General features: G+C 70.8%; 40 protein-coding genes (1 of these 40 running past the window's edge). 25 read left to right on the forward strand and 15 right to left on the reverse strand.

Features of this window, described 5'->3' with window-relative positions:
* Positions 1–403 carry the 5' portion of an RNA polymerase sigma factor gene (locus JMV16_RS07660; protein WP_201493658.1) on the reverse strand. 131 nt of this gene lie to the left of the window's left edge, so 403 of the gene's 534 nt are visible here — the first part of the coding sequence; the start codon lies at positions 401–403; the stop codon falls past the left edge of the window.
* Positions 404–526: 123 nt separating this feature from the next.
* Here JMV16_RS07660 and JMV16_RS07665 point away from each other — a divergent pair, with 123 nt between their 5' ends.
* A complete protein-coding gene (locus tag JMV16_RS07665; protein ID WP_201493659.1) occupies positions 527–1,246 on the forward strand; it encodes a response regulator transcription factor in 720 nt (239 codons plus the stop codon).
* Positions 1,243–2,829, forward strand: coding sequence for a sensor histidine kinase (locus JMV16_RS07670; RefSeq protein ID WP_201493660.1), 1,587 nt, complete (start codon positions 1,243–1,245; stop codon positions 2,827–2,829). Before JMV16_RS07665 ends, JMV16_RS07670 begins: the two co-directional genes overlap by 4 nt.
* Positions 2,830–2,893: 64 nt before the next feature.
* Here JMV16_RS07670 and JMV16_RS07675 read toward each other — a convergent pair whose 3' ends face one another.
* The 3 genes from JMV16_RS07675 to JMV16_RS07685 form a co-directional block, all read right to left on the reverse strand.
* The gene (locus JMV16_RS07675; RefSeq protein ID WP_201493661.1) at positions 2,894–3,520 is read right to left on the reverse strand and encodes a PEP-CTERM sorting domain-containing protein; all 627 of its coding nucleotides are present in this window, start codon (positions 3,518–3,520) and stop codon (positions 2,894–2,896) included.
* 239 nt (positions 3,521–3,759) lie between these two features.
* Positions 3,760–4,059: an antibiotic biosynthesis monooxygenase family protein gene (locus tag JMV16_RS07680; protein WP_201493662.1), complete on the reverse strand. Its 300-nt coding sequence runs from the start codon at positions 4,057–4,059 to the stop codon at positions 3,760–3,762.
* A 47-nt stretch (positions 4,060–4,106) separates the two neighbouring features.
* The gene (locus JMV16_RS07685; RefSeq protein ID WP_201493663.1) at positions 4,107–5,285 is read right to left on the reverse strand and encodes an ABC transporter substrate-binding protein; all 1,179 of its coding nucleotides are present in this window, start codon (positions 5,283–5,285) and stop codon (positions 4,107–4,109) included.
* A gap of 245 nt (positions 5,286–5,530) precedes the next feature.
* On the opposite strand from JMV16_RS07685, the gene JMV16_RS07690 reads away from it, so the two are divergent.
* Genes JMV16_RS07690 through JMV16_RS07710 form a run of 5 tightly spaced genes read left to right on the forward strand, consistent with a single transcriptional unit; the run spans position 5,531 to position 10,575 of the window.
* Entirely contained in the window at positions 5,531–6,787 is a 1,257-nt protein-coding gene (locus JMV16_RS07690; protein ID WP_201493664.1) for an HD-GYP domain-containing protein, read from the forward strand.
* A complete protein-coding gene (locus JMV16_RS07695; RefSeq protein ID WP_201493665.1) occupies positions 6,784–8,925 on the forward strand; it encodes a putative bifunctional diguanylate cyclase/phosphodiesterase in 2,142 nt (713 codons plus the stop codon). Before JMV16_RS07690 ends, JMV16_RS07695 begins: the two co-directional genes overlap by 4 nt.
* 52 nt (positions 8,926–8,977) lie before the next feature.
* Entirely contained in the window at positions 8,978–9,280 is a 303-nt protein-coding gene (locus JMV16_RS07700) for a DUF1840 domain-containing protein (protein WP_201493666.1), read from the forward strand.
* Positions 9,281–9,310: 30 nt separating this feature from the next.
* Positions 9,311–9,949 (forward strand): YbhB/YbcL family Raf kinase inhibitor-like protein, encoded by a 639-nt coding sequence (locus JMV16_RS07705; protein WP_201493667.1) that lies wholly within the window; start codon positions 9,311–9,313, stop codon positions 9,947–9,949.
* A 5-nt stretch (positions 9,950–9,954) separates the two neighbouring features.
* Positions 9,955–10,575, forward strand: a complete 621-nt coding sequence (locus JMV16_RS07710) for a histidine phosphatase family protein (RefSeq protein ID WP_201493668.1) — start codon at positions 9,955–9,957, stop codon at positions 10,573–10,575.
* 30 nt (positions 10,576–10,605) lie between these two features.
* Here the strand turns inward: JMV16_RS07710 and JMV16_RS07715 are convergent, their stop codons facing one another.
* From JMV16_RS07715 to JMV16_RS07745, 7 genes are all read right to left on the reverse strand, one after another.
* Positions 10,606–11,277 carry a hypothetical protein gene (locus JMV16_RS07715; RefSeq protein ID WP_201493669.1) on the reverse strand — a complete coding sequence of 224 codons (672 nt, stop codon included), beginning with the start codon at positions 11,275–11,277 and terminating at the stop codon, positions 10,606–10,608.
* Positions 11,278–11,437: 160 nt separating this feature from the next.
* Positions 11,438–15,004, reverse strand: a complete 3,567-nt coding sequence (locus JMV16_RS07720; protein ID WP_201493670.1) for a pilus assembly protein — start codon at positions 15,002–15,004, stop codon at positions 11,438–11,440.
* Positions 15,005–15,102: 98 nt separating this feature from the next.
* A complete protein-coding gene (locus JMV16_RS07725) occupies positions 15,103–15,654 on the reverse strand; it encodes a hypothetical protein (protein ID WP_201493671.1) in 552 nt (183 codons plus the stop codon).
* A complete protein-coding gene (locus JMV16_RS07730) occupies positions 15,651–16,724 on the reverse strand; it encodes a PilW family protein (RefSeq protein WP_201493672.1) in 1,074 nt (357 codons plus the stop codon). The genes JMV16_RS07725 and JMV16_RS07730 overlap by 4 nt, the downstream gene beginning before the upstream one ends.
* Complete coding sequence (locus tag JMV16_RS07735) at positions 16,711–17,142, reverse strand: pilus assembly protein PilV (RefSeq protein ID WP_201493673.1); 432 nt, start codon at positions 17,140–17,142, stop codon at positions 16,711–16,713. Before JMV16_RS07735 ends, JMV16_RS07730 begins: the two co-directional genes overlap by 14 nt.
* Positions 17,115–17,594, reverse strand: a complete 480-nt coding sequence (locus JMV16_RS07740) for a GspH/FimT family pseudopilin (RefSeq protein ID WP_201493674.1) — start codon at positions 17,592–17,594, stop codon at positions 17,115–17,117. Before JMV16_RS07740 ends, JMV16_RS07735 begins: the two co-directional genes overlap by 28 nt.
* Complete coding sequence (locus JMV16_RS07745) at positions 17,582–18,004, reverse strand: type IV pilin protein (protein ID WP_201493675.1); 423 nt, start codon at positions 18,002–18,004, stop codon at positions 17,582–17,584. The genes JMV16_RS07740 and JMV16_RS07745 overlap by 13 nt, the downstream gene beginning before the upstream one ends.
* A 321-nt stretch (positions 18,005–18,325) precedes the next feature.
* Between JMV16_RS07745 and JMV16_RS24175 the strand changes: the two genes are divergently transcribed.
* The 7 genes from JMV16_RS24175 to JMV16_RS07780 are packed head-to-tail and all read left to right on the forward strand — an operon-like array spanning position 18,326 to position 24,490.
* Positions 18,326–18,772 carry a type IV pilin protein gene (locus tag JMV16_RS24175; RefSeq protein WP_201493676.1) on the forward strand — a complete coding sequence of 149 codons (447 nt, stop codon included), beginning with the start codon at positions 18,326–18,328 and terminating at the stop codon, positions 18,770–18,772.
* Complete coding sequence (locus JMV16_RS07755) at positions 18,769–19,260, forward strand: GspH/FimT family protein (protein ID WP_255511415.1); 492 nt, start codon at positions 18,769–18,771, stop codon at positions 19,258–19,260. The genes JMV16_RS24175 and JMV16_RS07755 overlap by 4 nt, the downstream gene beginning before the upstream one ends.
* Positions 19,257–19,847, forward strand: coding sequence for a type IV pilus modification protein PilV (locus JMV16_RS07760; protein ID WP_201493677.1), 591 nt, complete (start codon positions 19,257–19,259; stop codon positions 19,845–19,847). The genes JMV16_RS07755 and JMV16_RS07760 overlap by 4 nt, the downstream gene beginning before the upstream one ends.
* Positions 19,848–19,863: 16 nt before the next feature.
* Complete coding sequence (locus JMV16_RS07765; protein ID WP_201493678.1) at positions 19,864–20,343, forward strand: PilW family protein; 480 nt, start codon at positions 19,864–19,866, stop codon at positions 20,341–20,343.
* A 15-nt stretch (positions 20,344–20,358) separates the two neighbouring features.
* A complete protein-coding gene (locus JMV16_RS07770) occupies positions 20,359–20,871 on the forward strand; it encodes a PilW family protein (protein WP_201493679.1) in 513 nt (170 codons plus the stop codon).
* Positions 20,868–21,425, forward strand: a complete 558-nt coding sequence (locus JMV16_RS07775; RefSeq protein ID WP_201493680.1) for a hypothetical protein — start codon at positions 20,868–20,870, stop codon at positions 21,423–21,425. Before JMV16_RS07770 ends, JMV16_RS07775 begins: the two co-directional genes overlap by 4 nt.
* Positions 21,426–21,451: 26 nt before the next feature.
* Positions 21,452–24,490, forward strand: a complete 3,039-nt coding sequence (locus JMV16_RS07780) for a pilus assembly protein (RefSeq protein WP_201493681.1) — start codon at positions 21,452–21,454, stop codon at positions 24,488–24,490.
* A gap of 16 nt (positions 24,491–24,506) precedes the next feature.
* Here the strand turns inward: JMV16_RS07780 and ruvB are convergent, their stop codons facing one another.
* Complete coding sequence (gene ruvB, locus JMV16_RS07785; protein ID WP_201493682.1) at positions 24,507–25,559, reverse strand: Holliday junction branch migration DNA helicase RuvB; 1,053 nt, start codon at positions 25,557–25,559, stop codon at positions 24,507–24,509.
* Positions 25,560–25,654: 95 nt separating this feature from the next.
* On the opposite strand from ruvB, the gene JMV16_RS07790 reads away from it, so the two are divergent.
* The 6 genes from JMV16_RS07790 (at position 25,655) to JMV16_RS07815 (ending at position 32,835) form a co-directional block, all read left to right on the forward strand.
* The gene (locus JMV16_RS07790; RefSeq protein WP_201493683.1) at positions 25,655–26,056 is read left to right on the forward strand and encodes a DUF2946 family protein; all 402 of its coding nucleotides are present in this window, start codon (positions 25,655–25,657) and stop codon (positions 26,054–26,056) included.
* 403 nt (positions 26,057–26,459) lie between these two features.
* Complete coding sequence (locus JMV16_RS07795; RefSeq protein WP_201493684.1) at positions 26,460–27,368, forward strand: hypothetical protein; 909 nt, start codon at positions 26,460–26,462, stop codon at positions 27,366–27,368.
* A gap of 23 nt (positions 27,369–27,391) precedes the next feature.
* Positions 27,392–29,338, forward strand: coding sequence for a TonB-dependent receptor (locus JMV16_RS07800; RefSeq protein WP_201493685.1), 1,947 nt, complete (start codon positions 27,392–27,394; stop codon positions 29,336–29,338).
* A 13-nt stretch (positions 29,339–29,351) separates the two neighbouring features.
* Positions 29,352–29,801 carry a copper uptake system-associated protein gene (locus JMV16_RS07805; protein WP_201493686.1) on the forward strand — a complete coding sequence of 150 codons (450 nt, stop codon included), beginning with the start codon at positions 29,352–29,354 and terminating at the stop codon, positions 29,799–29,801.
* 103 nt (positions 29,802–29,904) lie between these two features.
* Entirely contained in the window at positions 29,905–32,286 is a 2,382-nt protein-coding gene (locus tag JMV16_RS07810; protein ID WP_201493687.1) for a TonB-dependent receptor, read from the forward strand.
* Between the two features lie 60 nt (positions 32,287–32,346).
* Positions 32,347–32,835 carry a copper chaperone PCu(A)C gene (locus tag JMV16_RS07815; protein WP_411565015.1) on the forward strand — a complete coding sequence of 163 codons (489 nt, stop codon included), beginning with the start codon at positions 32,347–32,349 and terminating at the stop codon, positions 32,833–32,835.
* A gap of 13 nt (positions 32,836–32,848) precedes the next feature.
* On the opposite strand, the gene ruvA is transcribed toward JMV16_RS07815, so the two are convergent.
* From ruvA to JMV16_RS07830, 3 genes are all read right to left on the reverse strand, one after another.
* Positions 32,849–33,427, reverse strand: coding sequence for a Holliday junction branch migration protein RuvA (gene ruvA, locus JMV16_RS07820; protein ID WP_201493688.1), 579 nt, complete (start codon positions 33,425–33,427; stop codon positions 32,849–32,851).
* An 18-nt stretch (positions 33,428–33,445) separates the two neighbouring features.
* Positions 33,446–34,663, reverse strand: a complete 1,218-nt coding sequence (locus tag JMV16_RS07825) for a hypothetical protein (RefSeq protein ID WP_201493689.1) — start codon at positions 34,661–34,663, stop codon at positions 33,446–33,448.
* A 97-nt stretch (positions 34,664–34,760) separates the two neighbouring features.
* Positions 34,761–36,026 (reverse strand): CaiB/BaiF CoA transferase family protein, encoded by a 1,266-nt coding sequence (locus JMV16_RS07830; RefSeq protein ID WP_201493690.1) that lies wholly within the window; start codon positions 36,024–36,026, stop codon positions 34,761–34,763.
* An 82-nt stretch (positions 36,027–36,108) separates the two neighbouring features.
* On the opposite strand from JMV16_RS07830, the gene JMV16_RS07835 reads away from it, so the two are divergent.
* From JMV16_RS07835 to ptsP, 5 genes are all read left to right on the forward strand, one after another.
* Entirely contained in the window at positions 36,109–36,633 is a 525-nt protein-coding gene (locus JMV16_RS07835; RefSeq protein ID WP_201493691.1) for a hypothetical protein, read from the forward strand.
* Positions 36,630–37,868: an MFS transporter gene (locus JMV16_RS07840; protein WP_236580402.1), complete on the forward strand. Its 1,239-nt coding sequence runs from the start codon at positions 36,630–36,632 to the stop codon at positions 37,866–37,868. Before JMV16_RS07835 ends, JMV16_RS07840 begins: the two co-directional genes overlap by 4 nt.
* A 10-nt stretch (positions 37,869–37,878) precedes the next feature.
* Complete coding sequence (locus JMV16_RS07845) at positions 37,879–38,325, forward strand: PTS sugar transporter subunit IIA (RefSeq protein WP_201493692.1); 447 nt, start codon at positions 37,879–37,881, stop codon at positions 38,323–38,325.
* Entirely contained in the window at positions 38,297–38,566 is a 270-nt protein-coding gene (locus JMV16_RS07850) for an HPr family phosphocarrier protein (protein WP_201493693.1), read from the forward strand. Before JMV16_RS07845 ends, JMV16_RS07850 begins: the two co-directional genes overlap by 29 nt.
* A gap of 61 nt (positions 38,567–38,627) precedes the next feature.
* A complete protein-coding gene (gene ptsP / locus JMV16_RS07855) occupies positions 38,628–40,403 on the forward strand; it encodes a phosphoenolpyruvate--protein phosphotransferase (RefSeq protein ID WP_201493694.1) in 1,776 nt (591 codons plus the stop codon).
* Positions 40,404–40,711: the final 308 nt, after the last annotated feature.

Raw genomic sequence — 40,711 nt, forward strand, 5'->3', positions numbered from 1 at the left:
CTTCGGGCAGGGCCTTGATGCCGGCCAGCGTGCGGCGCAGGCGCTGGCGCTGCTCGGCGATCTCATCGGGGCGGGGCTGCGGGCAGGCGAGCTGCGGGCCCTCGCCGTCGTCGTCGTCGTGCGCGTCCAGGCTGTCGTGGCCGCCGCGCTGGCGCGCCAGGTCGACGATCTTGTGCTTGAGCACGGCCACCAGCCAGCTGCGCAGCGCGGCGCGCCCGCCGAAGACGGCGCGGCCGGTGGCGACGGCTTCGAAGACATCGTGTACCAGGTCTTCGGCCAGGGCCGGGTCGTGCAGGCGCTGGCGTGTCCAGCGCACCAGGAAGCCGCGGTGGCTGGCCAGTTCGGCCCAGCCCGGTGCGGGCGGCGGGGCGGTGACGGGGGTGGTCTGGGCGGCGTTCAACATGGCGGTTCTCGCGGCGGGGTCGGTGGCTAAACTGTGGCGGGCGCGTCTCGCGCCCTCCTCACCGAAGATCACAGCCGCATCACAACGGTGTAAGAAAGCGGCCCGCCGGCCGACATCCCCGCCATGGCCAGCCACATCCTCGTCGCCGAAGACCAGGCCGACATCCGCGATCTCATCGTGCTCAACCTGCAGCAGGCGGGGCACGCGGTCACGGCGGTGGCCGACGGCCGCGCCGCGCTGGCCAGCCAGGCCGAGCGCGCCAGCGACCTGCTCATCCTCGATCTGATGATGCCGGGGCTGGACGGGCTGGAGGTCTGCAAGGCGCTGCGCGCCCAAGGCCGCGCCACGCCCATCCTGATGCTCACCGCCAAGAGCACCGAGCTCGACCGCGTGCTGGGCCTGGAGCTGGGCGCCGACGATTACCTGACCAAGCCCTTCTCGATGGCCGAGTTGCTGGCGCGCGTGAAGGCCTTGCTGCGCCGCGCCGAACTGCTGCGCGCGGCGGCGGCGGCGCCGGTGGCGGCGCAGGCGGTGCGCAATGGCGAGCTGGAAATCCTGCCGGTGCGGCGCGAGGCGCGCATCGTCGGCGCCGGCGGCGCGCGGGTGCTGGAGTTCACCGCGCTCGAATTCGACCTGCTGCTGCACTTTGCCAGCCACCCGGGCCGCGTGTTCTCGCGCGCCCAGTTGCTCGACGCCGTCTGGGGCTATGCCCACGAAGGCTACGAGCACACGGTGACGACGCACATCAATCGCCTGCGCGCCAAGGTCGAGCAGGACCCGATGAACCCGCGCTTCATCCTCACCGTGCGCGGGGCCGGCTACAAGATGCGCGACGCGCCGTGACGGTCAGGTTCCGCCTCGCGCTGACGGTCTTTCTCACCGGCCTGGCCACCGCGCTGGGCGTGATCGCCACCGTGGTGGTTGCCTTCCAGCGCTTCGAGCACGAGAACAGCTACCAGCGCGCCGACGCCTTTCTGACGCGCGTGCTGGCGGCGCACGGCGACCTGCTCGACCTGCACCAGCGCGACCCCGAGGCCTTTGCCGCCTTTTTGCGCAATCTGCTGCTCTATGAGCCCGATTCGCAGCTCTACCTGCTCGATGCCGATGGCCGCGTGCTCGCCAGCACCGGGCGGGCGCAGCTGGCGCCGGGCTATCGCGTTGCGCTGCTGCCGGTGCAGCAGGCGGCCGAGGCGGCCGCGGCCGGTGATCGCCAGCGCGCCGCCTATGTGATGGGCGACGACCCGGAATACATGGACGCCGACGCCGTGGTGGCGGCGCGGGCCCTGCGGCGCGCCGTGATCCGCGCCCAGCCGGGTGCGGCCGGCTACCTCTACCTGGTGTGTCGCAAGGGCGGCGAGCCGGCCACGCGCTGGGCGCTGGCGCGCAGCAGCCTCGGGCGGCCGGCGCTGGCCGCCGTGCTGGCCGTGGTGCTGCTGGCCTCGGCGTTGGCGGCCTGGATCATCGTCACCGTGACGCGGCCGCTGCGTGTGCTCAGCGACGAGGTGGCGGCGGCGGCGCGCGCCGGCTTCGATGCCGATGCGGCCCTGGCCGATGCCTCGCCCACCGGCCTGCAGGCCCAGCCGCCGGCCGGCGACGACGAGTTCGCGCGCCTGCGGCGCGGCTTCCACGGCCTGATGCAGCGCCTGCGTGCGCAATGGGACGCGCTGCGCCGGCTCGACCATTTCCGCCGTGAGGGCGTGAGCAACCTCAGCCACGACCTGCGCAGCCCGCTCACCGCCACCGTGGCCTGTCTGGAGACGCTGGACGCGCGCTGGCAGGGCGACGCCGCACGCGACGAGGACCGCCGCCTGGTCGAGGTGGCGCTGCGCAACACCCGCAACGCCGCGGCCATGGTGCGTTCGCTGGGCGACCTGGCCCAGCTCGACGAACCGGCCTTCCACCTGCAGACGCTGAGGCTGGACCTGGCCGAGGTGCTGGACGACATCGCGCTGCGCTTTGCCGACCGCGCCGCCGCCCAGGGCGTGGCGCTGGGCTTCGAGCAGCTGGGCGAGGCGGCGCCGGTGGCCGAGGTCGACATCGAGCTCATCGAGCGTGCCGTGGCCAATTTGCTGGACAACGCGCTCAAGCACACGCCGGCCGGCGGCTCGGTGAAGCTGGCGGCGCGGCGCGAGGGCGATGGTGGAGGTCACAGCGGAGGTCACAGCGACAGCGACCGCGTGGTGGTGACGGTGCAGGACAGCGGTTGCGGCATCGCGGCGGCCGAGCTGCCGCTGCTCTTCGACCGCCTCTACCAGGCCCGCCACAGCGTGGCCCCGGCCAGCAGCGACGAGGGCCGCGGCCTCGGCCTGGCCATCGTCAAGCGCATTGTCGAGTTGCACCACGGCACGGTGGCGGTGGCCAGCGCGCCCGGCGCCGGCACCACCGTCACCCTGGCCTGGCCGGTGCGCCAGGGCGGGCCGGCGTAAAGAAAAAGCCGCCCGGCTTGCGCGGGGCGGCTTCGACCGAGCTTGCCGCTGGCGCGGCGGAGGTTCAGGCGCGGCGGCGGCGGGCGGCGGCGATGCCGGCCAGGGCGGCGCCCACCAAGGCCAGCGAGGCCGGCTCCGGCACGGCATTGGCGGCGCTGGCGACAAAGAAGACCTTCTCGTAGGCGGTGCTGCTGTTGAGGCCGGTGACGCTGTTGATGCGGTAGCCGCCGACGCTGTTGAGCGTGTGCAGGCACATGCTGAGCGGGCTGGCGGAGACGTCGCAGCTGTTGTTGGTGACGCTGTCGCCGAGGGCGGTGAAACCCCAGGACCAGTTCTCGGCATACCACCACGAGGCGCCGTTGGCGACGTGGGTGTTGGTGCTGTTGCTGGTGCCGGTGTTGATGAGGGTGTCGCTGCGCAGCGCGGCGGCCAGGGACATGAAGGTGCTGGAGCCGGTGGCGCGGCCGGCCATCATCAGGTAGTCGCCCTGGCAGACGTTCAGCACGTTCTGCGCGGCGCTGCCGATCGCCGCGGCCATGGTGCCGACATAGCACTGCGTCCAGCCGCCGCCGGTGATGGTGGACAGCGCCACATTGCTCTGCGCGCCGACCGGCAGGTAGGTCGGGGCGGCCTGGGCGGTGACGGCGGCCAGCGAGAGGGCGGCGGCGGCAACGGTGCGGATGAAGTTCATTTTTGACCTGGGGCTTGCGGGTTGGCGATGCAGGTTTAGATGCAAGCCGTGGGCCAACAAGAAAAAGTCAATCCCTATCAATGACTTGGCGCGTTGCGATCAGTATCAACCTAGGGGCTTGTCAGAGCTGCCGACATCGAGTATGGCATTTGTTCACGAAGCGCCGCCAGGGGTCAAAAGCAGGCCGGCCGTGGGGAGCGTGAACTCCACACGGCCGGCCTGCGACGGGGCGGGGCTGTTCAGGGCCCGATCACGAGCGTGAAGTGCTCCACCTGGGGCGGTGCCGCGAAAAAGGGGCCGATGAGGGCGCGCCATTCGGGAAACAGCGGCCCCTGGCGGAAGCCCACGGTGTGGTCTTCCAGCGTCTCCCAGAAGATCTGCAGCACATAGCGTTCGGGGTTCTCGATGCCATGGTTGACCTTGGCGCCCTTGAAGCCCTGCGCCCGGCTGATCACCTGGGCCAGACCCTGGGTGAGCGCGGCCTCGAAGCCGGCCTGCTGGCCGGGGTTGATGCGGAAATCGGCGATTTCGAGGATCACGTTGTCGTCTTTCTGGGTTGCTGATCGGGGATGTCGGGGGTGTGCGCCTACAGCTTGCAGCCGCGCGCCGGGTCGGCCAGGGCCTTCACCGCGACGGCGCGGAACTCGTTGTTGTTGCCCTGCACCTGGCGCAGGTAGATGTCCTGCACCGGGTTGCCGGCCGCGGACAGCGTGAACTTGCCGCGCGGGCTGTCGACCGTGGCCTTGCGCATCGCGGCCGTCATCTCGTCGCGGCGGGCGATGTCGCCCTTCACCGCCTTGAGCCCGGCGCCCAGGATCTGTGCCGCGTCATAGCCCTGCACGGCATAGACGTCGGCATTCGTCTTGTAGGTGAGGGCAAAGTTCTTGCGGAAGGCGTTGTTGCGCGGCGTGTCGAGGTTGTCGGCGTAGTGCAGCGTCGTCATCATGCCCTGGGCCGCCGCGCCCTGGGCCTCGAGCGTGCCGTCGGTGAGGAAGCCGGGGCCGTACAGCGGGATGCTCTTGCGCAGGCCGGCGGCGTCGTAGTCCTTGACGAACTTGACCGCCGCGCCGCCGGCGAAGAAGGCGTAGACCGCATCGGGCTTCTGCGCCGCGATCTCGGTGAGCAAGGCCTGGAACTCGACGCCCGGGAAGGGCAGGGTGAGATCCTTCAAGACCTTGCCGCCGCCCTTCTCGAGGCCCTCGGTGAAGCCCTTGGCCGATTCGTTGCCGGCTGCATAGTTCCAGGTGATGGTGATGGCGCGCTTGACGCCGCGCTGCGCCGCCACCACGCCCATCGCATAGGCCGGCTGCCAGTTGCTGAAGGAACTGCGCACGATGTTGGGCGCGCACATCGGCCCGGTGATGTCGGCGGCGCCGGCATTGGGGATGATGAGCAGGGTCTTGCTCTCGCGCGCCGCGCGGGCCATGGCCAGCGCCACGCCCGAGTGGACGGTGCCGACGAGGACGTCGACCTGGTCGCGCTTGATGAGCTTGTTGACGTTGTCCACCGCCTTGCTGGGCTCGCTCTCGTCGTCGACCTTGAAGTACTGGATGCTGCGCCCGGCCAGCGTGCCGCCCTGCTCCTGCACATGGAGCTTGAAGCCCTTTTCGATCATGTCGCCCAGGGCGGCGTAGGTGCCGGTGGCCGGCAGCATGAGCCCGACCTTGAGCGGTGCCGCGGTCTGGGCGTGGCCTGCGGGCGCCAGGGCGGCGAGCGTGGCGGTGGTGGCCACGGCGGCAGCCTGGCGGACGAGAGCGGGTGTCATTGGGTAACTCCGTTGCGGTCGGGTTGGGGCAGGCGGCAGAATGCCCGCCTCATGGCGGCACGGGCAAGCGGGGTTTGCCGGATGGCGTGGCGGCGGTCCGGCATGCCGCCCCGCCTGCCCACTATGCCCGGCTCGGCCCGGACGCTGGCGGCGGCGGCCTCAAGTAGTGCCGCCGCAGCGCCGAAGACCCGGTATCGGCGCGCCCCGAAGCGCACCCATGTCCAGCTGTCAGCGAGGATTGCCGCATGTCCGCCACCATCGCCGTCGACGAACTCCGTGTCGGCATGTACATCCAGCTCGAGGGCGGTTGGCTGTCGCATCCCTTCCCGCTTTCGAGCTTCAAGATCGCTTCGGCCGACCAGATCGCCACGCTGCGCGGCCTGGGCCTGCTGCGCGTGCGCTGGGTGCCCGAGAAGAGCGACCTGCAGGGCGGCATCCTCGAGGCCGATGTGCCCGCGGCGCCACAGCTGCCGCCCGATCCCCAGGAGGCCGCCGCCACCGAACGGCGCCGTCGCCTCGCGGCACAGCGCGAGGCGGTGCAACTGTGCGAGCGCCAGCACGCCGAGGCCGCGCGGGCCTGGCGCGATGCCTGTGACGCCATTGCGGCCCAGCCGCGCGAGGCCGGCCGCGGTGCCGACGCGCTGACCCGCGCCATGCTGTCCAAGCTGCTGGTGTCCGACGAGATCGGCATCCGCCTCATCGCCGGCGGCCCCGACCGCGCCGCCGCCCACGCGCTCAATGTCGGCGTGGTGTCGCTGCTGATAGGCCGCAGCCTGGGCCTGGCCGACGCCGAGCTGCTGGAGCTGGGCGTGGGGGCGCTGATGCACGACATCGGCAAGCAGGAGGTGCCCGACCGCTTCCGCCACCAAGACGAGAACTTCAACACCGCCGAGACCAATGCCTACCGCGAGCACGTCGGCAAGGGCGTTGCCCTGGGCTTGCGCATGGGCCTGCCGGGCGCGGCGATGACGGTGCTGGCCCAGCACCACGAGGTGGCCGACGGCAGCGGCTTCCCGATGCGCCTGGCGCTGGACCGCATGAGCCTGGGCGCGCGCCTGGTGTCGCTGGTCGACCGCTACGACAACCTGTGCAATCCGCAGGCGCGCGGCCTCGCGCTCACGCCGCACGAGGCGGTCTCGGTGTTGTTCGCCCAGGGCCGCAAGCGCTACGACGCCCAGGTGCTGAACGCCTTCATCCGGCTGGTGGGCGTCTACCCGGCGGGCTCGCTGGTGCAACTCACCGACGACCGCCATGCGCTGGTGATCGGCGTCAACTCCAGCCGCACGCTCAAGCCGCGCGTGCTGGTACACGACGCCCGCGTGCCCCGCGGCGAAGCCCTGGTGCTCGATCTCGAACGCGAACCCGATCTCGGCATCCGGCGCAGCCTGCCGCCGTCCAAGCTGCCGCCCGATGCGCTGAGCTATCTCGACCCCAAGCCCCGCGTGGTCTACTTCTTCGAGCCGCTGCACGGCGACGAACTGCCGCGGGAGCAGGCCGCATGATCACCACCCTGTCCTCCCAAGCCGCGGACCTGGCCGCCTGGCAGGCCCTCATCGAGGCCCTGCCCCAGCCGGCCTGGCTGGTGGCGCTGGCCGACCACCGCGTCGCTGCCGTCAATGCCGCCGCCGAACGCTTTCTCGACCGCCCGCGCGCCGGGCTGGTGGGCGAGGCGGCCGAGCAGGTGGCGAGCTCGCCCGAAGACCTGGGTTTCTGGGAAGCGGTGGCCGAGGGCGAGCCGGCTCGGCTGCTGAGCGACACCTGGATCGCCTCGCCCGCCGGCGAGGCGGTCCCGGTCACCCGCAGTGTGCAGCCGCTGCCCTGCGGCGAGGGCGCGCCGGCCTATGCGCTGGTGACGCTCACTGATCGCAGCGCCGAGCAGCGCGCCGACAGCGCGCGTGAGCTGCTGCTGGCCGAGCAGCAGGCCACGCTGGAATGCACCGAGGACGGCATCCTGGTCACCGACCTCGCCGGCCGCGTGCGCAGCTTCAACCGCCGCTTCGCCGCCCTCTGGTCGCTGCCGGTGTCACTGCTGCAGCAGCAGGACAGCGCGGTGGCGCACTGGATGGCGCGCAGCGTCGTCGACACCGACGCCTACGGCAAGCGCCTGCACGCGCTGGAGCAGGCCTCGCTCATCGTCGCCCGCGACCGCATCGAGCTGCAGTCGGGCCAGGTCTTCGACCGCGTCACCCAGCCGCTGCTGGTGGGTGGGCGGCTGCAGGGGCGGGTGTGGTGCTTCCGCGACCAGACCGAGCGCGTCGCTGCCCAGGCCCATATCGACGCACTGACGCTGCACGACGCGCTCACCGGCCTGGCCAACCGCCGCCAGCTGGCGCTGCGCGTGGCCGAGGCCTCGGCGGCGGTGCGCCGCGAAGCCGACGGCGGCGGCAGCTTCGCGCTGCTGCTGGTCGACCTCGACCGCTTCCGCCAGGTCAACGAGAGCCTGGGCCACGATCTCGGCGACCGCGTGCTGCTCGAGGTGGCGCAACGCCTGCAGGCCACGGTGGGTGCCGGCGAGGTGCTGGCCCGCCTGGGTGCCGACCAGTTCGCCTTGCTGCTGCGGCCTGGCGCCGGTGATGCCGCCGAGGCGGCCGAGGCCGGGGCGAGGCGCGTGCTCAACGTGGTGGCCCAGCCCTGCCTGGTCGACGGCGCCCAGCTGGCGCTGAGTTGCAGCATCGGCGTGGCGCTGGCGCCTTCGCGCGGCGTCGAGGCCGACGAGATGCTGCGCATGGCCGAGAGCGCGCTGCGCGCCGCCAAGGCCGGCGGCCGTGCGGGCTTTCGCGTCCACCAGGCGCGTGCCGAGGGCGACCGCCAATCGCGCGTGCGGCTCGACCAGGCGATGCGGCGCGCCCTCGTCAGCGGGCGCTTCCGGCTGCACTACCAGCCACAGGTGAGCCTGGCCGGCAACCAGGTCATCGGAGTCGAGGCCCTGCTGCGCTGGCGCGACCCCGGCCTGGGCGATGTCGCCCCGGCGCAGTTCCTGCCGGTGGCCGAGGACACCGGCTTCATCCTGGCCATCGGCGAATGGGTGCTGACGCAGGCGCTGCGCCAGGCCGCGGCCTGGCAGGCGCGCGGCCAGCCGCTGCCGGTGTCGGTGAACGTCTCGCCGCTGCAATTCCAGCAAAGCGGCTTCGTCGACGGCGTGGCCGCCGCGCTCCAGGCCGCCGGCCTGCCCGGCACCTTGCTCGAGCTCGAGCTGACCGAGGCCGTGCTGGCCCAGGATCCCGAGGTGGCGCTGCTCAAGCTCGAGCAGCTGGCACGCCTGGGCGTGCGCCTGGCCATCGACGACTTCGGCACCGGCCTGTCCAGCGTGGCGCAGCTCGCGCGCCTGCCGGTGGGCCGCATCAAGATCGATCTGAGCTTCATCAGCGGCCTGCCTGACGACGAGGCCGACGTGACCGTGGTGCTGGCACTGCTGCAGATGGCGCGCGCCCTCGGCCTGCAGGTGGTGGCCGAAGGCGTGGAGACCGAGGCCCAGCGCCAGTTCCTGCTCGATGCCGGCTGCGACGCCTACCAGGGCCATCTGTACGCGCCGGCGCTGGACCCGCTGACCTTCCAGCAGCGGCTGCCCGGCGCCGGGGCCCTGCCCCCGCCACCGCCCCCGCGCCGCCTGCCGCCGCACATCCGCCTCGTGCGGGGCTGACCGGGGGCGTGGCCGGCGGCCTGATCTTGCATCCGGTCACAATGCGGGCCTGATGATCTACAAGTTCAAGAGCGCCGCCGCCGGCGACGTGATCATGTTGCGGCCCCAGGGCGAGCAGATGTTGCGCCTGCTGGGACGCGAGCCATCGACCAAGGGCATCATCGAGCCGCAAGCGATGGGCGAGGCCATCGCCTTGCTCCAGCAGGCCATCGCCGATGAGGCCGCGGCGCCTGAGGTCGATGAAGATGGTGAGCCGCGCCGGCCCGCGGTGTCGCTGCGCCAGCGCCTGTGGCCGATGGTCGAGATGCTGCGCCGCTGCCAGGCCGCCGACAAGCCGGTGGTCTGGGGCGTTTGAAGGGCCCCGACAGGAAGACGGAAGTAGACGATGAAACTCTGGAGTGACAGCTGGACCAGCGGTGACCGCATCCCGGCACGCCATGCCGCCGGCAAGCCCGACGGCGCGGGCGGCGCCGGTTTCAGCGACAACATCAGCCCCCACCTGGGCTGGAGCGAGGTGCCCGCGGGCACGCAGTCGCTGGTGCTGATCTGCCACGACTTCGACGTGCCCAGCCGCGCCGACGATGTCAACCAGCCCGGGCGCGAGATCCCGGCCGACCTGGCGCGCGTCGACTTCTTCCACTGGGTGCTGGTCGACCTGCCGCCGCTGCCGGCCGAACTGGCCGAGGGCGAGTTCAGCCGCGGCTTCGTGCCGCGCGGCAAGCCCGGCCCGGCGGCGCGCGACGGCGCCCGCCACGGCCTCAACGACTACACCGGCTGGTTTGCCGGCCACGCCGAGATGGCCGGCCAGTACTTCGGCTACGACGGTCCCTTCCCGCCCTTCAACGACTCGCTGGTACACCACTACGTGTTCACGCTTTACGCCGTCGCGGTGCCGCGGCTGCCGCTGGAGGGCGTGTTCACCGGCCACCAGGTGCGCGAGCAACTGGCCGGCCGCGTGCTCGGCGAGGCCACTTTCTCGGGCACCTACACGCTCAACCAGCGCCTGCTGTCGTTGGGGAGTTGAGCGCGATGCAGGAGCCGACGCGGCTGTTCGCGCTGCGCCACGGCCAGACGGCCTGGAACGCCGACCGGCGCATCCAGGGCCATGTCGACATCCCGCTCGACGACACCGGCAGCCGCCAGGCGGCGTTGCTGGCGCAGGCGCTGGCCGGCGAGGGCCTGGCAGCCATCTACAGCAGTGACTTGCAGCGTGCCCGCGCCACCGCCGATGCACTGGCGGCCGCCACCGGGCTGGCGGTGCAGACCGAGCCGGCGCTGCGCGAGCGCGCCTTTGGCCGTTTCGAGAGCCTGGCCTTCACCGAGATCGAAGAGCGCTGGCCCGAAGAAGCCCTGCGCTGGCGTCGCCGCGAGCCCGATTTCGCCCCCGGCGGCGGCGAGACGCTGGAGGTCTTCGCCGGCCGCTGCCTGCCGGCGATAGCCGCGCTGGCCGCTCGCCATGCCGGCCAGGCCATTGCGGTGGTGTCCCATGGCGGCGTGCTCGATTGCCTCTACCGCCATGCCGTCGGCATCGCACCTGCACAGGCGCGCACCTGGCAGCTGGGCAATGCCAGCATCAACCGCCTGCTCTACAACGGCGAGGGCTTCGTCGTCGTGGGCTGGAACGACGACGCCCACCTCGAGGGCGCCTGACGGGCGCAGGCCCGCCTGCGGCCTGCGTGGTCAGGCGCGGCGGCGTGCGCCGCGGGTGAGGGCCAGGCCTGCCAGCGCCAACGCGGCCAGGGCGGCGGTGCCGGGGGCGGGCAGGGCGCTGCCCGAGGCATCGCTCAGGCGCAGGTTGTCGAACTGGTGGGCCCAGCCGGTGGTCTGCTGCCAGTGCACCTCGACGACGTCGGTGAGCGCGCTGAGGTCGAAGCGCCGGAAGCCGAAGGCGCCAACCTCCACCGCGTCCGTGCCTTCGGTGCTGACCTGGCTGCCGTCGCCGCGCGTGCCGCGGAAGACGATGGACACCGTGGCGGTGCCGTCGATGGTGGCGTAATTGCGCAGCAGCGAAAGGTCGATGGACAGCAGGCTGAAGGCAGCCCCGCCGTGGGTCAGCGTGGTGAGGCCGGCGTCGGCGTCGAAGTCTTCGTTGAGCCCGGCGTTGAACAAGCCCTGGCTGCCGGCATAGCGTGCCGGGGTGGGATCGGGGCCCGCGCCCCAGCTGCCCAGGCCCAGGTCCGAGGTGAAGAGGTAGCCGCTTTCAATGTAGTTGGCGAAGAACTGGTCGTCGCTGGACTGGCTGGCCAGCGGGTCGAAGGTGATGGTCGTCGTGGCGGCCGAGGCGGCGCCGGCGGCAACGGCGACGCCCAGGGCCATGGCGGCGCGGGCCAGGGCATGGAACGGAATCTTCATGGCAACTCCTGTGCGCCGCGGGCAGGCGGCAAGGCGGGGCGAAAACGGCGACCGCCCATGCCAAGGCAAGGCGTGGGCGGCAGTTTACGGATCGGGGTCAGGCGCGGCCTGACCTTGATCAATGGCGGGCGGGTGTCGGGGCGGGGTGCCGGCGGCGGTTCTAGCGGCGGATCTCCTTCCAGGCGTTCTTGGCCGGGGTGATGACCTGGCCCACCGGCAGTTCGCGCTGGTAGACCGTGTTGTCGGATCGGTGGGTGGTGCCGATGACGCGGCCGCTGACCACGCGCAGCGCGAGCACGCGCGACGAGGTGGCGTCGGTGGCGATGGTCTGCGAGATGAAGCTCGAGGTCGAGACCTTGGCGCCCGTGCCGATGTCCAGCAGGTAGAGGTAGGAGCCCTGGGAGCAGTCGGCGCCGCCATTGACGTTGGTGACGAAGGCGACCGAGCCGTAGACCACCGAGGGGGCGGTGTTGGCCTGTTCGCCGGCGGCCAGATCCATGTACCAGCCGCGGCCCGAGGACCAGTCGAAGGTGGTGTTGGTCATGGTGTCGGCAACGCGGCCGTTGTAGACCTGGCGCGACAGGCTGGTGCGCGCATTGGTGAGCGTGCTGCCGTCGGCGATGGCGTAGAAGGTCTGCACGCGGCTGCTGCCGAAATCGGTGATGTCCAGCAGCCGCCCGGTGCCCACCAGCACCACGCGCTGGCTGCCCACCAGGGCCAGTTCGGGCGGCGCCGTCACCGGCTGCAGGTTGTCGCTGGTGTCCTTCAACGTGGCCAGCAGTTCGGCGTCGAGTTCGCCGCTGCCGGTGCGGGCAAGGTCGAACTTCCACAGATTGCCCAGCAGGTCGCCGCCGTAGGCGTAGCGCGCCGTGCCATCGGATTCCTTGAAGGCCGAGACATGGGTGAGCCCGGCCTCCTGGCCCGGATAGACATCGCCCGCGGTGGTGCGGAAGGTCTTGATGACGGCGCCGGTGGCGGCATTCAGCACCCACAGCCGGCCCTTGCCGTCGCCGCGCACCCGGCCGTTGTCGTAGCCCGAGGTGACCAGCACCACGTCGCCGTCGGCGCTGGTGCGGGTGATCACCGGCTGGCCCACGGTGTAGCCGACCTTGGCCCGCGTGGTGGTGTCGGCGGCGGTGGGGAAGATCCAGCGGTACTGCGCCGCCGCGGTGGTGGCGTCCAGGTTCTTGGGCGAGCTCACGTCCAGCGCGTAATAGCTGGTGCCGGCCGCGCCCAGGCCGCCCACCAGCAGCTTGGCGTTGGTCGAGAGCTTGGCATAGGTGGGCGCGGCGTCGAGCACGGTCTGGTAGATCCAGCCGCGCTGCACCGAGGCGCCCAGCTTGGCCAGCGTGTCGGGCGGTGCGTAGGCCCATTGCTCGGCCCCGGTGACGGTGTCGAAGGCGTGCAGCATGCCGTCGCCCGAGGCCAGGTAGACCGTGGTCTCCTCGCGCGCCAGCACAGGCTCGGCATTGACGACGGCGCCGATCAGGCTGCTGCGGGTGCGGAAGGTGCTGCCCTCGCCGGTGCGGCTGCCGCGCAGGTAGTCCACCACGGCGGCATTGCTGGGGAAGGCGGCGGTATCGGGGTTGACGAGGGCACCGACATTGGCGTCGCTGAAGTCGACGCCAGCGCTGGCGTCGGAGCTGAAGATCACGCGCGTGGTCCAGTCGCGCGCCGCCAACAGCGTGGACGCGCGCCAGTTGGCGGTGGACGAGACGGCCGCGGTGGCGGTGTTGATGGCGTTGGCCGTCAGGTCGCCGGCCCAGCCGCGCGGGTTGTACATGCCCATGTAGGCCTGGCGGTCGCTGCGGTCGAGGTTGACCGCGCTCACCGCGATGGCGCCCTGGGCGGCGACCTGGTTGAGGATCTCGTCCAGGCCGGCGCGCACGCGCAGCGCCGTCTCCTCCGGCGTGTTGGCCAGGTACATCTTGCCGCGGCCGTTGAGGGTGGCATGCCAGAGGTCGTCCACCGACAGCGGACTGCGGTCTGCGTTCGGGTCGGGCCAGGCCGCGGCGGTGGTGGGCGGCGTCGAGCTTTCGCTCAGGAACATCGTGCCGCGTGCGCCCAGCGTCAGCCCGTAGGTGTTGATGTGCAGGTTGGTGTTGGTGTCGGTGGGCGTTGCCGGCAGGGCGCCGGTGACCATGCCGTTGGTGGTGTCGGTGGCCGGGCGCGGGTTGTTGGTGTAGTAGCGCAGCGCCAGGTCGGCCAGCACGCCGTTGTGGCTGAAGCTCCAGGCATAGGGCGCGTCGCTGCCCCAGTTGCTGGCGCTCTTGCCGGTGTCGTAGGCGGGCGGCGTGACGCTCGAGTTGTTGGCGAAGCCATCGGTCACGAGGAAGGCGTTGTTGCGCTGGCAGGCGTACTGGATCATGTTGTACGCGGTGCCGGTCTTGTCGGTGCGCTTGAACTGTTCGCCGATGTACTTGAGGGTCTCGCGCGTGGGCGTGCCGCCGCTGGTGTCGACCTCGTAGAAGATGCCGGCCACGCGGGCGCGGCCGAGGGCGCCCGAGGCCAGCGTGGCGTCGGCGTCGTACATCGTCACATTGCCGGTGAGCGAGCTGAACGGCACCACGCCCAGGCGCATGCCGGTCAGGCCTTCCATGGTGTCGCCCATGGCGCCGGCCAGCATCAGGCGGCGCTTGCGGTAGTACTGCCACCAGTTGGCGAAGTTCTGCATCTCGGCGCTGTAGCTGCGGCCCGAGGGGAAGGTATTGCCGGACTTGATCTGGTAGCGCTTGAGCGTGCCACCGCCGGGCAGGTCGACGCAGGTGTCATTGAGCACGCTGCTGCTTTCGGGCGTGCAGGTCTCCTTGATCCAGAAGGTGGCGGGGAAGTAGGTGACCGCGACCTGGGTGGTGTGGCCCGAATCGGCGGCGATGTCGCTGGTGCCGACATTGGTCCAGCTGCCGCAGCCGGTGGTCGCGTTCGAGGCGTCGCACTCGCGGTACTTGGCGCCGGCCGGGAGCTTCATGCCGGGGAAGGCCATGAACACCCAGTTGGCGAGGGGGTTCGATGAGGAGTTCAGCGGCGTGACGACGTCGGTCGTCAGGTTCATCGTCGATGTGCCGAGCACCGGGTGCGACTTCGCCGCCGTGGAAGCCGCCGCGGCCGGCGCGACGGCGCCGCTGGCGAGCTGGGCCGGGGCCCAGGGCTGGTAGGTGACGAGGGTGTTGTAGTACAGCGGGTTGTGCATCGTCGACTGCGCCGGGTCCGCAGGAGGCTGCTGGTAGGCACCGTTGGCGTTCTTGTAGACACCGGCCCAGCGCAGGAAGGCGAACTCGCGCGTGGGCATCACCGCGAAGTGGTCATAGCTCACGTCGGCGTAGGTGCGGGTGCCGGAGCCGGCTGTCGACGAATAGCCGTTCGGGAACAGGAAGACGAACTTGCGCCACGACGCCGAGCCCTGGGTGCCGACGCCGCCGGTGGCGTTGAACCAGGGCGCGGTGAGGCTTCGCAGCGCGGTGTTGGGGTGGTTGGAGTCGGTGCCCCAGCCGCCACTGAGCGCGGGGCTGGAGCGGTTGTAGTCCCACCAGAAGGCGCCGTCGTTGGTGTAGATCATGATCTCGGAGCCCATCGAGCCCGAGTCGTCCATGCCGATGATGACGTTGGGCTTGGCCAGCACCGAGGCCTTGAGCGGCAGTTCGGCCAGGTTGGTGGCCTGCGCGGCGAGGCCGAACATCAGCCCGGTGAGGGCGACGGCGGTGGCTGCGGCGTGGATGGCGGTCTTCATGGCGGGCCCCGGTGAGGGAGATAGAGCTGGCGAACAGGACAGAGGGGGCTTCACAGGGTGTGAAGGAACCGTCGCGCAGGCGGTTCCTTCACGCCTTGTCAGCCTTTGGTGACGAGCGACTGCACCCAGGTCTCGGTGTCCTTGGGGCCGGTCACGCGCACGGTGATGCGGAACTGGCGCGAGTTGGGCGGGTCCAGCGGTTCGTTGCCGACACGCGCGCTGGCCGTTTGCGGCACCTGCTTGACCAGGCACTCGCGCAGGGTATTGGTCACCAGGGCCACGGTACACATGCGCTCGACGACGTAGCGCACGCTGTAGTTGCCCACCACCACCTCGGGTGCGGCGGCAAAGTCGACATTGGGTATGCCGGCGCCGTCGGCGGCCTGCATGGTGGCCCAGTACCAGTTGCCGGTGTTGGCTTCTTCGCTGGCCAGGGCGCGCACGGCCGCATAGGCGGTGTTGACGCCCACCTCCGAGGCCTGCAGCGAGGCCTCGCGGTAGGTGCTGTTGCCGCTGGCCAGGGTGCCGATCTCGGTCATGCGGGCCAGCGCCAGGCCGCCCAGGATCATCACCACCATCAGCAGCAGCACGACGACGATGGTGACGCCGCGCTGGCCTTCGGCTCGCAGGGTGGTTGACAGTCTGTTCATGGCGCCATTCCCATCACCAGGTTGCGCAGCGGAACGACCACAATGGCAGTACGGTAGCGGTAGCAGCGCCAGTTGCTCACGTCGGGCGTGAGGTCGGCGCCGAAGAGCTGCGGCGTGTCGGCGGTGGCCTCGCAGGTTCCGGCGGCGTTGACCTTCTCGGCCTGCGGGCTGCGCGTGACCAGGCCTATGCGCAATGCGCGCACGCGCGGCAGCAGCGCCGGTGTCAGGCTGGCCCAGGCGCTGCTGGCGTTCTGCCAGGATGCCAGCGCGGTGGTGCCGGTGTCGGCGATGCCGTACTGGACGCGAAAGCCGATCACGTTGCGCGCCAGCACCACCGGGTCGCCGCCCAGCGGGCGTTCCAGCCGCAGGTCCGTGCCCTCGAGGCGGTAGCGCGACCAGCGCAGCGCGCCCAGCAACATCACGCGGCCCTTGTCCGGAAAACTCGGGTTGGTCGTGAAGGCGGCCTGGTTGTGGCTGCCGGTGTTGGCGAAAGCCAGCTGCTGCGGCGTGGTGTCGGTGGACGCCGTTACCGCGGTGACGCTGCGCACCAGGCAGGGCACGCCCGGGGTATCGGGCGCCAGCAGCACGGTGGGCTTGAGCGCCGGCGCCGGCGGCACCGCCACCGGCAGCAGCGAGCGCAGGTCGGCGGATGCGCCGGTGGTGGCGGCATTCAGCAGCACGTTGGCGCTGCTGGCCACCTGGGTGGCGTAGACGACGTCCAGGCGGTCGCCGTCGGTCTCGGCGGTGACATTCAGGGGCGTGAAGGCGGCACCGTCGGAGATCTTGACGGCGGCCACGCTCAGGTTGAGGCGGTGGCACAGGTACTGGTTGTCGCCGAAGAAGCCGAGCCCGGCCGCGGCGGCATCGTCGCGCAGCGCCGCCAGCGCCGTGCCGGCATTGAGCAGCGCGCCGCCCGTGCCTATGCCCTGGCGCTGCGAGGCGGAGAACATCGCGGCGCCGCCGGTGGCGGCCAGGCCGACCATCATGGCCACGACCATGCCGACCATGACCTCGACCAGGGACATGCCGCGCTGGGCCGGCCGGCGGTGGCTGTGTTCAGGGGCGCACATCGGTGGTCAGGTCCAGGGTGTGGGTGTCGCCGCTGCCCTTGCCGGTCCAGGTGACGAGCACCTGGAAGCGGCCGCTGGCCGCGGTCAGCGTGGCCTCGGTGGTGACGGTGCCCGGCAAGGCCGCGGCCACGCGGTCGGCCCAGTCACTGGTGCGCGTGATGGCGCTGGCATTGGCGCAGGCGCCGGCCTGGGGCAGGGTGTAGCAGGCGGCATTGCTCACATCCACGAGCACGGTGCTGAGCAACTCGCCGGCAAGCTGCGACGCCGCCTGGCGCGACTGCACCTCGGTCGTCTGCGCCACCAGACGGCCTTGGAAGCGCGTGATGGCGAGCAGGCCGAAGGCCAGGATGGCCAGGCCTATGAGCGCGTCGAAGAGGCCGGAGCCGCGGCTCAGGGACAGTCGAGATGGTTGCCGCATAGCCGGATGGCGCCGCCGCCGTCCACGCGCAGCCCGGGGCAGCGGTTGTCGGCGGAGCAGGCGACGAGGGGAGACGAAAGATCGATGGCCACCGCGGTGAGGTCGGCGGGCAGGCCCTGGCTGCCGAAACTGACGCTGCCGGTGGCCACCGTGACGCCGGCCGGCAGCGCGCGTTCGCGCAGCAGCACCGGGTTGGTGTCGTCGGAGACGTCGTGGACCTGCACCGTGCTGGCCGCAGTGGACAGGCGCACCGCTCGGTTGCGCTTGATGGCCTCGCTCTGCGCCATCAGCGCCTCGGTGTAGACGGTGTTGCCGCCCTCGCGCAGGCGGGCGTTGCTGCCGTAGTCGGCGAAATACGGCGCTGCCGCCACCATCAGCAGGGCGGCGATGGCAAAGGCCACCATCAGTTCGACCAGCGTGAAGCCGCGCTGGGGGGCTTTCAGGTGTCGCATGTCGCGCCCTTCATGCTCCAGCAGCCGGCCACCGCGCCCTTGGGGTGGGCCGTGGTGCTGCGCGTGCCCTGGTGGTTGATGGTGTAGCCGTAGCCGGCCATATTGCCGCTGCCGGTGGCGGTGGCGGTGTAGCCCTGGGCCGTGTTGCTGGTGCTGCAACTGACCGTGAAATTGGCAACCACAGGGGCCGCGATGGCGCAGGCGGTGGCCGTTCCGTAGTTGCCCACGTCCTGGTAACGCTGCTCCATGCGCGTGTAGTAGGACGACAGTCCGTCCAGCGCCACCGGGATGCGGCTGCGCTGCACATAGGACGAGTAGGAGGGCAGGGCGACGGCGGCGATGATGGCCACGATGGCGACCGTCACCATCACCTCGATGAGCGTGAACCCCTTGCCGAGCTTGTTCTGCATGCCATGCACCTGGAAGCCTCGAGGACGCCTGTGCCCTCCGCGATGAGCGAGCCTTCGAGCCCGCCCTGAAACGAATATCGGCGCGGGCTTCAGGCGGCTTGAGTCGGCGATTGAATGCATTCGTAAATCGGGGCCAGCAAACGTCACCCTTGTCTGGCGTGACCTCATGGCGCGGCCGTGGCCCCGCCGGCTGATGCCGACCTTAAGTCTTTGGGGCCGCGGTCGATAAGAGAGCAGGGGCCGTTTCTGCCGCCATTTCCGGGCATGGACGGTCGCCGCGCGTCGCGTCTCAACCGGCAGTCCTTTCCAGGTCGACTGAACATGTTCTTTTCGGCATCCTGCCCCCGGGGCAGCGCCGGCCTTGCCGTCTGCCGCCCTGCCCGCCGGGCCGGATTCACCCTGATCGAGCTGATGATCGTGGTGGCAGTCATCACCGTGCTGATGGCGGTGGCGCTGCCGTCCTACCGGGCCCAGATCCTCAAGTCCAACCGCGCCCAGGCCCAGGCCTACATGCAGGCCGTTGCCACGCGCCAGCAGCAATTTCTGGTCGACACGCGTGGCTATGCCGCCACGCTGGCGGCGGTGGGGGTCAGCCCGCCCGCCGGCATTGCCAGCGCCTACACCCTCAACCTCAGCGTGCCGGACACGCTGCCGCCGAGCTTCATCCTCACGGCCACGCCGCAGGGCGAGCAGGCCGGCGAATCCTGCGGCACGCTGAGCATCAACTCGGCCGGCACCAAGACCGCCGCCGGCGGGGGCTGCTGGTGAAGGCTGCAGGGCGCCCATCCTCGGCGGCAAGCCGGCGCCGCGGCCTTACCCTGGTCGAGCTGATGGTGGTGCTCGTCCTGCTGGCCGTGGTGCTGGCGCTGGCGGCGCCGGGCCTGCGCGCCTTCGTCACCGGCCAGCGCGTCAAGGCCATGGTCTTCGACCTCACCTCCGACCTGCTGCGGGCGCGCAGCGAGGCGCTGACGCGCAATGCCAGCGTGACGATTGCGCCGCGCGCCGGGCAGTGGCGCAACGGCTGGACGGTGAGCGCCGGTGCCGACGAGATCCTCACGCGCGAAGCCGCGACCGAGGCCGTGAGCTTCGACGGCGCGCCTTCCAGCATCGTCTTCAATGTCAATGGGCGTGTCGCGTCACCCGGCGCCGATGTTCGCATCACCGTGGCCGGCGCCGATGGCGACGACTCGCAGCGGCGCTGCATCGAGCTCGACCTCTCCGGGCGTGCCCGCGCCAAGACCGGGGCCTGCACATGAAGCGCTTGCCCGCAGCGCCCGCCAGGCGCCGCGCGGCGCGCGGCACCGTGCTGCTCGAGGTGCTGATTGCGGTGTTGCTGTGCGTGTTCGGCCTGCTCGGCTTTGCCGCCATGCAGGCACGCGCCACCGGCGCCGCCTTCGAGGCGCTGCAGCGCAGCCAGGCCCTGGTGCTGGCCGAGGACATGGCACAGCGCATGGCCTTGAACCGCGCCCAGGCCGCCAACTATCCGCGCGAAGCCCTCATCGGCAGCGGGCCGGTCGAGGACTGCGCCGGCCTGGCCGGCGCCGCGCTCGATCTCTGCCAGTGGGGCAACCTCATCCGCGGCAGCACCGAGCAGTCGGGCACAGCCACTGTGGGCTCCATGCTGGCCGGACGCGGCTGCATACGGCGCGCGGCCGGCAGCACCGACCGCTACGTCATCACCGTGGCCTGGCTGGGCATCACGGCCACCGGGGCGCCGGCGGCCCCGTGCGGGCGCGGCGACGAGGCCTTTCCCGACGACAGCCTACGGCGTGCCGTCTCCACCACCGTCTGCGTGGCGCGGCTGCGCGACGTGGCGGCGTCGGCGCCGGCCACGCGCTGCTGAGCCACGGGCCCGCAGCATGAAGCTCCTCCACCTGTCCCGGCCCCGCCAGCGCGGCCTCACGCTGGTCGAGATGATGATCGGCCTGGGCCTGGGGCTCTTCGTCGCCGCCGCCTTGCTGACGCTGTATGCCAATGCCTCGAACGCGGGCCAGAACCTGCAGCGCGCCAGCACCCAGATCGAGAACGGCCGCTACGCCACCGAGCTGCTGACCGAAGACCTGCAGATGGCCGGCTACTACGGCGAGATGCCCGCGCCCGCGGCCTACACCCTGCCCGATCCCTGCGCCACCGACCCCTCGGACGCCTTTGCCGCCGCGCCGTTGGCCGTGCCAGCGCCGGTGCGCGGCTATGGCGCGGCCGAGGCGCTGGACTGCCTGCAGGCCCGCAGCCGCCGCGCCGGCACCGACGCGCTGGCCGTGCGCCGGCTCGACCCTGCCGCCATCGCCCCGGGTGGCCTGGTGGCCAACAACCGCCAGTACTACCTGCAGCATTCCTAGTGCGCGGCCGATCCGGTGGCCACGCCACTGGTGTATTCGCGCGCCGCCGTCAACTTCACGCTCGGCAATCTGGCCTGCACGGCGCGCAACACGGTGCGCCCCTTCCAGGCGCGGCTCTACTACGTGGCCGCATGCAACCACTGCGGCAGCGGCGGCGACAGCGTGCCCACGCTCAAACGGCTGGATCTCGTCGGCGAGACCCTGGTCGAGACCGCCCTGGTCGAGGGCGTGGAGTCGTTGCGCCTCGAATACGGCTTCGACACCGACGGCAACGGCAGCGTCGACACCTACCGCACGGCGGCCGCGGCCACGGGCCCTGAATCGCTGTGGGAGAACGTGATGGCGCTCAAGGTCCATCTCATCGTGCGCTCGGTCGAATCGGTGGGCGGCTCGACGCTGTCGCACGCCCAGAACTTCGATCTCGGCGGTGCCGGCAGCGTCACCACCGCGGCCGACGGCCTTCTGCGCAAGGCCTATTCGTCGACGGTGAGGCTGGTCAACCCCAGCGCCACCCGGGAGCAGCAATGAAGCCCGGCCCGCGCGCCTCCCAGCGGGGCGTGACGCTCATCATGCTGGTGGCGATGGCCATGCTGGCGGGCTGGTCGGTGCGCAGCGGCATCGGCAACCTGCGCATTGTCGGCAACACGCAGGCGCGCCAGGAGGCCTTTGCCGCTGCGCAGGCCGCGATAGAGACAACCATCAGCACGCCGATGTTCTCGCAGCAGCCGGCAGCGGTGGCGGCCAACCCCCTGCCCATCGACGTCGACGGCGACGGTCGCGCCGACATGACGGCCACGCTGACGCCGGTGCCGGCCTGCTACCGCTGGCGGGCCGTGCCGCCGAGCGAACTCGACCCGGCGGTGGCGGCCGACCGCGCCTGCATGGGCTCGGGTGCGGCCGGCAATGCCGGGCTCGAATCGGCGGCGACCGGCGGCGCCATCGGCGGTGCCTCGCTGTGCGCCGACAGCGAGTGGAATGTCCGCGCCGTGGTCTCCGACGAGGCCACACGCGCCAGCGTGCGCGTCAACCAGGGCGTGGCCATACGCGGCCTCGTCACCGACGTCGTCAACAGCTGCGAGTGATGCCCGAGCCCAGACCGGAGCCTGCCATGCGCCTTTCCCTGACCCACCGCCTGAGTGCCGTGCTGCTGTGCGCCGCGGCCTGCGGACCGGCCCGCGCCCAGACCTCGGACATCGACGTCTACGGCACCGCCAACCCGAGCAGCGACCGCCCCAACGTGCTGCTGGTGCTCGATGCTTCCGCCAACTGGAACCCCTCGGTGGGCGGAACCTGCTATTTCAAGGATGGCAACGTCAACAACGGCCAGCCCTCCAATCAGGGCTCGAAATACGCCGTCGAGATCTGCGCGCTCTACAACCTCATCGACGCATTGCCGCTGGCCAGCAACGGCAGCGCGCTCTTCAACGTCGGCATCATGCTGACGAATGCCAAGCCCGACAACCACAAGGGCGGCTACCCACGCCAGGCCTTCACGCCGCTGGACGCCACCGGCAAGGCGGCGCTCAAGGCCGCCATCCGCGGCATCGGCTACGGCTCCGACGACAAGGCCAACCTGGCGCAGCTCTCGCTGATGCTGCACGAGGCCTACCTCTACTTCAAGGGCCTGGCGCCGCGCGTGGGCAACCTCAACACCCCCTGGGATTCGACTTCCGTCTCGGGCGGCGTCTATGCCAGCCCGTCGGCCAATTCCTGCGGCCGCAACTACGTCATCCTGATCGCCAATGGCGGGCCCACGAATGGCGAGAACGGCGATGCCGAGGCCCTGCTGCGCGGCCTGGGCGGGACGGCGGCAGCGACGAAGATAGCCGACCCCAACCTCGGCAACAACGACGCCAACTGGGCCGACGAATACGCCCGCTTCATGCGCGCTGCCGACGTGAGCAACAAGGTCGACGTGCAGGGCATCATCACCCACGGCGTGGCAGTGATCGATCCCGCCAAGTCGAACATCAAGTCCGAGATCGAGTACCGCAACTTCACGCGCAGCATCGCCAACTACGGCGGCGGCAACTACTACGAGGCCAGCGAAACCGATGTGCTGGTGCGCTCGCTGCTGGACATCTTCAACCAGATCCAGGCCGTCAACAGCGTCTTCGCCTCGGCCAGCCTGCCGGTGTCGGTGAATGCACGCGGCACCTACATGAACCAGGTCTACATGGGCATGTTCAGGCCCGACGCCGACGGCAAGCCGCGCTGGCGCGGCAACCTCAAGCAGTACCGCTTCGGGCTCGACGCCACCGACAGCCTGTACCTGGTCGACGCCTACGGCCGCGCCGCGATCAGTTCGTCCACCGGCTTCCTGAGCCCCTCGGCGGTGTCGTTCTGGACGCGCTCCAGCACCTTCTGGGCCAACCAGCTCATGGGCACGCCGCCCACCAGCAGCGATGCGCCCGACGGCGAGGTGGTCGAGAAGGGTTCGGTGGCCCAGGGCCTGCGCAGCAGGTACGCCACCTCGCAGGAAGAGCGCCATGTCTACACCTGCATAGGCTGCACCACCACGGCGGTGTCGCTGGGCAGCGACGCGACCGAGTTCGAGGCCGACAACTCGGCCATCACCGCGGTCATGCTGGGCGCGGCCAGCAGCACGGAGCGCGCCGCCCTCATCAACTGGGTGCGCGGCACTTCCAATGCCGGTGACGAGGCCGGCCCGACGACGACCACGCCTACCACCGTGCGGCCTTCCATCCACGGCGATGTGCTGCACTCGCGGCCGGCGGTGCTGAACTACGGCGGGTCTACCGGCGTGGTGGTGTTCTACGGCGCCAACGACGGGCAGCTGCGCGCCGTCAACGGCAACCAGAGTGGCAGCGGTGCCGGCGCCGAGCTGTGGAGCTTCGTGCCGCAGGAGCACTTTGCCGCCCTCTCCCGGCTGCGCAGCAACACGCCCGAGGTGAGGCTGTCGACGACGCCGGCCACGGCCACGGCCAGTGCGCGCGACTACTTTGTCGACGGCCCCATCGGCGTCTATGCCAAGTTCGAAGCCAGCGGCGTGATCGACGACGCCTGGATCTTCGTCGGCATGCGGCGCGGCGGGCGCTACCTCTATGCCTTCGACGTGAGCGACCCGCTGCGGCCGCGCTTCATGTGGAAGCTCACGCCCTCGAGCACAGGCATGTCGCTGCTGGGCCAGACCTGGTCCGAGGCCAAGGCGGCGCGCGTCAAGGGCATCGACGATCCGGTGCTCATCATGGGCGGTGGCTACGACGCCGCTGCCGAGGACGGCAGCGCCACCACCACCATGGGTCATGCCGTCTACGTGCTGAACGCGCGCACCGGCGCCCTGCTGCGCGCCTTCACCACGCTCCATGCCGTCACCCCCGGCAGCATAGGTCGCAGCGTGGCTGCCGACGTGACCCTGATGGACAGCGACGCCGACGGCAAGATAGACCGCGCCTACGCCGTCGACCTCGGCGGCCAGGTCTACCGCATCGACTTCGAATCCGAGGCCGGCGCCACCCTGGCCGCCGCCAACTGGACCATCTACAAGGTGGCCGATCTTTCCGAGGGCACGGCCACCGGGCGCAAGTTCTTCTTCGCCCCCGACGTGGTTGCCACGCGTTCGTTCACGGCACTGATGCTGGGTTCGGGCGACCGCGAAAAGCCCCTGCTCAGCGCCACCCAGGACCACTTCTTCGAGATCTTCGACCGCCGCATCGCCAAGGGCGTGCCCAGCGCCACCACGCCCATCGCCTGGAGCACGCTCTACGCCATGGGCAGCGGAGACGGTCGCGTCGACGGCAACGGCTGCTACCTGGCGCTCGACCAGGGCGAGAAGGTCGTCAACGCCGCGGCCTCCATCGGCGGCTCCAGCTATTTCGGCACCAACCGGCCTGCCGGTGCGACGGCCGGCAATGTCTGCGCCGCCAACCTGGGCGTGGCCAAGACCTACGCGATGCCGCTGTTCTGCGTGGCCGCGGCCGGCCAGGTGGTCGAGGGCGGAGGCATGCCGCCCAGCCCGGTGGCCGGCATCGTCGGCGTCACCAACCTCAGCGGCAAGCTGGTCTACGTGCCCTTCGTGATCGGAGCGCCCAATGCGCGCCACTCGGCCATCGAGGGCTCGCGGCTGCGGCCCACGGTTGACGTGCCGCGCAAACGCAAGTACTGGTTCCAGGAAACCCAGCGATAAGGCCCTGCGCCGGGCCTCAGAACAGGCCGTCCGACACCGCCGGCGGCGCCAGCCCCAGGTGGCGCCAGGCCGCCGGGGTGGCGACGCGGCCGCGCGGCGTGCGTTGCAGATAGCCCTGCTGGATGAGGTAGGGCTCGATCACGTCCTCGATGGTGCCGCTTTCCTCGCCGATGGCGGCGGCCACGTTGTCCAGGCCGACCGGGCCGCCGTCGAAGCGGTGGATCACCGCCTCCAGCAGCTTGCGGTCCATCAGGTCCAGGCCCAGCGGGTCGACATCGAGCATGGCCAGCGCGCGGTCGGCGACACCGCTGTCGATGCGGCCGTCGGCCTTGACCTGGGCGTAGTCGCGCACACGGCGCAGCAGCCGGTTGGCCACGCGCGGCGTGCCGCGCGAGCGGCGCGCGATCTCCAGCGCCCCGGCCGGATCGATGGCCACCTGCAGCAGCCCGGCCGAGCGCGTGACGATGCGCGTCAGCTCCTCGGCGGTATAGAACTCGAGCCGGGCGACGATGCCGAAGCGGTCGCGCAGCGGGTTGGTCAGCATGCCGGCGCGCGTGGTCGCGCCCACCAGCGTGAAGGGCTGCAGCTCGAGCTTGATCGAGCGTGCCGCCGGGCCTTCGCCGATCATGATGTCGATCTGGTAGTCCTCCAGCGCCGGGTAGAGGATTTCCTCGACCACCGGGCTCAGGCGGTGGATCTCGTCGATGAAGAGCACGTCGTTGCGCTCGAGATTGGTCAGGATGGCGGCCAGGTCCTTGGGCTTCTCGAGCACCGGGCCGCTGGTCTGGCGCAGCTTGACGCCCAGCTCGTTGGCGATGATGTGGCTCAGCGTCGTCTTGCCCAGGCCGGGCGGGCCGAAGAGCAGCACATGGTCCAGCGCCTCGCCGCGCTGGCGCGCCGCGCCGATGAAGATGGAGAGCTGCTCGCGCGCCTTGGCCTGGCCGACGTACTCGTCCAGGCCCTTGGGACGCAGCGCGCGCTCGACCGCCTCTTCATTGGGCGATGCCGCCGCGGCGCTGAGCATGCGCGGCGCCGGTGCGGCGGCGAAATCGTCGGTCTGGATGGCCATCGTGTGATTATCACGACCCGCCCCCCCGGAACGAGCGGGCCGCTGCGACCATCGGTCGCAGCGCAGCCCAGGCTTCGCCCACTAGACTGCGGCCCGTGAACGCCTTGCGCCTGCGCCTGCAGCCCTTCGTCTGGATCGCCCTCGTGGCGATGCTGGCGCTGGCGCTGATGCCGACGGTGTCGCGGGCCCTGGCCAGCGCCGACGCACATTGCGACATGCCGGCCATGGCCGGCGGCGAGCATGGCCAGCACCAGGCGCAGGCCGCGGCCGAGACGCCGCCTTCATCGGCGCCCACCTCGGCGCACCACGGCGCAGGCCATCTCGAGCACTGCCCCTTCTGCGCCCTGAGCTTTGCCGCCGTGGGCCTGCCGCCGGCGCCGCCGGCGGTGGTGCTGCCGCTGGCCGGTGCCGCGCTGCCGGCACTCTTCCTGCAGGCGCCGCGCACGCTCTTCGCGTGGCGCAGCGCGCAGCCGCGCGGCCCTCCCCTGAACGCCTGAGCCGCCGCCGCGGGTAATGCCTGGCCCTCCCTGCCTGGGAGGCCGCCAGCTGCTCCGGTGGCACCCGCCCGCGCGCCAGCGCGCCGGGCCGTCGGTCGCATCCCCCGCCTTGCCGGGGTGCATGCGGGCATGCGGGTCTTGCCATCTGCGCCAGAACCCGCGGGCTTCGACGGCCAGGCCGTGCCTGCCGTGCCCCGCCATGCATGCCTGGTGCCGAGCCCTGTGCCGCGCCGCGCCTGCCTGGCCGCCGAGCCCAGGAGTTCCCGTCGTGAATGCAATCCTTCCCGATCCTCTTCGCCAGTCCCCCGCCACAGCCACAGCCGCTGCCCGTGCCGGGGCCCCTCGATCCAAGCTGCGACCCCGGGGGCGCACGGCCGCGCCCCTGCCACCGGGGGTTGCTGAGGTGCTGCCCTGCACGGGCCGTGTCGGCGCCTCCACGGGCGGCCCGCGGCCTGCGGCCCTTGCCCTCGGTGGTGCGCTGAGCGAGCTGCTGGCGCCCGTTGCCGAATGGGGCGGTGTGCGCGTGACCGCGGGCAACGGCATCGCCGTGCTGCAGGCTCAGCTGGCTCGCGCGGCTTGCGATACCGGCAGCGCCGAACACCTGCTCCTGCGCGGCGACCACCATGAGCTCTGGTTGTCCGAGCGCGGCGTGGCCCGGATCGAGCTGTGCGAGCCCGCCGGCGAGTCTGGCGCCGGCTGCAGCCTGAGCTGGTTCGATGGCCGGGGCCGTTTCATCGCCGGCCTGTCACCCGTGTCCAGGGCCGGCTGCGACAGGGCTTCGCACTGGTTGCGCCGGCACGCGGCGAGCGGGGCGTACCGATGGCCGGCCAGCGCTGCAGCGCCAGTGATGTTTGCGCCGCTGGTGGATTTCGTGTCGGTCGATGCGCTGGTGCGCGGGCCTGCGGCCGCCTCCTGGGCCGCTGCGGCGATGCTGCACTCGCACCCGGCGCGCACGCTGCGGATGGATCTGGGCGGCGCGGGTGCCGCCATGCGCTGCAGCGGCGCCCTTTCGCTGGACACGAGCCAGCCGCAATGGCTGGTGGCTGGCGACTCGCGCAGTCGCCTGAGCCTGCGTCCCGAGCAGGCCAGCGCCGTCTCGCGGGTGGTCGCCAGGGACGGTGTGCGCGGCTTGCTGCTCACCGACGACGAAGGCGGCAGCCTGCTGCTGCACCCACAGGGCGACGCGGCCGCGGCCTGGTTCGATGCCGTGGCCCGGCAGGCAGCCGGTGCGCAGGCCGAGGCCTGGATGCGCTGGATCGCCCAAGGGGCCCAGAGCGCAGCCGCCAGCGGCAGCAACCCCCTTCAACGCTAGTCCCGGACCCGAGGAGCTTTGCCATGTCAATTCATTGCCTAACGCTGGAGCGGCGTCTGCCGCGCTTTGCCTTCGCCCTCGTGGCTCCGCTCGCCCTGGTGTCGCCGATGGCGGCGCAGGCGCAGCCAGCTGCGGCCGGCGGTGGCGCCCAGACCGTCACCATCACCGGCACGCCCATCGTCGACCGCCAGGACGTCGATGACTTCGGCAGCCTGAGCACCGTGGTCGGCGCCGGGCAGGTCAGGGATCTGGGCGCCGTGGATCTGTCGTCGGCGCTGCGGCGCACGCCGGGCGTGCAGGTCTCGCGCTTCAACCCCGTGGGATCGTTCGGCGGCGACGAGGGCGGCGCGGTCTACCTGCGCGGCATGGGCGCCAGCCGCCCGGGCAGCGAGGTCAAGACCTACGTCGACGGGCTGCCGTTCTACTCGGCAGTCTGGAACCATGCCTTGCTGGACCTGCTGCCGGTGCAGGGCATGGAACGCCTTGTGGTGCTGAAGGGGCCGCAGCCGCAGAGCTTCGGCAATACCTTCGGCGCCATCGACCTGCAGCCCCGGCGCGGCACGCAGCCGGGCCTGAGCGGCGACCTGCGCCTGTCCGGCGGCAGCTTCGGCACCCTGGTGCAGCAGGCCACGCTGGCAGGCCGTTGGGGCAGCACCGAGTTCAGCCTGGCGCAGGGCCATGCCGAGTCCGATGGCCACCGCGACGCCGCCCAGGGCCGCCTGGACAACGGCCTGGTGCGCGGCAGCGTGGGCATCGGCGAGCACTGGCGCGTGGGCGGCCTGGTTCTGGGCGCCGACAACCAGGTGTCCGACCCCGGCGAGGAAGGCCTGCCGGCCACGCGCACCGGCCGCTTCGACACGCGCGGCACGCTGCTGGGCCTGTCGCTGGAGCATCGCCACGCCCTGGCCCAGGGCCGGCTGCAACTGCACCGCAGCAGCGGTGTCGGCCTCTGGGACAACCCCAGCGCCGCGGTCACGCGCAGCACTTTCGAGATCTCGGGCCTGCGCTGGCGCGAGCAGGTCCAGGCCTGGAGTGGCGGCGAACTGCGGCTGGGCCTGGACGTCGAGCGCACCCAGGGCAGCGTGTCCTTCAACGGCTTCACTGCCTTCGACGGCAGCAGCCAGCGCCTGAGTGCGCCCTACCTGGGCCTGGCCCACACCTTCGCCGTCGGCGGCGGCTGGACGGTGCAGCCCTCGGCCGGCGTGCGGCTGTACCGCCACAACGTGTATGGCGAACACCAGGCGCCGCATGCCGGCCTCGTGCTGGCGCACGGCGACAGCCTTTCGCTGCGCCTGAACGCCTCGCGCGGGCTCAGCTTCCCGGGCCTGGACGCGGCCTTGCTCAATGCCATCGTGCCGCCGCTGGCCGGCGCACCCGACAGCTGGAAGGCGCTGGCCCCTGAGCGCATGGACCATGTCGAGCTGGGCCTGCACTGGAAGCCGGCGCGCGACAGCAGCGTCGACCTGGCGGTGTTCGACGACGCGCTGAAGAACCGCTATGTCTTCGCCTTTCCGCCTGCCGTGGCCCAGCCCAGCTTCACCAACCTCGGCGCCTACAAGGTGCGCGGCGTCGAGCTGTCGTGGCAGCAGCGCTGGAGCGCCCCGTGGTCCAGCTTCGTGGGCGCCACGCTGCTGGACAGCAGCCTGGCCGACCTGCCGTATGCGCCCGAGCACGCGCTGGCGCTGGGCCTGACCTGGCAGCAGGGCGCCTGGCGCGTGAGCGCCGACGCGCAGGCGCAGGCCGGCATGTTCACGCTCAACAAGGCGCGCGCCAACGCCACGCCCAACACCGCTCGCGTGGGCGGCTTCGGCGTGCTCAACCTGCGCTGTGCCTACGCGCTGCCGCTGCTGGGCCGTGGGGGCGAGGTCTATCTCGCGCTGGAGAACCTGGGTGACAAGCGCTATGCCTACCGGCCGGGCTACACGATGGCCGGTCGCGCCGGCCAGGTCGGCCTGAACCTTGGCTTCTGACAGGAGTTTCACGATGAACACCCGACGTTTCCTCATCGCCTTGCTGCCCGCCCTGATCGCCGCCCCCGTGGCGGTTTGCGCGGCTCCCACCGACGAGGCCGCCATCCGCGCCGTGCTGATGGCCGAGTTCAGCAAGCCCGACGCGCCGCTCAAGGTGCAGCCCATCGTCGTGGCCGCCGACCACGGCATCGCCGACTGGTTCCAGGGCAGCCGCGGCGGCCGCGCGCTGATGCGCCGCCACGGCGCCCTCTGGTCCATCGTTCTGTGCAGCGGCGACGGCTTGAAGGATGTCAATGCCTTGCAGATGGCCGGCATCGCTGCCGGCCAGGCTGCGCAGCTGCTGAAGAGCCTGGAGCGCGCCGAGGCCGGGCTGACGCCGCAGCAGCGCGGCCAGCTCGCCAGCTTCGAAGGCACGGTGCGCATGGACGCGCACGGCCAGCACCCGCCCGGCCACAAGCATTGATTCGCGCCCTGGGGCGCGTGATCGCCGTCCGCGGCGGCGTGCCCCGTCATGTGTCAGATGTCGCGCCGACCCGCTCGGGGCCGCCGGCTTGTCAGGAGATTTCATGTACACCCCGATTCCTTGCCACCGCGCCAAGCCGGTGGCCCTTGCCGCCGCGGCCCTGGCCGCAACCGTCCTGTCCACCGGCGCCTTCGCCCAGGCCGTGGCCGCGCTGGCCGCCGATGCCCCGCAACGGGCCGGCGGCGTCGTCGTCATCACCGCCAGCGGCCAACCGACCACGCTGCCGACCCAGATTCCCACCACGATGGAGGGCATCACGCGGGCGCAGCTGGAAACCACCATCAACGCCAGCGACAGCGAGGACGCGCTGAAGTACTTCCCCAGCCTGCTGGTGCGCAAGCGCTACATCGGCGACTACAACCACGCCATCCTCTCCAGCCGCGCCTCGGGCACCGGCAACAGCGCGCGCTCGGCGGTTTATGCCGACGGCATCCTGCTGTCCAACTACCTCGGCAACGGCGTCGGTGGCCTCAGCTTCCCGCCGCGCTGGGGCATGGTCACGCCCGAGGAGATCGACCGCGTCGACGTGATGTACGGGCCCTTCTCGGCCGCCTACCCGGGCAACTCGGTGGGCGCCGTGGTGGTCTATGTCACGCGCATGCCCAGCGCCTTCGAGGCCCACGCCCGTGCCGGCTTTTCCAGCCAGCCCTTCAAGCTCTACCAGACCGACAAGACCTTCAACGCCTGGGAGACCAGCTTCAGCGTCGGCAACAAGAGCGGTGACTGGGCCTGGCTGCTGGCGGCCCACCACGCCGACAGCCACGGCCAGCCGTTGACCTTTGCCACCCGCCTGGCCAGTTCTGCCAATGCCTCGACGCCGACGACGCAGCCGGTCACGGGCGCGGTGCCCGACAAGCGCAACGACAACGCGCCCTGGCTCGTGCTGGGCACCGGCACCGAGTACCACACGAAGCAGGACCACATCAAGCTGCGCCTGTCGTACGACTTCAGCTCCACGCTGCGCGCCAACTACCTGTTCGGCCTCTGGCGCAATGAATCGGAGGGCCGCCCGGCCAGCTACCTGCGCGACGCCGCCGGCGCGCCGGTCTACAGCGGCGACATCCGCATAGCCAACCTCAACTTCACCGGCAGCCAGGGCCTGGCGGGCGGCGACTTCGCGCTCACCAACGAAAGCCTCAGCCACAGCATGCACGGCCTGGCGCTCAAGAGCCACACGCGCGGCAGCTGGGACTGGGAGGCCGCAGCCAGCGTCTACGACTACGGCCGCGACGACAACCGGCGCAATGCCGGCGGCAACCGCCTGCCGGCGGCGGCCCATGGCGGCGCGGGCAGCATCGCCGACGGCAGCGGCACCGGCTGGGTCAATCTGGCGCTCAAGGGCACCTGGCGGCCGCAGGGCGTGGACGGCGCCCATGTGCTGGACTTCGGCGTCCAGCAAGACGCCTACGAACTGCGCTACAAGACCTCCACCATCGCTGGCGACTGGCGCAGCGATGCGCCCGGGGCCCTGGCCAGCAACGTCAGCGGCAAGACCGAGACGCTGGCGCTGTTTGCACAAGACGCCTGGGCCTTTGCGCCGGCCTGGAAGACCGTGCTGGGCCTGCGCCTCGAACAGTGGCAGGCCCACGACGGTCTCACCGCCTTCTCGGGCAGCAGCGCGCTGGCCCATCCGGCGCGGCGCGAGAACTACGCCTCGCCCAAGGCCGCGCTGTCATGGCAGGCCACGCCCACCCTGGTGCTCAAGGCTTCGGCCGGCCGCGCCGTGCGCATGCCCACCGTGGCCGAACTCTATGGCGCCACCTCGACCACCAACTCGCAGTTCATCAACGACCCCAACCTCAAGCCCGAGCGCTCCTGGACCACCGAGCTGTCGGCCGAGGACGAGATCGCCGGCGGCCTGGCGCGGTTGACGCTGTTTGCCGAGAACACGCGTGATTCGCTGTATTCGCAGACCACCTTCGACGCCGCCGCCAACCGCAACATCTCGCGCGTGCAGAACGTCGGCCGCATCGCCACCACCGGCCTCGAGGCGGCCTTCGGCGGCAGCGACATCGGCCTGCGCGGCCTGGACCTGAGTGCCAGCCTGACCTACACCGAATCCATCATCAAGGAGAACGCCGGCTTCGTCGCCGCGCCCGGCGACACCATCGGCAAGTGGCAGCCCAATATCGCGCGCTGGCGTGCCACGGTGCTGACCAGCTACCGGCTCACCGACAGCCTCACCGGCAGCGTCGGCATCCGCTACAGCGGGCCGCAGTACCGCACGCTGAACAACGCCGACGTCAATGGCTTCACCTACCAGGGTGTGAGCAAGTTCACTACGGCCGACCTGCGCCTGCACTGGAAGATCAGCCGCCAGTGGAGCGCCGCCTTCGGCATCGACAACGTCAACAACGACAAGTACTGGAACTTCCACCCTTACCCGCAGCGCAGCTACCGGGCCGAACTGAAGTTCGATCTCTGAGCGGAGCCTGCGGCGCCGGCCCTGCCGCGGCAGGGCCGGCTCTCCACTACGATGCGCCCCATGAACCATGAGAACCGCAAGACCATGAAGCTCTCCCTTGCCCTGCCGCTGGCCTTGTCGATGACCCTGCTGCTGGCCACCTCGGCGTCGCTGGCCCAGACTCAGGTGAAGGATGCCTGGGTGCGCGGCACCGTGCCGCAGCAGAAGGCCACCGGCGTGTTTGCGCAGATCACCTCGGCCGCCGGCGGCCGGCTCGTCTCGGCCAGCTCGCCGGTGGCGGCGCGCACCGAGCTGCACAGCATGGTGCTCGACGGCACTGTCGCTCGCATGCGCCAGATTCCCGCGCTCGAACTGCCCGCCGGCGCCGCGGTGGATCTCAAGCCAGGCGGCTACCACATCATGCTGATCGACCTCAAGCAGCAGCTGCAGCCCGGTGACACGGTGCCGCTGACGCTGGTGGTCGAAGGCGCCGGCGGCAAGCGCGAGACGCTGGAGCTGAATGCGCCGGTGCGGCATCTCGCTTCCGGCGCCATGCACGTCAAGCCCTGAGCGGGCTCGGCGCTCAGCGCGACAACGAGCGCAGCGCCTGCTTGATGCCGTCGCTGACGCCGATGTCGGCCGGCAGCGCACGCAGCGCGGCCTGGGCGTCGCGCTCGCCGTAGCCCAGGGCCAGCAGGGCCTGGGCGATGTCGGCGTGGTTGTCGGCCAGTGGCGCGCCGGCCGCGGGCGCGCCGATGTCGGGCCCGAGCCGGCCCTTGAGCTCGAGCAGAAGCCGCTCGGCCGTCTTCTTGCCGATGCCCGGCACCTTGATCAGCCGCGCCGCGTCTTGCCGCGTCACCGCCTGCGCGAGCTCGGCCACGCTCAGGCCCGAGAGCAGCGACAGTGCTGTGCGGGGGCCGACGCCGCTGATGCGGACCAGTTCGCGAAAGGTGGCGCGCTCGCCGGCCGTGAGAAACCCGAACAGCACCTGGGCATCTTCGCGCACCACGAAATGGGTGAGCAGCAGCACCGGCTCGCCGATGGCGGGCAGGTTGTAGAAGGTGCTCATCGGCACGTCGATCTCGTAGCCGACGCCGTGTACGTCGAGCACCACCTGGGGCGGCGTCTTGGCCGCCAGCAGGCCCTTGAGGCTGCCAATCATCGTTGCGCGTCTTCCTGTTCAGGCACTGCGGGTCAGCTCGAACAGCAGCGCCGCCGGCAGCGATTCGACGACCGCGTCGCGCCCGACGCTGGCGACCTGCCGGCCGCCGACGTTGAGCACCTCGAAGGCGTGGCCGCGTTCGGCGATGCACACCAGCGCCAGCTTGGGCGCCTCGGCCAGCAGATCGGTGCGCAGGCGTTCAAAGTCGTCGCCGCCCAGCGCGCCTTCGTAGATCAGGGCGTGGGGCATGGCCTCTTGCAGCAGTTCCTGCGCCTGCTGCACCGTGGTGACGAAGTCGAGCACCAGGCCCATGTTGCGCAGCGCCTCGCGCACGGTGTTGCGCACCTCGCGTCGCGCCGCCAGCACGATGACGTGACGGCCGGCGAGCGGGAACTCGTTGCGCACCTGGGGCGCCGGCTCGTCGCTGGCGTTCAGCGTGAAGCCGAGCAGGCTGGGCGCCAGCGTCTCGGGAAACTCCAGCGTCATCTCGGTGCGTGCCGGGTTGTCCTTGCGCTCCAGATTCAGGCCCAGCGCGGCGGCGGTTTCCTGCAGCAGCCGCCACGACATCGTGTTCAGCGAGGGCTCTTCGAGCTCGCCCACCAGCTCGCCCGTGGCCTCGGCCTCGTCGAGCGGGCGGTGGGCGAAGGTGCTGCGCAGCCGCGCATGGGCGGGCCAGCTCTTGATGCTGAGGCTGAGGTCGACGCGCGAGCGCGCGTGCTCGAAGCTCCAGTCGATCATGGTCTGCAGCAGCGAGAACAGCAGCGTCGCGTCGCAGCGCACCTGGGCCGCGCCGAAGGTCTGGCGCACCTGGACGCCGCGCGCCTGGATCTCGCGCCCGCGCTGCAGCAGGGCCTCGCGCAGGGCCGCCGTCAGGTCCAGCCGCTCGGGTGCCAGCTGCAGCTGGCCGCCACGCAGCCGAATCAGCTGCTGGCCCATGATGCCGGCGCGGCGCGCGAGGTCGATTTCCTCGCGCAGCATGCGCAGCCCTTCGCGCTCGACCTGGCCGCTGGCGGCCATCGCGATCACGCGCTCGAGCGCCGCCGACAGCGTGGCTGCCACCTCGCCGCCCAGCTGGGCCACCAGCGCCGGGGCATCGGGCAGCAAGGCCTGTATGGGCCTGGCGTTGCGCGGGTCCGACGGTTCTGCCTGCAGGATCAACACGGTCTCCATGAAGACGCGGGCCTGTGGCCGGCGCCGGGCGCCGAAGCGCGGATGGCCCGCGACAGGCTGGCACATGCCCCCGTCGGCGGGGGCCCGAGAATGGTTTCGCTGCGCAATAAACGCAACCCCTGATTCCGTGGGGTCGGCAAGGCCGCCTGTCTCGCAGGCCGGTTCACGCGCCGATGACGCCGGTGGCGCGCAGCTGCAGCAGCTGTGTCGCATCGAGGCCGATGCCGGCCAGCACCTCGTCGGTGTGCTGGCCCAGCAGCGGCGGTGCGCGCCGCAGCTGCGGCGGCGTGGCCGACATCTTGATCGGGCTTGCCACCAGGGGCAGCGCGTCGTGGTGGGGGTGGGCCACGGTGGCGCGCATGCCGCGTTCCTGCACTTGCGGGTCGGCAAACACCTCCTGCAGGTTGTTGATGGGGCCGCAGGGCACCTTGGCCGCCTCCAGCGCTGCCAGCCAGTCGGCTCGCGGGCGCTGGCGCATGCGCTCGGCCAGCAGCGGCACCAGCGCCTCGCGGTGGCGCACGCGGCCGGCGTTGCGGGCATAGCGCTCGTCGGCCGCCAGCTCGGGGCAGCCGGCGACGGCGCAAAAGCGCTCGAACTGGCCGTCGTTGCCCACGGCCAGGATCAGGTGGCCGTCGGCCACCTCGAACACCTGGTAAGGCACGATGTTCTGGTGCGCATTGCCGGCGCGTCGCGGCGCCTGGCCGGTGACCAGGTAGTTGGCGCCCAGGTTGGCGAGCATCGCGACCAGGGTGTCGAGCAGGGCCATGTCGATGGCCTGACCCTCGCCGGTGGCGTCGCGGTGGCGCAGCGCGGCCAGGATGGCGACCGTGGCATACATGCCGGTGAAGAGATCGGCCACCGCCACGCCCACCTTCTGCGGGCCGCCGCCCGGCCGGTCGTCGCGCTCGCCGGTCACGCTCATCAGGCCGCCCAGGCCCTGGATGGCGTAGTCGTAGCCGGCGCGCTCGCGGTAGGGGCCGGTCTGGCCATAGCCGGTGATCGAGCAGTACACCAGGCGCGGGCAGCGCTTGCGCAGCGTGGCGGCATCGAGGCCGTAGCGCGCCATGTCGCCGACCTTGAAGTTCTCCACCAGCACGTCGGCCTCGTCGGCCAGGCGCAGGATCAGCGCCTGGCCCTCGGGCCGGGCCATATCGATGGTGACCGAGCGCTTGTTGCGGTTGGCGCCCAGGTAGTAGGCGGCTTCGGCGGTGTCGTGGCCGTCGCGGTCCTTCAGGAAAGGCGGGCCCCAGCCGCGGGTGTCGTCGCCGCCGGGGTGGCCGGGCCCGGCCGGGCGCTCGATCTTGATCACCTCCGCGCCGAGATCGGCCAGGGTCTGGGTACACCAGGGTCCGGCCAGCACGCGGGAGAGATCGAGCACACGCACACCGGCAAGGGCGCCCGGGGGCAAGGGCAGGGCAGCAGCATTCATCGCGGCATTGTCCGGCAGGCGCTGCGTCTTGCCTTGCCCATGCCTTGCCCAGGCCTTGGCCCGCCCTCGCAATAATGGCCCGATGCGTCAGCTGGTCCTGCCTACCCTGATGGCCTGCTGCTGGGTGGCGGCCTGCGCGCCAGCGCTCGACTGGCGCGAGCTGCGCCCGCCCGGGGCCGCCGGCCTGACGCTGCTGCTGCCCTGCCGCGCCCACGCCCAGCAGCGCACGGCCAGTCTGGCCGGGCGCCCGTTGCGGCTGGAGCTGCTGGTCTGCGAAGCCGACGGCCGCAGCTGGGCGCTGGCCCATGGCGACGTGGTCGATCCGGCCCAGGTGGGCCCGGCGCTGGCGGCCCTGCACCTGGCGGCGGCGGCCAATGTCGGGGCCAGCGCGCCAGCGCTGCAGGCGCTGGCGGTGCCTGGGGCGACGCCGCAGCCCGCCAGCGCACGCATCCGTCTGGCCGGGCGCAGGCCCGACGGCGCGGCCATCGAGATGGAGGCGGCGGTCTTCGCACGCGGCACCCATATCTTCCAGGCCACGGTGCTGGGCGACAAGGTGGCCGCGGCCGACGCCGATGCTTACTTCGCTTCGCTGCACTTTCTGCCATGACGGCCGCCGCTGCGCCCACGATGCCCAGCCCGCTGGCGACGGCGGCCATCTTCGGCGCCTTCGCCTATGCCTATTTCCTCTCGGCGCTGTTGCGCGCCGTCACCGCCACGCTGGCCCCGGTCTTCAGCGGCGAACTGGGCCTGCAGGCGGCCGACCTGGGCCTGCTGGCCGGCGCGTATTTCTTCGGCTTTGCCGCCCTTCAGCTGCCACTGGGCCGCGCCCTCGACCGCTTTGGCCCCCGCCGCACCCTGCTGACCCTGATGACGCTGGCGGTGGCCGGCTGTGGCGCCTTTGCGCTCGCCTCGGGGCTGGCCGGGCTGATTGCCGCGCGTGCCCTCATCGGCGCCGGCGTCGCCGCTTGCCTGATGGCGCCGCTGACCTGCTACCGCCGCCTCTATTCGGCGCCGGCGCAACTGCGAGCCAACTCCTGGATGCTGATGACCGGCTCCCTGGGCATGCTGGCCTCGACCCTGCCGGTGCAGTGGCTGCTGGGGCCGCTGGGCTGGCGCGGTCTGTTCTGGCTGCTGGCCGCGCTGCTGGCCCTGGCCATGGCACTGGTCTGGATCGTGGTGCCGCGCGACGCGCCGCCGGTCGCTGCCCAGGCAAGCGACGGTGGCTACCGCGAAGTCTTGCGCCACCCGCTCTTTCGCCGCCTGGCGCCGCTGGCCTTCTTTGTCTACGGCGGCCTCATCGCGGTGCAGTCGCTGTGGGCCGGACCCTGGCTGACGCGCGTTTCAGGTTGGACGGCGGCTCAAGCGGCCCAGGGCCTGTTCGCCATCAACCTGGCCATGCTGCTGGCCTTCTTCTGCTGGGGCGCCGCCATGCCCGCGCTGGCGCGGCTGGGCATCCCGATGTCGCGCCTGATCGGCCGCGGTCTCTGGCCGGCCCTGCTGCTGTTGCCGGTGATCATCGTGCTGGGCGAGCGCGCCGGCGCGGCGCACTGGGCGCTGTGGTGCGTGGCCTGCACCTTTGTCTCGACCAGCCAGCCGGCCGTGGGCGTGGCCTTCGCGCCGGCCCTGGCCGGGCGCGCGCTCTCGGCCTACAACCTCGTCATCTTTGCTGGCGTGTTCGGCATCCAGTGGGGCATCGGTCTGTTGATCGATGCACTGCGGGGCGCCGGCCTGACCGAAATCCAGTCCTTCCGCATCGCCTTTGGCGTCTTCTGGCTCTGCGGCGCGGCCTCGTTCGCGTGGTTTTTGCGGGGCGGTGGCCAAGGTGCGGATAATCAAGCTTGAAATCACCACCATGGTCAGCCTCCTTCTCGTTGCCCACACGCCGCTGGCCTCTTCGCTGAAGGCCGTTGCGCAGCATGTCTATCCCGACTGCACCCGCTTGCTTGAGGCGGTTGATGTCGGGGCGGGCGCCAGCCTGGCCGAGACCGAGCAGCAGGTGCGCCAGGCCTTGGCCTCGCTGCCCGAAGGCGATGTGCTGATCCTGGCCGATGTCTTCGGCGCCACCCCCTGCTCGGCCGCGCTGGCCGCCGCCGACGGCGCGCGCACCCGCGTCGTCGCCGGTGTCAGCGTGCCGATGCTGTGGCGCACCCTGTGCTACTGCGACATGCCGCTCGATGACCTGGTGACGCGTGCGGTGGCCGGTGCCGCCCAGGGCGCGATGCACGTCGCCGTGCCGCGCCGCCAGAACCAGCCGACCCCACCCGCCAACCATGATCCAGACCAGCATCACGATCAGTAACAAGCTGGGCCTTCATGCCCGCGCGTCGGCCAAGCTCACCAAGCTGGCGGGCGGCTTCAAGAGCGAGATCCATCTCAGCCGCAACGGTCGCCGCGTCAATGCCAAGAGCATCATGGGCGTGATGATGCTGGCCGCCGGCATGGGCAGCCAGGTCGACATCGAGATCGAGGGCGCCGACGCTCAGGAGGCGATGGACGCGCTGCGCAAGCTCATAGACGGCAAGTTCGGCGAAGGCGAATAGCCGCGCGGCCCGGGCCCGAATAGTCCTGCGCCGGCCGCCGGCCCTGCGCTACATTGGGCCCATGAGCATCCAGGTCTTCGGCATGCCGGTATCGCGCGGGGTCGCGATAGGCCGCGCCGTGCTGGTGGCCTCCAGCCGCGTCGACGTGGCCCACTATTTCGTCGGCGCCGACCGCATCGACCAGGAAGTGCTGCGCCTGCGCGCCGCCCGTGACGCCGTCGCCGCCGAGATCGAACTGCTCAAGAACGAGTTGCCTGCCGAGGCGCCGCACGAGCTGGCTGCCCTGCTCGACGTTCACTTGATGCTGCTGCACGACGACACCCTGGCGGTGGCCACCAAGGGCTGGATCACCGAGCGGCACTACAACGCCGAATGGGCGCTGTCGGCCCAGCTCGAGGTGCTCGCGCGCCAGTTCGACGAGATGGAAGACGCCTACCTGCGCGAGCGCAAGGCCGATGTCGAGCAGGTGGTCGAACGCCTGCTGCACGCGCTGACGCGCGGCGAGCGTGGGGCCGTTGACGCCTCGGCCGTGAGCCAGGCGGCGCGCGACTTCGCCGGCGAAGATCCGCTGGTGCTGGTGGCCAGCGATGTCGCGCCTGCCGACATGCTGCAGTTCAAGCGAAGTGTGTTTACCGGCTTCGTCACCGATGTCGGTGGTCGCACATCGCACACCGCCATCGTCGCGCGAAGCATGGACATCCCGGCGGTGGTGGGCGCACGCGAGGCCAGCCGCCTGATCCGCCAGGACGACTGGCTGGTGATCGATGGCGACGCCGGCGTCGTCATCGTCAACCCCTCGCCCATCGTGCTGGAAGAGTACCGCTTCCGGCAGCGCCAGAGTGATCTCGAGCGCGCTCGCCTCAACCGGCTGCGCCACACGCCGGCGGTCACGCTGGACGGCCACGCTGTGGAGTTGCTGGCCAACATCGAGAGCCCGGGCGACGGTGCGGGTGCGCTCGAGGCCGGTGCCGTCGGCGTGGGCCTGTTCCGCAGTGAGTTTCTGTTCATGAACCGTGCCGGCGATCTGCCGGGCGAAGACGAGCAGTTCGAGGCCTACCGCGATGCCGTGGTCGCGTTGCAGGGCCTGCCGGTGACGATACGTACCGTCGACGTCGGTGCCGACAAACCGCTGGAGCGCATGAGCGCGCAGGAGGTCAGGCGGGAACACGGCCTCAATCCTGCGCTGGGGCTTCGTGCCATCCGCTGGAGCCTGTCGGAGCCTGGCATGTTCCGCCAGCAGCTGCGCGCCATCCTGCGTGCCAGCGCCTATGGCAAGGTGCGCGTGCTCATCCCCATGGTGGCTCATCTGGGCGAGGTCAAGCTGATCTTTGAGGCCCTGGCCCGCGCCCGCGCCCAACTCGATGAGGCCGGTCGTGCCTACACCCGCGTTGAGGTTGGCGCCATGATCGAGGTGCCGGCGGCGGCGCTGATGATTGATCGCTTCCTGCGTCACTTCGATTTCGTATCCATAGGCACCAACGATCTCATCCAGTACACCCTGGCCATAGACCGCGCCGACGAGGCCGTGGCCCATCTGTATGACCCCTGGCATCCGGCGGTCCTGCACCTGCTGCAGGCCACCATCACCCGTGCCAACCAGTTGGGGCGCAGCGTCAGCGTCTGCGGCGAGATGGCTGGCGACGCGGTCTTCACCGAATTGCTGCTGGCCATGGGCCTGCGCAGCTTCTCGATGCACCCGGCTCGCATCGCCGCCATCAAGCAGCGGGTGCTGCGCGCCGATACGCGGTTGCTCGTTGCGCAGATGGAAAAGATTGCCGGAGCCGACGATCCCGCCGAAGCCTGGCGCCAGGCGGCGCAGGGGCGGGTGAGCCACTGACTTGAGCTTCTTTCGGTGTGCCGCTTGCGCCCCTGAAAAGAGCCGTGCTATAGTCGTGGGCTCTGCTCAAGACGGGCAACGCAAACCAAGCGACAAGTTTGGAAGCGAAGCCGGCAAGAGTAGAAAGACCAAGCGGTTGACATGGGTTTCGAAAAAATGTCAGAATCGCGGTCTTCGCTGATAACAAGTCAGCGCCGCCCAAGCCGCAAGGTGGAAGGCGAAGTTCTTTAACAATCAACAGCCGATAAGCGTGGGCGTTTGAAGGCGAGTGCCAGATGTGTTGGTGACAATGCATCAGGTCTCATGAC

It is taken from the genome of Rubrivivax sp. A210 (assembly GCF_904426505.1).
Taxonomy (GTDB): Bacteria; Pseudomonadota; Gammaproteobacteria; order Burkholderiales; family Burkholderiaceae_C; genus Rubrivivax.

What these genes read in the sequence shown, in the direction of transcription:
- JMV16_RS07665 (WP_201493659.1), top strand. Translation starts at nt 527, where the DNA reads ATGGCCAGCCACATCCTCGTCGCCGAAGACCAGGCCGACATCCGCGAT.
- JMV16_RS07675 (WP_201493661.1), bottom strand. Translation starts at nt 3,520, where the DNA reads ATGAACTTCATCCGCACCGTTGCCGCCGCCGCCCTCTCGCTGGCCGCC.
- JMV16_RS07685 (WP_201493663.1), bottom strand. Translation starts at nt 5,285, where the DNA reads ATGACACCCGCTCTCGTCCGCCAGGCTGCCGCCGTGGCCACCACCGCC.
- JMV16_RS07690 (WP_201493664.1), top strand. Translation starts at nt 5,531, where the DNA reads ATGTCCGCCACCATCGCCGTCGACGAACTCCGTGTCGGCATGTACATC.
- JMV16_RS07695 (WP_201493665.1), top strand. Translation starts at nt 6,784, where the DNA reads ATGATCACCACCCTGTCCTCCCAAGCCGCGGACCTGGCCGCCTGGCAG.
- JMV16_RS07700 (WP_201493666.1), top strand. Translation starts at nt 8,978, where the DNA reads ATGATCTACAAGTTCAAGAGCGCCGCCGCCGGCGACGTGATCATGTTG.
- JMV16_RS07705 (WP_201493667.1), top strand. Translation starts at nt 9,311, where the DNA reads ATGAAACTCTGGAGTGACAGCTGGACCAGCGGTGACCGCATCCCGGCA.
- JMV16_RS07710 (WP_201493668.1), top strand. Translation starts at nt 9,955, where the DNA reads ATGCAGGAGCCGACGCGGCTGTTCGCGCTGCGCCACGGCCAGACGGCC.
- JMV16_RS07715 (WP_201493669.1), bottom strand. Translation starts at nt 11,277, where the DNA reads ATGAAGATTCCGTTCCATGCCCTGGCCCGCGCCGCCATGGCCCTGGGC.
- JMV16_RS07720 (WP_201493670.1), bottom strand. Translation starts at nt 15,004, where the DNA reads ATGAAGACCGCCATCCACGCCGCAGCCACCGCCGTCGCCCTCACCGGG.
- JMV16_RS07725 (WP_201493671.1), bottom strand. Translation starts at nt 15,654, where the DNA reads ATGAACAGACTGTCAACCACCCTGCGAGCCGAAGGCCAGCGCGGCGTC.
- JMV16_RS07730 (WP_201493672.1), bottom strand. Translation starts at nt 16,724, where the DNA reads ATGTGCGCCCCTGAACACAGCCACCGCCGGCCGGCCCAGCGCGGCATG.
- JMV16_RS07735 (WP_201493673.1), bottom strand. Translation starts at nt 17,142, where the DNA reads ATGCGGCAACCATCTCGACTGTCCCTGAGCCGCGGCTCCGGCCTCTTC.
- JMV16_RS07740 (WP_201493674.1), bottom strand. Translation starts at nt 17,594, where the DNA reads ATGCGACACCTGAAAGCCCCCCAGCGCGGCTTCACGCTGGTCGAACTG.
- JMV16_RS07745 (WP_201493675.1), bottom strand. Translation starts at nt 18,004, where the DNA reads ATGCAGAACAAGCTCGGCAAGGGGTTCACGCTCATCGAGGTGATGGTG.
- JMV16_RS24175 (WP_201493676.1), top strand. Translation starts at nt 18,326, where the DNA reads ATGTTCTTTTCGGCATCCTGCCCCCGGGGCAGCGCCGGCCTTGCCGTC.
- JMV16_RS07760 (WP_201493677.1), top strand. Translation starts at nt 19,257, where the DNA reads ATGAAGCGCTTGCCCGCAGCGCCCGCCAGGCGCCGCGCGGCGCGCGGC.
- JMV16_RS07765 (WP_201493678.1), top strand. Translation starts at nt 19,864, where the DNA reads ATGAAGCTCCTCCACCTGTCCCGGCCCCGCCAGCGCGGCCTCACGCTG.
- JMV16_RS07775 (WP_201493680.1), top strand. Translation starts at nt 20,868, where the DNA reads ATGAAGCCCGGCCCGCGCGCCTCCCAGCGGGGCGTGACGCTCATCATG.
- JMV16_RS07780 (WP_201493681.1), top strand. Translation starts at nt 21,452, where the DNA reads ATGCGCCTTTCCCTGACCCACCGCCTGAGTGCCGTGCTGCTGTGCGCC.
- ruvB (WP_201493682.1), bottom strand. Translation starts at nt 25,559, where the DNA reads ATGGCCATCCAGACCGACGATTTCGCCGCCGCACCGGCGCCGCGCATG.
- JMV16_RS07800 (WP_201493685.1), top strand. Translation starts at nt 27,392, where the DNA reads ATGTCAATTCATTGCCTAACGCTGGAGCGGCGTCTGCCGCGCTTTGCC.
- JMV16_RS07805 (WP_201493686.1), top strand. Translation starts at nt 29,352, where the DNA reads ATGAACACCCGACGTTTCCTCATCGCCTTGCTGCCCGCCCTGATCGCC.
- JMV16_RS07810 (WP_201493687.1), top strand. Translation starts at nt 29,905, where the DNA reads ATGTACACCCCGATTCCTTGCCACCGCGCCAAGCCGGTGGCCCTTGCC.
- JMV16_RS07815 (WP_411565015.1), top strand. Translation starts at nt 32,347, where the DNA reads ATGAACCATGAGAACCGCAAGACCATGAAGCTCTCCCTTGCCCTGCCG.
- ruvA (WP_201493688.1), bottom strand. Translation starts at nt 33,427, where the DNA reads ATGATTGGCAGCCTCAAGGGCCTGCTGGCGGCCAAGACGCCGCCCCAG.
- JMV16_RS07825 (WP_201493689.1), bottom strand. Translation starts at nt 34,663, where the DNA reads ATGTGCCAGCCTGTCGCGGGCCATCCGCGCTTCGGCGCCCGGCGCCGG.
- JMV16_RS07830 (WP_201493690.1), bottom strand. Translation starts at nt 36,026, where the DNA reads ATGAATGCTGCTGCCCTGCCCTTGCCCCCGGGCGCCCTTGCCGGTGTG.
- JMV16_RS07835 (WP_201493691.1), top strand. Translation starts at nt 36,109, where the DNA reads ATGCGTCAGCTGGTCCTGCCTACCCTGATGGCCTGCTGCTGGGTGGCG.
- JMV16_RS07840 (WP_236580402.1), top strand. Translation starts at nt 36,630, where the DNA reads ATGACGGCCGCCGCTGCGCCCACGATGCCCAGCCCGCTGGCGACGGCG.
- JMV16_RS07845 (WP_201493692.1), top strand. Translation starts at nt 37,879, where the DNA reads ATGGTCAGCCTCCTTCTCGTTGCCCACACGCCGCTGGCCTCTTCGCTG.
- JMV16_RS07850 (WP_201493693.1), top strand. Translation starts at nt 38,297, where the DNA reads ATGATCCAGACCAGCATCACGATCAGTAACAAGCTGGGCCTTCATGCC.
- ptsP (WP_201493694.1), top strand. Translation starts at nt 38,628, where the DNA reads ATGAGCATCCAGGTCTTCGGCATGCCGGTATCGCGCGGGGTCGCGATA.